Origin of the sequence: Bauldia sp. (assembly GCF_020442045.1) — a bacterium.
Taxonomy (GTDB): domain Bacteria; phylum Pseudomonadota; class Alphaproteobacteria; order Rhizobiales; family Kaistiaceae; genus Bauldia.
In genome coordinates, this window is sequence record NZ_JAGRLA010000020.1 from 1 (window position 1) to 44,566 (window position 44,566).

General features: G+C 66.5%; 44 protein-coding genes and 1 pseudogene. 28 read left to right on the forward strand and 17 right to left on the reverse strand.

Features of this window, described 5'->3' with window-relative positions; genetic code table 11:
- From KDJ86_RS02100 to KDJ86_RS02115, 4 genes are all read left to right on the forward strand, one after another.
- On the forward strand, nucleotides 1-588 hold a 588-nt coding region (locus KDJ86_RS02100), incomplete at its 5' end, for a lysophospholipid acyltransferase family protein (protein ID WP_291742243.1).
- Complete coding sequence (locus tag KDJ86_RS02105) at nucleotides 581-1,909, forward strand: 3-deoxy-D-manno-octulosonic acid transferase (protein ID WP_291742245.1); 1,329 nt, start codon at nucleotides 581-583, stop codon at nucleotides 1,907-1,909. The genes KDJ86_RS02100 and KDJ86_RS02105, both read left to right, overlap by 8 nt.
- Complete coding sequence (gene lpxK, locus KDJ86_RS02110) at nucleotides 1,906-2,934, forward strand: tetraacyldisaccharide 4'-kinase (RefSeq protein ID WP_291742248.1); 1,029 nt, start codon at nucleotides 1,906-1,908, stop codon at nucleotides 2,932-2,934. The genes KDJ86_RS02105 and lpxK overlap by 4 nt, the downstream gene beginning before the upstream one ends.
- A gap of 422 nt (nucleotides 2,935-3,356) precedes the next feature.
- On the forward strand, nucleotides 3,357-3,941 hold the full coding sequence (locus KDJ86_RS02115) for a hypothetical protein (protein ID WP_291742251.1): 585 nt from the start codon (nucleotides 3,357-3,359) through the stop codon (nucleotides 3,939-3,941).
- Between the two features lie 18 nt (nucleotides 3,942-3,959).
- Here KDJ86_RS02115 and KDJ86_RS02120 read toward each other — a convergent pair.
- The 4 genes and pseudogenes from KDJ86_RS02120 to mutL form a co-directional block, all read right to left on the reverse strand.
- A pseudogene (locus KDJ86_RS02120) lies at nucleotides 3,960-4,127 on the reverse strand (transposase); the annotation flags it as partial.
- Between the two features lie 72 nt (nucleotides 4,128-4,199).
- Nucleotides 4,200-4,418 carry a DUF2093 domain-containing protein gene (locus tag KDJ86_RS02125; protein ID WP_291742253.1) on the reverse strand — a complete coding sequence of 73 codons (219 nt, stop codon included), beginning with the start codon at nucleotides 4,416-4,418 and terminating at the stop codon, nucleotides 4,200-4,202.
- A gap of 52 nt (nucleotides 4,419-4,470) precedes the next feature.
- The gene (locus KDJ86_RS02130; RefSeq protein WP_291742255.1) at nucleotides 4,471-7,497 is read right to left on the reverse strand and encodes an AsmA family protein; all 3,027 of its coding nucleotides are present in this window, start codon (nucleotides 7,495-7,497) and stop codon (nucleotides 4,471-4,473) included.
- A 37-nt stretch (nucleotides 7,498-7,534) separates the two neighbouring features.
- Nucleotides 7,535-9,325 (reverse strand): DNA mismatch repair endonuclease MutL, encoded by a 1,791-nt coding sequence (mutL, locus tag KDJ86_RS02135; protein WP_291742258.1) that lies wholly within the window; start codon nucleotides 9,323-9,325, stop codon nucleotides 7,535-7,537.
- Nucleotides 9,326-9,475: 150 nt separating this feature from the next.
- Between mutL and KDJ86_RS02140 the strand changes: the two genes are divergently transcribed.
- Nucleotides 9,476-10,459, forward strand: a complete 984-nt coding sequence (locus KDJ86_RS02140; protein WP_291742261.1) for a DNA-methyltransferase — start codon at nucleotides 9,476-9,478, stop codon at nucleotides 10,457-10,459.
- Nucleotides 10,459-11,424 carry an XcyI family restriction endonuclease gene (locus KDJ86_RS02145; RefSeq protein WP_291742264.1) on the forward strand — a complete coding sequence of 322 codons (966 nt, stop codon included), beginning with the start codon at nucleotides 10,459-10,461 and terminating at the stop codon, nucleotides 11,422-11,424. Before KDJ86_RS02140 ends, KDJ86_RS02145 begins: the two co-directional genes overlap by 1 nt.
- Before the next feature lie 15 nt (nucleotides 11,425-11,439).
- Here the strand turns inward: KDJ86_RS02145 and purD are convergent, their stop codons facing one another.
- A complete protein-coding gene (gene purD, locus KDJ86_RS02150; protein ID WP_291742360.1) occupies nucleotides 11,440-12,711 on the reverse strand; it encodes a phosphoribosylamine--glycine ligase in 1,272 nt (423 codons plus the stop codon).
- A 45-nt stretch (nucleotides 12,712-12,756) separates the two neighbouring features.
- On the opposite strand from purD, the gene ubiA reads away from it, so the two are divergent.
- Both ubiA and KDJ86_RS02160 read left to right on the forward strand, forming a co-directional pair.
- Complete coding sequence (ubiA, locus tag KDJ86_RS02155; protein WP_291742267.1) at nucleotides 12,757-13,710, forward strand: 4-hydroxybenzoate octaprenyltransferase; 954 nt, start codon at nucleotides 12,757-12,759, stop codon at nucleotides 13,708-13,710.
- A 108-nt stretch (nucleotides 13,711-13,818) separates the two neighbouring features.
- Nucleotides 13,819-14,817 carry a DnaJ C-terminal domain-containing protein gene (locus tag KDJ86_RS02160; protein ID WP_291742270.1) on the forward strand — a complete coding sequence of 333 codons (999 nt, stop codon included), beginning with the start codon at nucleotides 13,819-13,821 and terminating at the stop codon, nucleotides 14,815-14,817.
- Nucleotide 14,818: 1 nt separating this feature from the next.
- Here the strand turns inward: KDJ86_RS02160 and KDJ86_RS02165 are convergent, their stop codons facing one another.
- Nucleotides 14,819-15,781, reverse strand: a complete 963-nt coding sequence (locus KDJ86_RS02165; RefSeq protein WP_291742272.1) for an L-threonylcarbamoyladenylate synthase — start codon at nucleotides 15,779-15,781, stop codon at nucleotides 14,819-14,821.
- Between the two features lie 106 nt (nucleotides 15,782-15,887).
- On the opposite strand from KDJ86_RS02165, the gene KDJ86_RS02170 reads away from it, so the two are divergent.
- The 3 genes from KDJ86_RS02170 to KDJ86_RS02180 are packed head-to-tail and all read left to right on the forward strand — an operon-like array spanning nucleotide 15,888 to nucleotide 19,377.
- Entirely contained in the window at nucleotides 15,888-17,657 is a 1,770-nt protein-coding gene (locus tag KDJ86_RS02170) for an acyl-CoA dehydrogenase family protein (protein WP_291742275.1), read from the forward strand.
- A gap of 22 nt (nucleotides 17,658-17,679) precedes the next feature.
- Nucleotides 17,680-18,432, forward strand: a complete 753-nt coding sequence (locus tag KDJ86_RS02175) for an enoyl-CoA hydratase-related protein (protein WP_291742278.1) — start codon at nucleotides 17,680-17,682, stop codon at nucleotides 18,430-18,432.
- A gap of 18 nt (nucleotides 18,433-18,450) precedes the next feature.
- Nucleotides 18,451-19,377, forward strand: coding sequence for a histone deacetylase family protein (locus tag KDJ86_RS02180; protein WP_291742281.1), 927 nt, complete (start codon nucleotides 18,451-18,453; stop codon nucleotides 19,375-19,377).
- Between the two features lie 3 nt (nucleotides 19,378-19,380).
- Here KDJ86_RS02180 and KDJ86_RS02185 read toward each other — a convergent pair whose 3' ends face one another.
- The gene (locus tag KDJ86_RS02185) at nucleotides 19,381-19,755 is read right to left on the reverse strand and encodes a cupin domain-containing protein (protein ID WP_291742284.1); all 375 of its coding nucleotides are present in this window, start codon (nucleotides 19,753-19,755) and stop codon (nucleotides 19,381-19,383) included.
- 86 nt (nucleotides 19,756-19,841) lie between these two features.
- Between KDJ86_RS02185 and KDJ86_RS02190 the strand changes: the two genes are divergently transcribed.
- The 10 genes from KDJ86_RS02190 (at nucleotide 19,842) to KDJ86_RS02235 (ending at nucleotide 27,373) form a co-directional block, all read left to right on the forward strand.
- Nucleotides 19,842-20,300, forward strand: a complete 459-nt coding sequence (locus KDJ86_RS02190; protein WP_291742287.1) for a MarR family winged helix-turn-helix transcriptional regulator — start codon at nucleotides 19,842-19,844, stop codon at nucleotides 20,298-20,300.
- A gap of 89 nt (nucleotides 20,301-20,389) precedes the next feature.
- Nucleotides 20,390-20,644 (forward strand): exodeoxyribonuclease VII small subunit, encoded by a 255-nt coding sequence (locus tag KDJ86_RS02195; RefSeq protein WP_291742290.1) that lies wholly within the window; start codon nucleotides 20,390-20,392, stop codon nucleotides 20,642-20,644.
- Nucleotides 20,645-20,708: 64 nt separating this feature from the next.
- Nucleotides 20,709-21,626 (forward strand): pirin family protein, encoded by a 918-nt coding sequence (locus KDJ86_RS02200; protein ID WP_291742292.1) that lies wholly within the window; start codon nucleotides 20,709-20,711, stop codon nucleotides 21,624-21,626.
- Nucleotides 21,627-21,814: 188 nt separating this feature from the next.
- Nucleotides 21,815-23,731, forward strand: a complete 1,917-nt coding sequence (gene dxs / locus KDJ86_RS02205) for a 1-deoxy-D-xylulose-5-phosphate synthase (protein ID WP_291742295.1) — start codon at nucleotides 21,815-21,817, stop codon at nucleotides 23,729-23,731.
- 51 nt (nucleotides 23,732-23,782) lie between these two features.
- Nucleotides 23,783-24,160: a hypothetical protein gene (locus KDJ86_RS02210; protein WP_291742298.1), complete on the forward strand. Its 378-nt coding sequence runs from the start codon at nucleotides 23,783-23,785 to the stop codon at nucleotides 24,158-24,160.
- An 81-nt stretch (nucleotides 24,161-24,241) separates the two neighbouring features.
- Nucleotides 24,242-24,742 carry a copper chaperone PCu(A)C gene (locus KDJ86_RS02215; RefSeq protein WP_291742301.1) on the forward strand — a complete coding sequence of 167 codons (501 nt, stop codon included), beginning with the start codon at nucleotides 24,242-24,244 and terminating at the stop codon, nucleotides 24,740-24,742.
- On the forward strand, nucleotides 24,739-25,344 hold the full coding sequence (locus KDJ86_RS02220) for an SCO family protein (RefSeq protein WP_291742304.1): 606 nt from the start codon (nucleotides 24,739-24,741) through the stop codon (nucleotides 25,342-25,344). The genes KDJ86_RS02215 and KDJ86_RS02220 overlap by 4 nt, the downstream gene beginning before the upstream one ends.
- 43 nt (nucleotides 25,345-25,387) lie before the next feature.
- Nucleotides 25,388-25,519, forward strand: a complete 132-nt coding sequence (locus KDJ86_RS02225) for a hypothetical protein (protein WP_291742307.1) — start codon at nucleotides 25,388-25,390, stop codon at nucleotides 25,517-25,519.
- Nucleotides 25,503-26,258, forward strand: a complete 756-nt coding sequence (locus KDJ86_RS02230; protein ID WP_291742310.1) for a TlyA family RNA methyltransferase — start codon at nucleotides 25,503-25,505, stop codon at nucleotides 26,256-26,258. Before KDJ86_RS02225 ends, KDJ86_RS02230 begins: the two co-directional genes overlap by 17 nt.
- Nucleotides 26,259-26,389: 131 nt before the next feature.
- A complete protein-coding gene (locus tag KDJ86_RS02235; RefSeq protein WP_291742313.1) occupies nucleotides 26,390-27,373 on the forward strand; it encodes a lysylphosphatidylglycerol synthase domain-containing protein in 984 nt (327 codons plus the stop codon).
- Nucleotides 27,374-27,390: 17 nt separating this feature from the next.
- Here the strand turns inward: KDJ86_RS02235 and ribB are convergent, their stop codons facing one another.
- The 5 genes from ribB to KDJ86_RS02260 all read right to left on the reverse strand — a co-directional run bounded on the left by ribB (nucleotide 27,391) and on the right by KDJ86_RS02260 (nucleotide 32,259).
- Nucleotides 27,391-28,503 carry a 3,4-dihydroxy-2-butanone-4-phosphate synthase gene (gene ribB, locus KDJ86_RS02240; protein WP_291742315.1) on the reverse strand — a complete coding sequence of 371 codons (1,113 nt, stop codon included), beginning with the start codon at nucleotides 28,501-28,503 and terminating at the stop codon, nucleotides 27,391-27,393.
- A gap of 14 nt (nucleotides 28,504-28,517) precedes the next feature.
- Entirely contained in the window at nucleotides 28,518-29,606 is a 1,089-nt protein-coding gene (aroC, locus tag KDJ86_RS02245) for a chorismate synthase (protein WP_291742317.1), read from the reverse strand.
- Between the two features lie 154 nt (nucleotides 29,607-29,760).
- A complete protein-coding gene (locus KDJ86_RS02250; protein ID WP_291742319.1) occupies nucleotides 29,761-30,585 on the reverse strand; it encodes a dienelactone hydrolase family protein in 825 nt (274 codons plus the stop codon).
- Nucleotides 30,586-30,697: 112 nt separating this feature from the next.
- Entirely contained in the window at nucleotides 30,698-31,279 is a 582-nt protein-coding gene (locus KDJ86_RS02255) for a histidine phosphatase family protein (protein ID WP_291742322.1), read from the reverse strand.
- A gap of 77 nt (nucleotides 31,280-31,356) precedes the next feature.
- Nucleotides 31,357-32,259 (reverse strand): LysR family transcriptional regulator, encoded by a 903-nt coding sequence (locus tag KDJ86_RS02260; RefSeq protein ID WP_291742326.1) that lies wholly within the window; start codon nucleotides 32,257-32,259, stop codon nucleotides 31,357-31,359.
- 92 nt (nucleotides 32,260-32,351) lie between these two features.
- On the opposite strand from KDJ86_RS02260, the gene KDJ86_RS02265 reads away from it, so the two are divergent.
- Entirely contained in the window at nucleotides 32,352-33,356 is a 1,005-nt protein-coding gene (locus KDJ86_RS02265; protein ID WP_291742329.1) for an SDR family NAD(P)-dependent oxidoreductase, read from the forward strand.
- Here KDJ86_RS02265 and fabI read toward each other — a convergent pair.
- Nucleotides 33,353-34,171 (reverse strand): enoyl-ACP reductase FabI, encoded by an 819-nt coding sequence (fabI, locus tag KDJ86_RS02270; RefSeq protein WP_291742332.1) that lies wholly within the window; start codon nucleotides 34,169-34,171, stop codon nucleotides 33,353-33,355. The genes KDJ86_RS02265 and fabI overlap by 4 nt on opposite strands.
- 190 nt (nucleotides 34,172-34,361) lie before the next feature.
- Between fabI and KDJ86_RS02275 the strand changes: the two genes are divergently transcribed.
- The 3 genes from KDJ86_RS02275 to KDJ86_RS02285 all read left to right on the forward strand — a co-directional run bounded on the left by KDJ86_RS02275 (nucleotide 34,362) and on the right by KDJ86_RS02285 (nucleotide 36,962).
- The gene (locus tag KDJ86_RS02275) at nucleotides 34,362-34,748 is read left to right on the forward strand and encodes a COG4315 family predicted lipoprotein (protein ID WP_291742335.1); all 387 of its coding nucleotides are present in this window, start codon (nucleotides 34,362-34,364) and stop codon (nucleotides 34,746-34,748) included.
- 80 nt (nucleotides 34,749-34,828) lie between these two features.
- Complete coding sequence (locus KDJ86_RS02280; RefSeq protein WP_291742337.1) at nucleotides 34,829-36,259, forward strand: FAD-binding oxidoreductase; 1,431 nt, start codon at nucleotides 34,829-34,831, stop codon at nucleotides 36,257-36,259.
- A gap of 142 nt (nucleotides 36,260-36,401) precedes the next feature.
- Nucleotides 36,402-36,962 (forward strand): DUF6101 family protein, encoded by a 561-nt coding sequence (locus KDJ86_RS02285; RefSeq protein ID WP_291742340.1) that lies wholly within the window; start codon nucleotides 36,402-36,404, stop codon nucleotides 36,960-36,962.
- 12 nt (nucleotides 36,963-36,974) lie between these two features.
- Here KDJ86_RS02285 and KDJ86_RS02290 read toward each other — a convergent pair whose 3' ends face one another.
- Nucleotides 36,975-37,361 carry an RT0821/Lpp0805 family surface protein gene (locus KDJ86_RS02290; protein ID WP_291742343.1) on the reverse strand — a complete coding sequence of 129 codons (387 nt, stop codon included), beginning with the start codon at nucleotides 37,359-37,361 and terminating at the stop codon, nucleotides 36,975-36,977.
- A gap of 154 nt (nucleotides 37,362-37,515) precedes the next feature.
- Here KDJ86_RS02290 and pdxH point away from each other — a divergent pair, with 154 nt between their 5' ends.
- Nucleotides 37,516-38,112 (forward strand): pyridoxamine 5'-phosphate oxidase, encoded by a 597-nt coding sequence (gene pdxH / locus KDJ86_RS02295; protein WP_291742347.1) that lies wholly within the window; start codon nucleotides 37,516-37,518, stop codon nucleotides 38,110-38,112.
- Nucleotides 38,113-38,121: 9 nt separating this feature from the next.
- On the opposite strand, the gene KDJ86_RS02300 is transcribed toward pdxH, so the two are convergent.
- The 3 genes from KDJ86_RS02300 to KDJ86_RS02310 all read right to left on the reverse strand — a co-directional run bounded on the left by KDJ86_RS02300 (nucleotide 38,122) and on the right by KDJ86_RS02310 (nucleotide 42,122).
- On the reverse strand, nucleotides 38,122-39,966 hold the full coding sequence (locus KDJ86_RS02300; protein WP_291742351.1) for a monovalent cation:proton antiporter-2 (CPA2) family protein: 1,845 nt from the start codon (nucleotides 39,964-39,966) through the stop codon (nucleotides 38,122-38,124).
- Between the two features lie 103 nt (nucleotides 39,967-40,069).
- Nucleotides 40,070-41,491 (reverse strand): metalloprotease TldD, encoded by a 1,422-nt coding sequence (tldD, locus tag KDJ86_RS02305; protein WP_291742354.1) that lies wholly within the window; start codon nucleotides 41,489-41,491, stop codon nucleotides 40,070-40,072.
- A gap of 160 nt (nucleotides 41,492-41,651) precedes the next feature.
- Complete coding sequence (locus KDJ86_RS02310; RefSeq protein WP_291742363.1) at nucleotides 41,652-42,122, reverse strand: invasion associated locus B family protein; 471 nt, start codon at nucleotides 42,120-42,122, stop codon at nucleotides 41,652-41,654.
- Between the two features lie 754 nt (nucleotides 42,123-42,876).
- On the opposite strand from KDJ86_RS02310, the gene coxB reads away from it, so the two are divergent.
- Both coxB and KDJ86_RS02320 read left to right on the forward strand, forming a co-directional pair.
- Nucleotides 42,877-43,770 (forward strand): cytochrome c oxidase subunit II, encoded by an 894-nt coding sequence (coxB, locus tag KDJ86_RS02315; protein WP_521085246.1) that lies wholly within the window; start codon nucleotides 42,877-42,879, stop codon nucleotides 43,768-43,770.
- Nucleotides 43,771-43,838: 68 nt separating this feature from the next.
- On the forward strand, nucleotides 43,839-44,566 hold a 728-nt coding region (locus KDJ86_RS02320), incomplete at its 3' end, for a cbb3-type cytochrome c oxidase subunit I (protein WP_291742357.1).

Genomic DNA, 44,566 nt, shown 5'->3' on the forward strand with positions numbered 1-44,566 from the left:
GATCCCTACGGCAAATACATTCATCTCGCGCCGGTCATCTTCACCATGTGGCACGGCCAACATTTCATGCTGCCTTTTGCACGGATTTTCGATTTCGATGCCCGCGTCCTCATTTCCAAGCATCATGACGGCGAGATCAACGCCCTCGTGGCGCGGAAGCTCGGCATCAGGACCATCCGCGGCTCCACGGCGCGCGACCCCTCCCGGCTGCTGGAGAAGGGCGGCATGGCCGGCTTCCTCGAGATGAAGTCGGCGCTGGAGGAGGGGGCCTGCGTGACGATGACCGCCGACATCTCGAACCTCGCGCCACGGCGCGCCGGGATGGGGATCATCTCCCTCGCCCGGGTGAGCGGCCGGCCGGTGATTCCGCTCGCCTATGCCAGCAGCCGGCGCATCGACGTTTCGAGCTGGGACCGCTCGACGATCAATCTTCCGTTCAGCCGGGCGGTCTGTGCGGTCGGCACACCGGTCGAGGTTCCCGCCGACGCCGATCCGGACGCCCAGGAGCGCAAGCGACTGGAGCTCGAAGCCGCACTGAACGAAGCGACCGATCGCGCCTACCGCATCGTCGACAAACGCAATGGCTAGCCTGTCCGCAAACATCGCATTCGGCCTCTACCGGGCATTCGGCAGCGTCGTCGTCAGGCCGCTTGCCCCGCTGCTCCTCTCCTATCGCGTGTCGCGCGGCAAGGAAGATCCGGCCCGGCTCGACGAGCGCTATGGTCGCGCTTCCCGGTCGCGGCCCGATGGCGCCGTCGTATGGGTTCATGCGGCAAGTGTCGGCGAGACCAACGCGGTGCTGCCCCTGATCAAGGAGATCGTCGGATCGGGGCGGTCGGTGGTCTTCACCACCGTGACCCTGACCGCGGCGCGGATTGCCGAGCAGCGGCTTCCGCCGGGCGCGGTGCATCAGTTCTCGCCAATCGATGTCAGGCGGTGGATGAAGGCCTTCATCGCCCACTGGCGGCCCGAAATGGCGATCTTCGTCGAATCGGAGCTCTGGCCGCAAGCGATCGCGACCCTCACGGGCGAGAGGATACCGCTTGTCATCGTCAACGGGCGGCTGTCGCGGAAGTCGTTCGAGGGCTGGCACCGGCGTCCGTCGATCGCCCATGCCCTGTTCTCGCAGGTGAATCTTTGCCTCGCCCAGACCGAGACGGATGGCGAGCGCTACCGTTCCCTCGGCGTTCCCGCGGTGACGGTGACCGGTAACCTGAAGTTCGATACGCCGCCGCCCGGCGCCGATGACGGCGCGCGGGAAGCGCTGGCGCGCGAGATCGGCAATCGCCCGCTCTGGCTGGCCGCGAGCACCCATCCCGGTGAGGAGGAGATCGTCGTCGCCGCCCACAGGCGGATGGTTGCGCGGCATCCCGGTCTGCTCACCATCATCGTTCCGCGCCATCCGCACCGGGGCGCGGAGCTCGTCGCGGCATTCGCCGGCAATGGTCTGTCGATCGCCTGCCGCAGCAGCGGCCAGCAGCCGACGCCTTCCACCGACATCTACCTCGCCGACACGCTTGGCGAGCTTGGCCTGTTCTACCGGATCGCGCCGGTCGCCTTCGTCGGCGGATCGCTGGTCGACCATGGCGGGCAGAATCCGATCGAGCCGGTGGTGCTGGGGACCGCGGTCCTCCATGGCCCCCACATCCAGAATTTCGCCGATGTCTATGAGGCGCTCGACAAGCTGACCGCCGGCTGTCGCGTCGTCGATGCTGGGAAACTGGCGGAAAGCGCCAGCATCCTGATCGCCGATGCGCGGGCACGCGAGCGCTGCGTGACCAACGCCCAGGCCGCGCTGTCGCCCTTCCGCGGTGCGCTCGAAAGGACGATGGTGGCGCTGAAGCCGGTCCTTCGGAGCGAGGGGAAACCGGGCGCTCCTCTCGTCCGTCTCGAGCCGGCGCAATCGTGACCGCCGCGCCGGCCTTCTGGTGGCGGCCGCGTCCCGGCGGGGCGGCGCTCGCCTTGTGGCCCGCCTCCCGGATATGGGGGCAGATGTCGGCTTGGCGGATGGCCAAGTCACCGCGGTTCCGGCCGCCGGTGCCGGTGATCTGCGTCGGCAATTTCGTCGTCGGCGGGGCGGGAAAGACACCGACCGCGCTGGCGCTTGCCAGGATCGCCCGTCGCCAGGGGCTCAAGCCCGGGTTCCTGGCGCGAGGCTACGGCGGAAGCGAAAAAGGGCCGCTGCTTGTCGACCCGGGCTCACACACGGCCGAGGCGATAGGCGACGAGCCGTTGCTCCTGGCGGAGGCGGGACCGACGGTGATCGGCCGGGACCGTTCCGCCTCGGCGCGGATTCTGCTCGACCAGGGCGTCACCGCCATCATCATGGACGACGGATTCCAGAATCCCACCCTCGCAAAGGATGTCTCCTTCGCCTGTGTCGATGCCGGCGCGGGAATCGGCAACGGCATGATGATCCCGTCGGGACCGCTACGTGCGCCGCTCGACCTGCAGCTTCGCCGTGCCGACGCCCTGATCGTCATTGGCGAGGGCGGAATGGCCGAGCCGCTGATCCGCGCCGCGGCGCGGGGCGGCCGCCCGGTCCTGAGGGCGTCGCTGAAGCCGGTGCGGGTGCGCGATTGGCGCAAGACGCCGATCCTCGCATTTGCCGGCATCGGCCGGCCGGGCAAGTTCTTCGAGTCCCTCGCGGCGATCGGCGCGCCGGTAGAGGAGACGATCGCCTTTCCCGACCATCACCAGTTCACCGACGCCGATGCGGCCCGTCTTCTGGCCAGGTCCGAGAAGGACGGGCTGCGGCTGGTGACGACGGAAAAGGACCTCGTCCGGCTGAAGGGGGCGACTGGCGCGGCCGCCGAGTTGCGGGAGCGAGCCGAAGCTTTCCCGGTCGTGCTCGACTTCGAGAATCCGGCGGGCGTCGAGGAGATGATGCGCGATGCGGTGCGGCTTGCCGTGCCGGTCGCGGCGCTGCCGTGACGTATTTGCCCCATAGTGCTTCCTTCCATTCTATGGAAAAGATTGCACCATCAAATGCCGGGACTAAACACACGCCGATGCTGGCAAAGCCATCTCGAACGCGCGCAATGGCTTTCGCGTGTGGGTTACAGGCGGATACTGGAACAGGCCGCCGCCAATAAGGCGTGAAAAGGCGAATTCTGGCCGCTATTCGGGCTCGAAGCCGTTCAAGGCGGCCGGAAAGCGATGAGTTCGCGTCTGTTCGGGTAGCTACCGACATTCGCCGCGGTCGCTTCCATGTTCGGGTCAGCGGGACAGAGTGAGTTTTTGCTGTGTCGGCGCAAAGGTCTACTTTCGACACCCCCAAACAAACACAACCAATTGAGTGCCAAGCGGCAATTGATAGAATGGGGATAAAACTCCCACGAGCATAGACAGAAGCAATGACCGATTTCACCACTAAGCCTCTTGACGAAACAACTTGGCCATCCTTTGCACGTCTGGTTGAGGCGCATAGTGGTGTCTGGGGAGGTTGCTGGTGCATGGCATTCCACGCAAAGGGCGAAGGCTGGGGCAAATCAGCGGAACTGAACCGTCAGGAAAAGGAAGCCCTCGTTCGTGGCGGACGTGCACATGCTGCTTTGGTCTTTGATGGGACGGAATGTGTCGGCTGGTGCCAATTCGGATCACCGGAAGAACTGCCGCGAATCAAGAACCGACGCGCCTATCTTGCTGCCGATCCGGTTCTCCCTGACTGGAGGATCACATGCTTTTTTGCAGGCAAGTCTCATCGCCGAAAGGGAGTGGCGTCGGCCGCATTGGGTGGTGCGCTTGAACAAATTCAAAGACTGGGCGGTGGATGTGTCGAAGGCTATCCAGAAGACACTGACGGTCGCAAGGTTTCGGGCTCATTCCTGTTCAATGGGGCCATGTCCACATTCGAACGTCATGGTTTTGAGCGAGAGCGGAGAATAGGTAAGAACAAGTGGGTGGTTACTCGCCTCATCCAGCGAATTTCGGACGGTTAGGTCATCGACTCATTAAATCGGGCCGTAGCGCTCCGGAATGTCGGCCCACGGCGCTCCCGTCCGCAGCCGCCAGAAGATGCCGTTCAGAACCCGCCGGTCGTCCACCCGCGCCACCCCGCGCGGCTTGTTCGGCAGCAGAGGCTGGATCACAGACCACTCGAAATCCGTCAGATCAAAGCGCGCCATATCAATCTCCTTCGCTGGCGAGATTGAATCAGCACTCCTCCGATTCGCGAATCCCATTTATGGGTCGATGACCTAGCCGGCCTTCGCCTCCATCTCGCGCGCCAGCGACGCCGCGGCGTCGGAATAGGCCTCCTGGCGGGCGACGCTCCAGTATTTCAATTCGTCGAGCGCGATCTCCTGCCCGGTGACCGCGCAGCGTACGAAGCCGCCCGGCACGACCACCTGGAAGTCGCCGTCGAGATAGCGGAGTTTGGCCTCGCCGCCATGGCCGTGTCGTTCGATGCGGTTCATGAGACGATCCTATATGGCCGGCGGCCAGGCGCGCAAATTGCAGATCCGCCGCTCATTGCTTCAAGAGGTCGAGCACCTGGCCGACCGGGTCGTTCTTGTCCTTCTTCTTGTTCTTCTTGTTCTTGTCGCCACCCTTCTTGTCGCCGGTATCGCCGAGGATGTTGCCGGTGATCTCGTTGATCTGGTTGATCGCGCCCTGCGGGTTTTCCAGGACTCCCTTCACATCCGGGTAGATCTTCGGCTTGGCGAGCGGACCCTCGACGTGGATCGGCACGGCGAAGTCCTTGAGCTGGCCCTTCTTGCCGGAGGCGACCTGGGCATTGAGGGTATAGCTCACGGTCTGGGCCGGGATGTCGATCGTCCCGGCGCCCTGCAGCGCGAATTCCGGTCCGGCCATCACCAGGTCCTTGTTGGTCAGGATTCCCTTCGTCACCGTGAAGGTCGCATCGATCTGGGAGAACTCGGTCTTGTCCTTGCCGGGCTGCCAGCCGAGCAGGGAGTTGATCGAGAGGCTCTTCAGCATCTTCGGGATATCGATGCCGCTGATCGCGCCTTTGCGGACCGCCATCGCGCCCTTGCCGGACAGCGACTTCATCAGCGCCGATTGGCTCTTGCCGGCGGCCTGGAGATCGAAATTGAAACTACCCGCTCCCTCGATGCGCTTGAAGCCGATGGCATCGGCGAGAAAGTCCCTCGCCGAGACCTTGGCAAGCTTGAAGGAAGCGGCCATTGCCGGTGTCGCCGCGGCGCCATCGACGGTGACGGCGCCGGTCCCGCTGCCGGAATAGAGAGCCATCTCGGTGAGGTTGGCGTTGAGCTTGCCGCCGGCGACCTTCACCGTGAGGGATGATTTGCCGATCTCGATGTCGTCGGCGATGATCCTGTCGGCTCTCAGGTTGAGGTCGGCGTCGAAGGCCTTGAGGCCCGAGAAGTCGACGGGCGCGTCGCTGCCACCGCCACCTCCGCCACCTCCTCCTCCGCCGTTGCCGCCCTTGCGGGCCGTGGTCCCGGAGGCGACGAGGTAGGGGGTCACGTCGAGCACCTTCATGGCGAGGCCGGCGGTGACCTTGGGCCTGTCGGCGAAGACCACCGCGCCGGTGCCGAGGCCGCTGGAGGAGTCCAGGGAGAAGGCGGCCCGGTCGAAGGTGAAGCGGTCGGCTTCGAGCGAAACCGTACCGTCGATCGAGAAGGGGCCGAGGCCGCCGGTGCCGGACATCGGCTGACCGATCCAGGCAAGCAGCTTGCGGAGCGACGGCGTCGACAGCGCGACCTTGCCGGTGCCGAAGCCGTCCGGGCTGGCGGTACCGGCAAAGCCGAGATTGAGGCGGGTGGACTTGGCAGTCAGCGAGACCTGGGTTTCCTTGCCCTCGGCCAGCGCCCGCGCGTCGCCCTTGGCGGCTATGGTGAAGCGCTCGCCGCGCCAGGTCAGCGCACCATCGACCGATACCGGGGAATCGAGCGACGGGAAACTCACCTTGACGTCGATATCCTCGATCTTGTCGGCCGACTTGTCGCCACCGACATACTCGGCGAGAGCGAGGCCGGTCAGCGCGCCGTTGGTCAGCGAGGCGGCGCCGCTCGCTTTCAGGTTGGCGACGAGCTGGTCGACGGTCGCGCCCGTCGTCTGGAAGTCGACGTTGAGTCCGGCAAGTCCGGTCGCCGGGGCATTGGTGCCGGCGAGCGCCATGAGGCCGGCAAGGTCAAGACCGGCGAGCTTGGCCGAGCCGGAGATCGCAGGCGCCGGCTGCCGGGCGTCGACGGTGACGGCGCCGGAGCCCGGGGCGCCGCTGATCTCGACCGAGCGGATGGTGGTCGTCAGCACGCTGCCGGCAAGCTTCAGGTCCATGGCGAGATTGGCGAGCGCGGCGGAGCCGAGGACGATCTCGCTGGCCGTGAAGTCGACATTGGCGTCGAGCGCGCCGAGCGCCGAGAGGTCGAGCGCGCCGTCGCTTCCGCCGCCGCCACCACCTTCACCCCCGCCATCGCCGGACTCGACGGTCTTCGGCGTGAACAGGGCGGTGTCGATCTTGCCGGCGGCGAGCTTCATGCCGATGCCGGGGGTCGGGCGATCGTAGACGAGCTGCAGGGCGCCATCCAGCGGGATGCCGCCGATCTCACCCTTGAACTGGCTCAGCAGAACGCTGGCGTCGTCGACTTCGAGCGGGCTCGAAAGGGTGAATGCCTCGAAGGCCGGGGCGTCCGGCAGGTCCACGCCGTATCCTTTCAGGAAGCCGGCGAGCGACGACCCGGTCGCCTCCATCGATCCCTTGATCAAGGACGTGCCGTCGAGCGCGGTACCCTTCGCGGTCAGGCTGCCGCCGTCGTTGGAGAGCGTCAGCTCGACCGGAATACGCTCGAGCAACTGGGCGGCCGGGCGTTCCGCGAGTGCCAGCGAGACCTTCTGCTCGACGCCCCCGTAGGCGAAGCTGCCGTCGATGGTGCCGGCGCCGACCATCTCCGGCATCCTGATGTCGAGGTTCAGCGCCTCGATCGTCTCCTTCGTGCCGCTCCTCGCATCGCTGTAGGTCACCGTGCCGTCGACGATGCTGACCCGCCCGATGGTGAGGTTTTCGAGCGCCGCCAGGGCGTCTCCGGCCGCCTGGTCGGCGGGAGGAGGCGCTGGCTCGGCCGCGATCAGGTCCTCGATGCTCTCCGGGTTCGATGCCGGCGCCGGAGCCGCATCGGCCGCGGCGGTCTCCGCCACGCCTTCCCAGTTGCCGATGCCGTCTTCGTCATAGGCGACGAGGATCTGCGGCCGCTCGATCGTCACGCCGGTGATTTCGACATTGCCCGACAGCAGCGGGATCAGGCTGACGCCGAAGGAAACCGAATCGACCCGGAAGGCGTCCGAGTCGCCGGCAAGACCGGCGATGCCGATCCCTTCCGCAGAAAGGTGCGGAGTCGGCAGGATGCTGACGGAAACCGGGCCATCGATCCGGATGTCGCGACCGGTGGCCTCCTCGATGGTTGCGATCAGCTCGCCCTTGATTGTGTCCGACGGGATGAGAAGCGGCAGCGCGAAGAGCGCCCCGACGATGACCACGACCACGACGACCAGTCCGATCAGCAGCTTTCTCACGGGACTTGACCTTCCTTTCGATCCTTGTTCCCGGACGTCAGCGACGGCCGAAGAGGCGCTCGATGTCGGTGAGTTTCAGTTCGATATAGGTCGGACGCCCGTGATTGCATTCGCTGGCATTGGGCGTCGCTTCCATCTCCCGGAGGAGGGCATCCATCTCCTCGGCCTTCAGCCGCCGCCCCGATCGCACCGAGCCGTAGCAGGCCATCGTGGCCGCGATGCGGTCGAGCCGGTCGCGGAGGCCGACGACGCGGTCCCACTCGGCGATCTCCGCGGCGAGGTCGCGGACGAGGGCACCGGCATCGACGGCGCCGAGCATCGACGGCGTCTCGCGGACCGCGATCGCGCCGGGGCCGAAGCGTTCGACGACCAGGCCGAGCTCGGCGAGCTCCGCGGCGCGGTCGACGATCCTGTCGACGTCCTCGGGCGCGAGGTCGACGACCTCGGGGATCAGCAGGATCTGGCTCGGGATGCCGTTGTCGTCGAGGCCGTGCTTCAGCCGTTCGTAGACCAGGCGTTCATGGGCGGCGTGCTGGTCGACGATGACCAGTCCGTCGGTGGTCTGGGCGACGATGTAATTCTCGTGAATCTGGGCGCGGGCGGCACCAAGCGGCCGGGCGACGTCGAGCGGCTCCGGTCCCGCCTGCGGGATATCGGCCGACGGTTGGTCGGCGCCGTCGAACACCGCCTGGCTTTCCTCGGCGAAGCCGGTGGCGAGCGCGGCGTTCCCGGAGGAGACACGCGGCGGCGTCCATGAAGGAGCGCGGTAGGCGGCCGCCCGGTCGAGCGGCCGGAAGGCGGCGATCGCCGCCGTCGCTGCGGTCGAGGACGAGCGAAGGCCGCCGGCGGCGAAGGCCTGGCGGATCGCCCCGACGATCAGGCCGCGGACGAGGCCGGAATCGCGGAAGCGGACATCGGCCTTGGCGGGGTGGACGTTGACGTCGACCTGGGACGGATCGAGGGCGATGAAGAGGGCGGCGACCGGATAGCGGTCGCGCTTCATCAGGTCGGCATAGGCGCCGCGCAGCGCGCCGAGGAGCAGCTTGTCCCTGACCGGCCGGCCGTTGACGAAGATGAACTGGGCAAGGCTGTTGGCCCGGGTGTAGGTCGGCAACCCGGCGAAGCCGGTGAGCATCACGCCCTCGCGCTCGGCGCTGATCGGGACCGCATTGGCGCGGAAGTCGGCGCCCATGATCTGGGTCAGCCGGGTGAGCTGCGCGTCGGCACCGGTGGCGACCGGATAGTCGATGCCCGACCGGTCGCTGCCGGTCACCGAGAAGCGGATGTCGGGATGGGCCATCGCCTGCCGCTTGACGACATCGGTGATGGCGGCGGATTCGGCCCGCTCCGACTTCAGGAACTTGAGGCGGGCCGGCGTCGCGAAGAAGAGGTCGCGGACCTCGATGCGGGTCCCGGCCGAAAGGGCCGCCGGTTTCGCCGCGCTGACGCGCCCGCCCTCGACCGTAACCTCGAAGGCGTCGTCGGCGCCGCGCGCCCGCGACGCCACCGACAGTCGTGCCGCGGCACCGATCGCGGCAAGCGCCTCGCCGCGGAAGCCGAGCGAGCGGATGTCGTCGAGCCCGTTATCGAGCTTGGACGTGCAGTGCCGTTCCACCGCGAGGGCGAGCTGGTCCGGCGCCATGCCGCCGCCGTCGTCGCTGACCCGGATGAGCGCGCCGCCGCCGCCGGCGGTGACCACCTCGATCCGGGTGGCGCCGGCATCGATGGCGTTCTCGACCAGCTCCTTGACGACGCTCGCCGGCCGCTCGACCACCTCGCCGGCGGCGATGCGGTTGACCATGTCCTCGGAAAGGCGGCGGATCGGCATTGAGAATCAGGCTCCTTCGCCCCGATTCTGGCCGAATCATTGGGGCGAGGGAAGGGCGGCTTCTTCATCGGATCCGCGCCCTGGACCAGGCAATTGCCAAAGGCGGCCCGTTGTGTTCCTGTTATGTTCCGTGCGATTGGGGACAAGCGGATGCCGGTCGCCTGGATGCCGAGGGAACTTGATAGGCTGAAAGGAGCGGCGAATCGCCTCGACGAGGCAGCTGTCGTCAAGCAATGCAATGACACGCGCGAGGTGGGCTCCGTGACGAAGACAGAAAAGATCGAGCGAGGCGATGCGCTGGACCTTTCAGGGTCGGTCATCTTCGAAGGTGACGCCTTGACCGTGTTGCGACGTCTGCCCGCGCGATCGGTACAGACCGTGGTGACGTCGCCGCCCTACTGGGGATTGCGGGATTATTGTGTACCGGACCAGTTGGGCCTTGAGGGTACGCTTTCTCAATACATCAACTCGCTGCGAGGCATATTTTCCGAAGTCAGGCGCGTCCTGAAGGATGACGGGGTGTTCTGGCTGAACATTGGCGACGGCTATACGAGCGGAAATCGTCGCTGGCGGGCTCCCGACAAGAAAAACCGGGCGCGCGCCATGTCGGTGCGGCCAGGCACTCCCGACGGACTGAAGCCGAAAGACCTTCTTGGTGTTCCGTGGCGACTCGCGTTGGCATTGCAGGACGACGGATGGTACTTGCGCGCCGACGTCATCTGGAACAAGCCGAATGCCATGCCGGAGAGCGTCAAGGACCGTCCGACCCGGTCTCACGAGTATGTCTTCATGCTGACCAAAGAGGAGAAATATTACTATAATCGCGACGCTGTTCTCGAGGTGAACGACCTGGGCAGGCGAAACCTGCGCAGCGTTTGGAACGTTCAGACGCAGGCGTCTATCGGGGCGCACTTCGCGACGTTTCCCCCGGCGCTGATTGAGCCCTGCATACTGTCCGCGAGCCGGCCCGGCGACTTCGTATTGGATCCGTTTTTTGGATCGGGCACCGCGGGCCTGGTCGCGCGACGGCTTGGCCGGAAATACGTGGGGATCGAAATCCACCCGGACTATGTTGCGTTGGCGGCGAGGCGGTTGGAAGCGGACGACAGGACCATTGTTCGAATTGCCGCCTGATGCTGAAGGTTCCCGATCCCGAGCTCCAGATCGACTTTGCCGGCGCTCTGGCCGATATCCGGACGCGGTATCTGCAGGACGCACTCCTTTCGACCGTTCGCCAACTCGACATAACGGAGCTGGACAAGGCGCTGGCGGAATATGTTCCGAAAGCGAGTCTTTCGATCTTGGCGAGCTGCGGGCTGCGCGCAGAACTGCTTTTCGCGGTCCCGGTCATACTCGATGCCAATCCGCGGCTTCTGGCATATTATCGGCTTCTTTACGGATACAGCCAAAAAGAATTCTATTCGAGAGAGACCGGCATCTCACAGTTCTCCTCGATGGAGAAACATGGACGTTTGCCCCGCAAGGGGGCGGCGGGTCTGGCCGAGCTTTGCAGGTCGCTTGCCGGTGCCGGGGCATTGTTGCTCGACGGGATCGGCGGCAGTCGCATGAGTCGGGAACTGCTCGATGACTTGACCTTGTTGACACTGGGGCCGCAGCTGCGTGGCGGCGCGAATGTCAGGAAGGGCGCGGACGGAATCGTGAAGGTCTTCGACGTGATCGAGGAGATAGCCCGCGACGCGGTTACCGGCGTGGGCCCCAGCCGCATCGAGATCACCAACGCCGCGGGGAGACGCGTTCTGATCGAGTTTGCGCCCGATCCGGATATCATCATTCGCGAGGAGATGAGCGGCGGCAGCTTTCGCGACCTGATCGCCATCGAAGTGAAGGGCGGTTCCGATTTCTCGAATATCCATAACCGGATCGGCGAAGCGGAAAAGAGCCACCAGAAGGCCAGAGCGGTCGGCTATGTCGAATGCTGGACGGTGGTGAATGTCGGTCGAATGGATCTCGATATGGCGAGACGCGAGAGTCCAACCACCAACCGTTTCTACCGGATGTCCGAGCTGTTTCGAAAGGACGGCAGTGAATACGAGGACTTCAAGGACCGAGTCATATCGTTGACCGGCATCCGCTCCTGAACACGCTGGTCTTCGTCAGCCTGTGGAAATCGCCCGCCAGCCGATATCGCGGCGGCAGAAACCCTCCGGCCAGTCGATCCGTTCGACCGCCTGATAGGCCTTCGCCTGCGCCGCGGCGATGGTCGCGCCGGTCGCGGTGACATTGAGGACCCGGCCGCCATTGGCGACGAGCTGGCCGTTCCGGCGCTCCGTCCCGGCCTGGAAGACCTTGACGCCGGCCAAGCTCTCCGCCGCGGTGATGCCGTTGATCGCGCTGCCCTTTTCGTAGGATCCGGGATAGCCTTGCGCCGCCATCACCACGGTCAGCGCCGCGTCACGGGTCCATCGCGCGATGGCGCCGTCGAGCCTTCCCGCCGCCGTCGCGTGGAGGAGGTCCAGCAGGTCGCTTTCGAGCCGCATCATCAGCACCTGCGCCTCCGGGTCGCCGAACCGGACATTGTATTCGATGAGCTGCGGGCCGCCGGCGGTGATCATCAGGCCGGCATAGAGGATGCCGCGAAACGGCGTCCCGCGTCCGGCCATGGCGTCGACGGTCGGCCGGATGATCTCGGCCATCGTCCGCTCGACCATGGCGTCGGTCATGATCGGGGCGGGCGAATAGGCGCCCATGCCGCCGGTATTCGGGCCGGTGTCGCCGTCGCCGACGCGCTTGTGATCCTGGGCCGTGGCGAGCGGAACGATGGCGCTACCGTCGGTCAGCGCGAAGAAACTCGCTTCCTCGCCGATCAGGCACTCCTCGACCACGACTTCCGCGCCCGCGGACCCGAAAGCGCCGGCGAAGCAGTCGTCGATCGCCGCCAGCGCCTCGTCGAGGGTCGCGGCGACGGTGACGCCCTTGCCGGCGGCAAGCCCGTCGGCCTTGACGACGATCGGTGCGCCTTGCGCCCGGGCATAGGCCCTTGCGGATTCCGCGTCGGTGAAACGGCCGTATGCGGCGGTCGGGATATTCGCCGCGGCGCAAAGGTCCTTGGTATAGCCCTTCGAGCCTTCGAGTTGGGCGGCTTCGCGTCCCGGTCCGAAGACCGCGATACCGGCTTCCGCCAGATCGTCCGCCAGGCCTGCGACGAGGGGCGCCTCCGGACCGACGACCACGAGGTCGACGGCCTTGTCCCGGCAGAAGCGCGCGACGGCGCCGTGGTCGGTGACGTCCAGCGCGACGCACTCGGCGTGTTCGGCGATGCCCGGACTGCCCGGCGCCGCGAAGAGCCGGGTGAGCCGGGGAGACTGGGCCAGCTTCCAGGCAAGGGCATGCTCGCGCCCGCCCGATCCGATCAACAAGACATTCACGATGAGTCGCACTCCCGTTCGCCCGCTGTCGCGCTATAAAGGCGCATGTCCGAACACTCAACCGGCGCAGACACATCGACGGTCGCGGACGCGGTGCGCGGCAACTGGGTCGACCGCTACCTGCCGGCGGTGGCCAAGCCTTACGCGCGGATGGCCCGCCTCGACCGGCCGATCGGCTGGTGGCTGCTGCTGTGGCCGTGCTGGTGGTCGGCGTCGCTTGCCGCCGACGCGGCCGGCCGGCCATGGCCGGAGCCCTGGTACCTGCTGCTCTTCCTGATCGGGGCGATCGCCATGCGCGGCGCCGGTTGCACCTATAACGACATCGTCGACCGGGACCTCGATGCCCAGGTCGCGCGCACCCGGTCGCGGCCGATCCCGAGCGGCCAGGTCAGTCCGCGGCAGGCCGCGGTGTTCCTCGCAGCCCAGGCCCTGATCGGCCTCGTCGTGCTGCTCCAGTTCAATCGGTTCGCGGTCCTGGTCGGCTTCGCGTCGCTCGTGGCGGTCGCGGTCTATCCCTTCCTGAAGCGGGTGACCGACTGGCCGCAGCTCGGGCTCGGCATCGCCTTTTCGTGGGGGGCGCTGATGGGCTGGGCGGTGGTCTTCGGCCAGCTCGGCCTCGCGCCGGTTCTGCTTTATCTCGGCGGCATCGCCTGGACCATCGGCTACGACACGATCTATGCCCATCAGGACCGGGAGGACGATGCGCTGGTCGGGGTCAGGTCGACGGCGCGGCTCTTCGGCGGCGGGACCAAACCCTATCTCGCCGGCTTCTACGCTGGCGCCACTGTCCTTTTCGCTGCGGCCTTCTTCGCGGCCGGCGCCGGCGTCGCCGCCTATGCGGGGCTTGCCGTCGGCGCGTTGCATCTGGGCTGGCAGGTGCGGACCCTGAATACCGGTGATCCCGGCAATTGCCTCAGGCTGTTCCGGTCGAACCGGGACTATGGCTGGATCCTGTTCGCCGGTCTCCTGCTGGATTGCTGGCTGACCGCCGTGAATTAACGCTTCCGGAACGGATTTGGCGCTGGAATCGGGCGGTTCCGATGCCCATATAGACTGCGGAATGCCTGCATTCCGTCACCCCACAAGCCCTGCTATTGTCCGAGAATCATGCGCGATCCGTATTCCGTTCTGGGTGTGAGCAAGACTGCGAGTGAATCCGAGATCAAGTCGGCTTTTCGCAAGCTTGCCAAGAAATACCACCCGGACTCCAACAAGAACGAGCCGAAGGCCAAGGAACGCTTCAACGAGGCGAACGCCGCGTACGAAATCGTCGGCGACAAGGACAAGCGCGGCAAGTTCGATCGCGGCGAGATCGACGCGGAAGGCAAGCCGCGCTTCCAGGGCTTCGAGGGCTTCGGATTTCCCGGCGGTGGCGCGGGTGCCGGGGGCGGGGCGCATCCAGGCGCCGGTACAGGCGGCGCGCGCACGTTCCGCTGGTCGACGAGCGGCAGCGAGAGCGATCCGTTCGCCGCCGACGACGTCCTGAACGAGATATTCGGGAGCTTCGGCCGTGGTCGTGCGGGTTCGGCCGGCGCCGGCGGCGGGGCGGGACCGCGTCCGAAGCCGGTCAAGGGCGACGACGTAAGCGCCACGGTGGCGGTGACGCTCGAACAACTGGTCAAGGGCGAGAAGGCGCGGGTCGACCTGCCGGGCGGGCGGACCGTCGATGTCGCGATTCCGCCAGGGACCGCGTCCGGCAAGGTGATACGGCTGAGGGGGCAGGGACGTCCGGGCGTGCTCGGTGGCCCGGCAGGCGATGCGCGGGTGACGGTTGAATTCGTGCCGCATCCGCATTTCCGGGTCGACGGCAATATCCTGCGCCGCGAGGTCAACATTCCCCTCGAAGACGCCGTGCTCGGCGGCAAGCTGCGCGTGCCGACCCTCGACGGCGAGGTCTCGCTCAACGTTCCCGCCAATTCCGGAAGCGGCAAGGCGCTGCGCCTCAAGGGCAAGGGACTGCCGAAGGCCGGCGGCGGGCGTGGCGATCTCCTGGTGACGCTGCGCATCGTCCTGCCCGAAGGCGGCGATCCGGAACTGACCGCGTTGATGAAGAAGTGGCGCGAGGCGGGCAGGAACAGCGCCGCCGATTCCGAAGAAGCGGCCTGAGCTAGTCGCGCGGCGCGGCGGCGCGCCTCAGCCGGTCGTTGATCGCCTCGCCGAGACCGGTATCAGGGATCGGCGCGACGGCGATGGCCTCGGCCACAGCGTCAAGGTCGCGGAGCGTCGCGAAGAGTCCCGCCGCCGCTTCCGCCAGATCGCCCTTCTCACTGAGATTGACGATACGGATCGCGGCCGTCGCGCCGGCCGGCAGGCCGCTGCCGAACGCGATCAGCGCCTCGCCCGGACGGACTTCCCCCGCGTCGAGGCGAAGCCGCGCCGCTGGCGCATAGTGCGACCGGAGCATGCCCGGCGCGACCGGCGCCCCGCCCGTCGTTCCGGGGGCGGCGAGCGGCTCACCGATCACAGCCTCGATGTCGCTCCGCGCGAGGCCACCGGCACGCAGCAGCCGGGGCCTGTCGTCCGCCATGCCGACGATGGTCGATTCCAGTCCGATCCCGGTCGGTCCCGCGTCGAGGATCACCGCGACGCCGCCACCGAGATCGGCCGCGACGTGGTCGGCCGTCGTCGGGCTGACATGGCCCGAGCGGTTGGCGCTCGGCGCGGCGATCGGCCGGTCGAGGGTGGCGAGCAGGGCGCCGGCGACCGGATGGGCGGGCACACGGATGGCGACCGTGTCGAGCCCGGCGGTCGCGAGGTCGGCGATGACCGTCGGTGACCGCTTCGGCAGAACGAGGGTCAGCGGTCCCGGCCAGAAAGCTCCGGCGAGCGCAAGGGCCGCGGGCGACAGGACGGCCAGGCGCTCCGCCGCCTCGACCGAAGATGCATGGATGATCAGCGGATTGAAGCGCGGCCGTGCCTTGGCGGCATAGATTGCCGCGACCGCGCCGCCGCTGGTCGCATCGGCCGCGAGGCCGTATACCGTCTCCGTCGGCATGCCGACCAGCCCGCCGCGGCGCAACGCTGCGGCGGCTGCGGAAATCCCGGCGTCGAAATCCCCGGGATTGCTCATGTCGAAGATTTCGGGCAAGCCCGGCATTCGAAATCGGGTCCTGTTTGGCGACGGCGGTTGTCGCCGTTCGGACCGCGCCCGGTCAAGCCCGACCCTTGGAGGACATATGGCCTTTCAGGCGCCGATTGCCGATATCGTCTTCACGCTGACCGACATCGTCGGTCTCGATCGGGCGATTCTCGGCGATGTCGACTTCGAGACGGTGGAAGCGATCCTGGCCGAGGCCGGACGGTTCGCCGAAAGGGAGCTTGCGCCGCTGAACCGCGTCGGCGATCGCCAGGGCGTTGTCTTTTCCGGCGGCGCGGTGGCCACGGCGCCGGGATGGAAGGAGGCATTCCGGCGGTTTGCCGCGGCCGGCTGGAGCGGCATCAGCGCCCACCAGCGCTGGGGCGGCCAGGACCTTCCGGTCATGGTCGAGATGGCGATCCAGGAATTGTGGAATGCCGGCGCCGCCGCCTTCGCGACAGGAACCATGCTCTCGGCCGGCGCGGTCATCGCGCTCGAGGCGCATGCCGGCGATCCGCTGAAGCGGCTCTATCTTCCGAAACTCGCCGCCGGGACCTGGACCGCGACCATGAACCTGACCGAGCCGCAGGCCGGCTCGGATCTCAATGCCCTGACGACGCGGGCGGAGCCCGCCGGGGACGGCACCTACCGGATCAGCGGCCAGAAGATCTTCATCACCTATGGCGAGCACGACCTTGTCGAGAACATAGTCCACCTCGTATTGGCGCGATTGCCTGATGCGCCGCCGGGCACGCGCGGGATATCGATGTTCGTGGTCCCGAAATTCCTTGTCGACAGCGACGGAAGACTCGCTGGCCGGAACGGCGCCGCGGCGAGCGGTATCGAGGACAAGCTGGGGCTGCACGCCGCGCCGACCTGTACGATGACCTACGACGACGCGGTCGGCTTTCTGGTCGGCGAGGAGAATCGCGGCCTTGCCTGCATGTTCACGATGATGAACGTCACCCGGCTGTCGGTCGGTATCCAGGCGGTCGGCGTCGCCGAAAGGGCGAGCCAGGAAGCGCTCGCCTATGCCAGGGAGCGCCGGCAGGGACGGGCGCCGGGCTGGACCGGCGCCGAAATGAGCCCGATCGTCGATCATCCCGACGTCCAGTCGATGCTGATGCGAATGAAGGCCTTCACAGCGGCCTCCCGGTCGATCTGCTACGCCTGCGCCCAGGCGATTGATCAGAGCGAAAGGGGGACCGATGCCGACAGGCCGATCTGGGCCCGAAGGGCTGCCTTGCTGACCCCGGTTGCCAAGGCATTCTCCACCGATTCCGGCATCGAGGTCGCGTCGCTGGGCATTCAGGTCCATGGCGGTGCGGGCTATATCGAGGAGACCGGTGCCGCCCAGCATCTTCGCGACGTCCGGGTATTCGCCATCTACGAGGGAACGAACGGAATTCAGGCCATCGACCTCGTTACGCGGAAGGTGCTGCTGGAAGACGGCGCGGTCGTCGATCGCCTGGTCGGCGAGATGTCGGAGACGGTCGAGCGCCTCCGATCGGCGGGCACACCCGAAACGGCGGCCGCGGCCGCGCGACTCGAGGCGGCGATCGGGGATCTCCGGGCGGCGACCGCCCATGTCGTCCGATTGTCGCGGGAAGGCCGTAAGGCTGAGCAGCTCGGTGGTGCGACCGCTTATCTCCGCCTGTTCGGGATGGTATTCGGAGCGGCCCTGCTGGCCCGGGCATTGCTTGGCCAACGCGGGACCGGACGAAACGGGCGCATGGTTGCGATCGCGCGCTATTTCACGGAGTGCTTGCTTGGCGAGACCACCGGCCTCCGGCGTATTGTCGAGGCGGGTGCCGCGGGGCTGGAGGCCCAGGCCCTGGCCGCGCTGTCTGTATCTCCGGCGACGAATTGAAGGACGAGGGAACCAAGCCCCGATGGACGAACATATTTCGATCGATGTGAAGGAGGGGGTGCAGACCATCCGAATCGACCGGCCGGAAAAGAGCAATGCGATTTCGGCGGAGATGTACGAGACGGTGGCGGATGCGCTCGCGCTTGCCGACCACGACACGGGTATCCGCGTCGTCCTCTTCGCCGGCATGCCCGGTGTCTTCACGGCGGGCCACGATGTCGACGATCTGAGGAGCCATTTCGAGGCGAGCACCTTCGGCGAGAGTTCGCTGCGTTTCGTCAAGACGCTGGCGACGCTCGACAAGCCGGTCGTCGCGGCGGTCGACGGCCTCGCGGTCGGCATCGGCACCACGATGCTGTTTCATTGCGACTTCGTCGTTGCCAGCGAGTGGTCCGTCTTTTCCTCGCCATGCGCCGGCCTCGGCATGCCGCCGGAGGCGGGATCGAGCCTGCTCGCGCCCAATATCATGGGCTACCACCTGGCCTTCGAACTGATGGTGATGGGCGAACAATTCGATGCCCAGCGGGCGTTGATGGCCGGGCTCATCAACCGCATTGTCGTGCCGGAGGACCTCGAGCCGGTGGCGCTGAGCTATGCCCGCGCCCTGTCCGCCAAGCCGCCGCAGGCAGTCCGGCTTGCAAGACGGCTGATGCGGGGCGATCGTCGCGAGGTCGTCCATCGGATAACCCAGGAGGCGAACAGCTTTCCCGACCTCCTCCATTCGCCGGCAGCGCATGATGCGCTGCTCGAATTTCTCGACCGCAACCGGACATAGCGCCCCGAGGACTTGCCATTGGCCACGCTTCTAGTCTCCGACGGGATTTTTCTCGAGCACCGCGTGCCGGAAGGTCATCCCGAACGACCGGAACGCCTGCGGGCCATTACCGATGCCCTGACCGCCGATCAGTTCGATCCGCTGATCCGGCGCGGCGCCAAGCCGGTCGACGACGCTGTCCTGACGACGGCCCATACGGAGGCGTATGTCGCCCTGCTGCGAAGCAGGATGCCGGACGAGGGCGAGGTGCCGCTCGACGCCGATACCTGGGTTTCGCCTAGAAGCTTCGAGGTCGCGTCGAATGCCGCCGGCGCCGCCTGCCTCGCCGTCGACGCGGTGATGGACGGCGAGGCCGCGAACGCCTTCTGCGCGATCAGGCCGCCGGGCCATCACGCCGAGGCCGGCGAGGCCATGGGCTTCTGCCTTTTCGCCAATGCCGTCATCGCCGCCAGGCATGCCCAGCGCGTCCACGGCGCCGAACGCGTCGCGATTCTCGACTGGGACGTCCATCACGGCAACGGGACGCAGGCGATCGTCTGGTCCGACCCGACGATTCTCTATGGCTCGACCCACGAGATGCCGCTCTATCCGGGAACCGGAGCCAAGTCCGAGGTCGGCGCCGGGAATATCTTCAATGCGCCGCTGTCGGCCGGCGCGGGCGGAGTCGAATTCGAGGAAGCCTTCTCTTCGCGCCTCCTGCCGGCGACCAATGCCTTCGCGCCCGACCTCATCATCATCTCCGCCGGCTTCGACGCCCACTGGCGCGATCCGCTCGCCTCGCTGAATCTCCGCGAGGAGGATTTCGCCTGGGCGACCGAGGAGCTGATGCGCCTTGCCGACCGGCATTGCGGCGGGCGCATCGTCAGCGTTCTCGAGGGCGGCTACGATCTGCAGGGCCTCGCCATGTCGGTCGCCGCCCATGTCGACGCCCTGATGAAGGCCTGAGCGCTACTCCGCCCAGGGGGGCGTGAAAGGCGGGGCATCGCCGATCATTGCTTGCCCGCCGACAGGGAGGACGGCGACCGCCTCGAAAGGCTCCGTACCGGGATTGTAGAGGGCGAATTCGGTGTCGGGCGGAACAATGACGGCGCTGCCCGCGGTGAATTCCGATTCCGTCCCGTCGATCGAAACGCGAGCCGAGCCGGAAATGGCGACGAGGATTTCCTCGCGGCTCAAGCGGTGGATATTGGCCGGCGTTCCCGGCCGCATGACGACGCGCCAGACCGAATTCTCGCTGGCGCCGCGGCTGGGGGCGGCAAGACCCGTGAAGGTCACGCCCGGAATATCGAATGTCGGCGCTGACCGGGCGGATATGATGGGCATCGCATGCCTCCTTGCGGATGGGGTTTTGGTGTTTGGGGTCGGTTCGCGTATGGTCAAGTACCTTGACTATATTGAAAGGCGGTCTATTGGTCAAGAAACTTGACGAAAATGATTGGCCGGACGCACTGGACCATGTCGGCTGGCGCCTGTGGCAGGCGACGCAGCGCTGGAAGCGTGAACTCGACGAGGGCCTTGTCGCCATGGGCCACCCGTGGGCCGCGGAGGCACGCGCCAACGTCATCATGCATGTCGGGCGGTCGGGGATTCGCCAGTCCGAACTGGTCCGTCGCATGGGGCTGAGCAAGCAGGCGGTCCAGCAGCTTCTCGACGGCCTCGTCGCCGACGGGATCGTCGAGCGGCGGCCCGATCCCGAGGACAGTCGCGCCAGGCGTATCGTGTTCACCGCTGCGGGCCGCCGGATGCTAGGCGATTCCAACCGTGTGAAGAAACGGATCGAGGACGACTATCGCTCGGTCCTCGGCGAAAAGCGCTTCCGCGCCCTGATGGATATGCTGGCCGAGCTCAACGAACGTCCGCCGGACTGAGCCGGGGTTGGCCGACTCGCCGCCGGAACCTATAGAATGGGCGGATCAAGCCGAGGAACCGGCCGTCGTGAGGCCGCCAAGGAGACAGAATGCCGGACAATCAGCCCGTTGCCGTGAGCGAACTCTCCTTCGAAAAGGCTCTCGAGGAGCTGGAATCGATCGTCCAGCGGCTGGAGCGGGGCCAGGTCGATCTCGAGGAGTCGATTTCCATCTATGAGCGCGGCGAGGCGCTCAAGGCGCATTGCGAGAAGCTGCTGAAGGAGGCCGAGGGCAGGGTCGACAGGATCAGGGTCGGCGCCGGCGGCGAAGCGACCGGATCCGAGCCCCTCGACGGCGGGTCCTGATTCGCGCCGCTTGCATCGCTTCGGCGCGGCGCTATCTCAGTCGTTTCGCACAACGGAGTCTCCCATGCGTCCGCTTCCAATGCCCGATCCCGGTTTCGGCGACGCCGGCGCCGCCGACCTGATCGATGCCGTCGTCGTCCCGCGCACCAAGGATCTTGGCGGCTTCACCGTCGGCCGCGTGCTGCCCGCGATCGAGCGGCGGATGGTCGGGCCCTTCATCCTGATGGACCAGGCCGGTCCCGCCGAGATCCTGATGACCGAGAAGTTCGACGTCCGGCCGCATCCTCATATCGGACTCGCCACGGTTACCTACATCCATGATGGCGCCTTCGTGCATCGCGACTCGATCGGAAACGAACAAACCATTCTTCCGGGCGAGGTGAACTGGATGACGGCTGGAAGCGGGATCGCCCATTCGGAACGGGGACCCAGGGAATTCCGCGGCGAGCGCCACAAGCTCTTCGGGTTCCAGACATGGGTCGCCTTGCCGAGGGAGCACGAGGAGGCGGCGCCGACATTCACCCATCACGGGCGCGATGCGCTGCCGGTCTTCGGCGGCGACGGAGCGACCGTGCGGCTGATCGTCGGCTCACTCTACGGTGAGCGGTCGCCGGTCGAAACCTTCAGCGACATGTTCTACGCCGATGTCACGCTCGAAGCCGGTGCCAGGCTGCCGATCGACGCCGGCCACGAGGAAAGGGCCGCCTATGTGGTGGAGGGCGCGATCGAAGTCGGCGGCGACCGGTTCGACGCGACGCGTCTCGTGGTCTTCAAGCCGGGCGACAGCCTGGTCGTCAGGGCGCTCGCCCCGACCCGGCTGATGCTGCTTGGCGGCGAGGCCATGGATGGCCCCAGGCATATCTGGTGGAATTTTGTCTCTTCTTCGAAGGAACGGATCGAGGAAGCCAAGAATGACTGGAAACTGGGCCGTTTCGACAAGGTCTTCGGGGACGAGGAGGAATTCATCCCGATGCCCGATTGAGGTGGCGGAACGGTCCGCCCGCACCGGAAGCCGCGGATGGACCGATCATTAACGTCTCGCCAGCCATGGCGCCTTCCGTGTCCGCCGCCGCGGGACTTCGTGATGCGTGCCTTAATTCGGGCTGCTATAACCCTTTTTCGATGCAACCGAGACCGCCCGAATCAACCGCAGGATCTCCCGCCGCGAAGATGACAGCCTCACCAACGCCGCTCCTCGACAAGGTGCGCCTGCCGGAGGATCTCCGCAGTCTCGAACCGACACAGCTCCGGCAGCTCGCGGACGAGTTGCGGCAGGAGACGATCTCCGCCGTTTCGGTGACCGGCGGGCATCTCGGCGCCGGCCTTGGCGTCGTCGAGCTGACCGTCGCGCTGCACTACGTCTTCGATACGCCGCGGGACCGGATCGTCTGGGATGTCGGCCATCAGGCCTATCCGCACAAGATTCTCACCGGTCGCCGGGACCGGATCAGGACGCTCCGGCAGGCCGGCGGGCTGTCCGGCTTCACCAAACGCGCCGAAAGCGAATACGACCCCTTCGGCACCGCGCATTCCTCGACCTCGATCTCGGCGGGGCTCGGCATGGCGGTAGCCCGCGATCTCGCCGACGGCGACAACAACGTCGTCGCCGTGATCGGCGATGGCGCGATGTCGGCGGGCATGGCCTATGAGGCGATGAACAATGCCGGGCATCTCAAGTCGCGGCTGATCGTCGTCCTCAACGACAACGACATGTCGATCGCACCGCCGGTCGGGGCGATGTCGGCTCATCTGGCGAAGCTGGTCTCCGGTCGCACCTACCGGAATTTCCGCAACTTCGCCAAGCGGGTGCTCGATCGCTTTCCCCGCTTTTTCCGCGACAAGGCGAAGCTCACCGAGGAATTCACCCGCAGCTTCTTCACCGGCGGGACGCTCTTCGAGGAGCTCGGCTTCTACTATGTCGGGCCGATCGACGGGCATAATCTCGACCATCTGCTGCCGGTGCTGCAGAATGTCCGCAGCATGCGGAACGGACCGGTGCTCGTCCACGTCGTGACGAAGAAGGGCAAGGGCTATGCCCCGGCCGAAGCCTCGGCCGACAAGTATCACGGTGTTGCCAAATTCGATGTCGTGACCGGCAAGCAGGCCAAGAGCACGGCGAACGTTCCCGCCTATACCAAGGTCTTCGCCAACGCCCTCATCCGCGAGGCCGAGGCCGATGACAAGATCGTCGCGGTGACCGCGGCGATGCCGGGAGGCACCGGCCTCGACCTGTTTGCCGAGCGCTTTCCGGGGCGCTGCTTCGACGTCGGCATTGCCGAGCAGCACGCGGTGACCTTCGCGGCCGGGCTCGCGACGGAAGGCTACAAGCCGTTTGCCGCGATCTATTCGACCTTCCTGCAGCGCGCCTATGACCAGGTCGTCCACGATGTGGCGATCCAGAGCCTGCCCGTGCGCTTCGCGATCGACCGGGCCGGATTCGTCGGCGCCGACGGCGCGACCCATGCCGGCTCCTTCGACACGACCTATCTCGCCTGCCTGCCGGGCTTCGTCGTCATGGCGCCGGGCGACGAGGCGGAGCTCGTCCATATGGTGGCGACGGCGGCGGCGATCGACGATCGGCCGTCGTCCTTCCGCTATCCGCGCGGCGAGGGGATTGGCGTCGACATGCCGGAGGTTGGCGTGCCGCTCGAGATCGGGCGCGGCCGGGTTCTGCGCGAGGGCAGCAAGGTGGCCATCCTGTCCTTCGGCGGCCGGCTGGGCGAATGCCTGCGCGCGGCGGAGGAACTCGACGCCCACGGTCTCTCCACCACGGTCGCCGATGCCCGCTTCGCCCGTCCCCTGGACACGGCGCTGGTCGACCGTCTGGCCCGCGAGCATGAGGTGCTGCTGACGGTCGAAGAAGGGGCGATCGGCGGTTTTGCCAGTCACGTCCTCAATCACCTGGCGACCTCCGGCGCGCTCGACAGCGGCGTCAAGGTGCGGCCGCTGACCCTGCCCGATCGCTTTGTGGACCAGGACAAGCCGGATGCCATGTATGCGGCCGCCGGGCTCGATGCGGCGGGCATTGTCGCGGCCGCCTTCGCCGCGCTTGGCCGCGATGGCGGTGCCGCGGTGCTGCGCGCCTGAGAGGCGATCTGACGCGGCGTTCCGCGTTCCCGACGTGCTAGAGATGTGTCGATGAGACAGAGGTCGTTCCTTGCCGCGGCGAGAAGCCGGGATGGCCGGTCGCTGGCGCGCGCGCTGGCGATCCTCCTGCTTTTCAACCTCTTCGCGGCGGGGCTCCATACCGGGGCCATGGCGGCGGGCGAGGGGAGCGGGCTTGTCCTCTGCCTGGGATCGTCCGGCGGCGGCGAACCCGTGGCGCCGATCTCGCACCGGAGCGATTGCTGCTTCACCGGCTGCGTCACGACGCCGGCCGGCCTGCCTGTGTGCGGCGACCTTGCCCTGTTCATACCGGAGCGGCTGTCCGATCGCCCCGATCTCGGCGACGTGGTCGCGCTTGCTGCCCCCGGCCCCGAAAGACCCCGCGCTAGGGGCCCTCCCTTCCCCGCCTGAGACCAACCGACTTCGCTTTCGTTCTCAGGTCGCGGAGCGCGCGTGGTGCGCTGGATTCCGCGTATTTCAAGGGGAAATTCCATGTTTTTCCGTACTTTCGTCGCCGCTGCCGCGGTCGCCTTGACCTTCACGGGGCAGGCATTCGCGCAGGAGGTCACCGTCGGCAGCCTGACGCTGACCGGTCTGTGGACCCGCGCGACGCCGCCAAACGCGCCGGCCGGCGGCGGCTTCCTGACCATCACCAATGACGGCGACGAGCCGGATCGGCTCGTTGCCGTGTCGTCTCCCGGCGTGAAGACCGGCGAGATTCACGAAATGAAGGTCGAGGACGGGGTGATGACCATGCGGCCGCTCGAGGACGGGCTGGAAATTCCCGCCCACGGCAGCGTCACCCTTGCCCCGGGCGGATACCACCTCATGTTCATCGGGCTGGAGAAGCCCTTCGTCGAGGGTGAGGAACTGCCGGTGACGCTGACCTTCGCCGGGGCCGGGTCGGTCGACGTCGTCCTTCCCGTCGCGGCGATGGGCTCCAAGGGACCTTCCGGCGGCGACGGCCAGAAGAAGATGGACATGAAGCAATGACGGCAATGAAGACGGTCCGCTACGTCCTCTGGGCGGCTGTCGCGGTGGTCGTCGCGGGTGCCGCGGCGATCTTCGTGATCAACCAGCTCGACGAGGATTCGCCACCCGCCAATGTCGCCTCGATCGGCGGGCCATTCTCGCTGACCGACCAGCATGGCGAAACGGTCACCGAGGCCGACCTCAAGGGGCATCCGTCGGCGATGTTCTTCGGCTATACCTTCTGTCCCGAGGTCTGCCCGACGACGCTGCTCGAAATGACCAGCATGATGGAGAAGCTTGGGCCGGATGCGGACAAGCTGAAGGTCTATTTCGTCACCGTCGACCCCGAGCGCGATACCCAGTCGGTCCTCGCCGAATACCTGCAGGCCTTCGATCCCCGGATCGTCGGGCTGACCGGATCGCGCGAGGCGATCGACCAGGCATTGTCCGCCTATCGGGTCTTTTCGCGGAAGGTGGAGCGCGACAAGGGGCCGTATCTGATGGACCATACCGCCGGTGTCTATCTGCTCAATTCGGACGGAACCTTCACCGGCACGATCGCCTATCAGGAGGACGAGGAGACTGCCATGGCCAAGCTCAAGCGCCTTGTCGGCAGGTCATGAAGGGTTCTACTTCGTGATTCCGTGATAGGGTTTGGTGATGACCGTGGCGACGAAAACCTCCATCGGGCCGGCCGCGCTCGCCGTTGCGGCGGGCGGCGCCGTCCCGTGGACGACGTTCGGGAGCCTCGTCTATTTCGACGTTATCGCCGGCGCCTTCGTTGGCTGCTTCCTCTAGCGACGAGCGTCGCCGCCTGGACGTGACCCTGGTCGAACGGGGGATCGCGCCGACCCGGGCACGGGCGCGGGATGCGATCCTGCGCGGCGCCATCGTCGTTGCCGGCGAGACGGCCAGGCGACCGGCGATGATGGTGGCGGCCGACGTACCGATCGAGGCTCATGATCCGGCCGGCCGCTACGTTTCACGCGCGGCGCTGAAGCTCGTCGCCGGACTGGATCACTTCGGCTACGACCCGGCCGGCCTTCGTGTCCTCGACATTGGTGCGAGTTCGGGCGGTTTCACCGAGGTCCTGATCGAACGCGGAGCGGAGCGTGTCTATGCGGTCGATGTCGGCCATGATCAGCTCCACCATCGCCTCCGCGATCATCCGGCGGTGCGGATGCGGGAGGGGCTCAACGCGCGCGATCTCGCCGCCGAGCATGTCCATGGCACGGTCGGGGCGATCGTTTCCGACGTCAGCTTCATCTCGCTGCGGCTGGCTCTGCCGGCGGCGCTTGCCCTCGCCGCGCCCGGTGCCTGGGGTGTCTTCCTGGTCAAACCGCAATTCGAGGTCGGCCGCGGCGCCATCGGCAAGGGCGGGATCGTCCGGGACCCGCAGGCCGGCAGGAACGCTGCCGATGGCATCGCCGACTGGATGGCGTCCCGGCCGGGATGGACGGTCGACGGACTGATCGATTCGCCGATTACCGGCGCGGGCGGCAACCACGAATATCTGCTCGGAGCCAGGCATGCCTGAAAGCGGCGCAAATCAAGGGCAATTTGCCGCAACGGAACGCTGGTTTCGTCACCATCGCGCCGCTATGTCAACATGGTGGCAGGCAAACCAGATGATCCGGGATGGGCAGTGATCCGGAGGCAAGGACATTGATGCAGAGGCTCGGCCGCTTTCGTCACTATTTCTGGCCGACGGTCGGGATCCTCGCGGTCGCGTTTTGCGGATGGCTTCTCTACAAGGAGCTCCGCAACCTTACCTTCGCCAGTCTCATGGAAAGCCTGGGGGCGATTTCCCCGCACAGCTGGACGCTGGCGATCTGCGCGACTCTGGTCGCCTATTTCGCGCTCGCCGAATATGACCGCATCGCGCTGATCCATCTCGGCCGGAAGATCAACTGGCCGTTCGTCATGGTGACGTCCTTCACCACATATGCCCTGTCCCACAATATCGGCGCCTCGCTGCTTTCCGGCGCCGTGATCCGGTTCCGTGCCTACGGCTCGCGCGGATTGTCGCCCGCTGAGATCGGTGTGCTGGTCGCCCTCACGTCGTTCACCTTCCTGGTCGGCTCGCTGACGCTCGGCGGGATCGTTCTCGTGGCGAGACCGGAGGTCATCCAGCGCTTCTTCGACCTGCCCGACTGGGCGGCGATCGTGATCGGCCTCGCGCTGCTGTCGCTGGTGGCGTTCTACCTCGCCGGCGCGATGTTCCATTTCAAGCCGCTGATCATCGGCGGCTTCCACCTGCACTATCCGAAGCCCAAGGTGGTGCTGCGCCAACTGATCGTCGGTCCGGTGGAACTCATGGGCGCGGCGGCAATCATCTATTTCTGCCTGCCCGAGGCCGGCAATCCGGGCTTCCTGACGGTGCTCGGCGTCTTCGTCGCTTCCTTTTCCGTGGCCATCGTCTCCCATGCGCCGGGCGGGCTCGGCGTGCTCGAATATGTCTTCCTGACCGCGCTGGACGACATGGACCAGGCGGGCGTTCTTGCCGCGCTGATCGTTTTCCGGCTGTTCTACCTGCTGCTGCCGTTCGCCTCGGCGCTGATCATCGTCCTCTTCTTCGAGCGGTCCGAATTCCGCAGGGCGTCCGCCGAACGGCTGGCGAAGGGGCGACAGGAAAAGGTTGCCGGCGAATAGCCGGACCCGCCACCTTCCTACGATTCGAGAAGGTCGGTCGCTTCGATTTCGATGCCGAAGCCGTCGAGGCCGACATAGTGCAGCTCGCGGGAGGCAATCAGCCTGATCGAGGTGACGCCGAGGTCGCGGAGAATCTGTGCGCCGAGACCGATCTCGCGCCAGTCCCGGCGTCGCTGGTCGGCGGTTCCGTGGTGTTCCTCTCCGGCCGCGGTCCGGTCCCGCGGGCGCTCGTCCGATGTGGCGACGCCGACGGCGCCTTCGCGAAGATAGACGATCACGCCGCGGCCTGCCTCGCCGAGCTGCTCCATGATCCGGTCGATCGTGCTTTTCGCGGCGAAGACGTCCTGGGTGACGGCTTCGCGATGGAGGCGGACCGGCAATCCGCGTCCATCGCCGATCTCGCCGAAGACGATCGCTAGGTGCTCGGTCGGGTCCCATTCGGTCCGGTAGGCGATCGCCTGGGCGGGACCGCCCTTGGTCTCGATGTCGAAGGAGCCGACGCGCTCGACCAGCGTCTCGCTGCGCTGCCGCCAGGCAATGAGATCGGCGACCGAGAGCGTCCTGAGCCCGTGCTTTTCAGCAAAGGCCGCGACCTCCGGTCCGCGCATCACGGTGCCGTCGTCATTGACCAGTTCGGCAAGGACGCCAACCGGCTCGAGATCCGCAAGGCGGCAGAGGTCGACGGCCGCTTCGGTATGGCCGGACCGCATCAGCACGCCGCCTTCGCGCGCGATCAGTGGAAAGACGTGGCCGGGGCGGACGAAGTCGCCCGATCCGGCATTCGGATTGGCAAGCGCCCGGACGGTGACGCAGCGTTCCTCCGCCGAAATGCCGGTGGTCGTGCCGTGCCGGAAGTCGACCGATATGGTGAAGGCCGTGTTGTGCGGCGCGTCGTTGTCGGCGACCATCGGGCTGAGGTTCAACCGTCGCGCCGTCTCGCGGGGGAGCGGGGCGCAAACGATGCCGCTGGTGTGGCGGATGACGAAGGCGATCTTCTCCTGGGTGGCGTGGACGGCGGCAAGGATCAGGTCGCCCTCGTTTTCCCTGTCGTTGTCGTCGGTGACGACGACGATCTCACCACGTGCGAAAGCCCTGACGGCTTCGCTCACCCTGTCATTGTCTGTTGTCATGTATTCCGTCCGCCTCAGCCGATCTGGCCGCGGTGCCTGAGATAGTGGTCGGCGAGCGCGATCGCCACCATCGCCTCTCCGATCGGCACCGCCCGGATGCCGACACAGGGGTCGTGGCGCCCCTTGGTCGATACCTCAACCTCCTCGCCGGCGCGGTTGACCGTGTGGCGCGGCGTCAGGATCGACGAGGTCGGCTTGACCGCGAAACGGGCGACGATCGGCTGCCCGGTCGATATCCCGCCGAGGATGCCCCCGGCGTGGTTCGACGTGAATTTCATCTCGCCGTCGTGACCCATATGAATCTCGTCGGCATTCTCCTCGCCGGTCAGGGTCGCGGCAACGAAACCGGCGCCGATCTCGACCCCTTTCACCGCGTTGATCGACATCAGGCCGGAGGCGATGTCCTGGTCAAGCTTGCCATAGACCGGCGCACCGAGGCCTGCCGGCAGGCCGTGCGCGATGACCTCGATCACCGCGCCGACCGACGAGCCGCGCTTGCGGATGTCGTCGAGATAATCGGCGAAGAAATCCGCCATCTCCGCATCGGGGCAGAAGAACGGGTTGTTGTCGACCGCGTCCCAGTCCCACCGGTCGCGATCGATCGCGTGCGGCCCCATCTGGACGAGGGCGCCGCGGACGATCATGTCGGGCACGACCTTGCGGGCGATCGCCCCGGCCGCGACCCGGGTCGCGGTCTCGCGGGCCGAGGCGCGGCCGCTGCCGCGGTAGTCACGAATGCCGTATTTGGCTTCGTAGGTGAGATCGGCGTGGCCGGGCCGGTACTTGTCCTTGATCTCCGAATAGTCCTTCGAACGGGCGTCGACATTCTCGATCAGGAGCGAGATCGGCGTTCCGGTGGTCAGCAGGTCGCCGGTTTCCTCGTCCTCGAAAACCCCGGAGAGGATGCGCACGGCGTCGGGCTCGCGGCGCTGCGTGGTGAAGCGCGACTGGCCGGGCCGGCGCTTGTCCATGTAGTGCTGGATCTCCTCCTCGGAGATGGCGATGCGCGGCGGGCAGCCGTCGACGACGCAGCCGATGGCCGGACCGTGGCTCTCGCCCCAGGTGGTGACGCGGAAAAGATGACCGAAAGTGTTGTGTGACATGCCTGCGGGTTTCCGAGAACGGACCGGTTCTAATGCATTTTCCGGAAAAGTGCGTGAATCTTTTGGGCCGCGGGCACTGACGCGCGCATCGGGCATTTTGCGGCGAAAGGAGATCAGGCGAGGGGCCCGATCCCCTTGTCGCAGGAAGCGGTGGTCAGCCGAGGTTGGCCTTGAGGAAAGCCAGAGTCCTGTCCCAGGCAAGCGCCGTGTCCTCGGCGTCGTAGCGGGCCGAGGTCGGATTGGCGAAGCCGTGGTCGGCCGTGTACCAGTTGACGGTGAGCTCGCCGGCCTTGCCGGCTTCCTTCATCGCCGCTTCGAAGCCGGCCACCATCTCCGCGTCGATGTTCTGGTCTTCGGTGCCGAAATTGCCGAGCACGGGCCCCTTCAGCGCCTTCAGCTCGTCGGCGGTCTTGGCGACGTTGCCGTAATAGATGACGGTGGCGTCGACCGGCGTCGCCAGCGAGGCATTCAGCGACCATCCGCCGCCGAAGCACCAGCCGATGGTCCCGACCTTGCCGTTGCCTTGCGGGTTCTTCTTCAGCCAGTCGATCGCCGTGACCAGCTTCTTCGTCGCGAGGTCCGCGTCGAGTCCCTTGATCAGCGCCATGGCGCCGTCGGGCGTCGTCGCCGGTTCGGCATCGAACAGGTCGATGGCGAAGGCGATGAAGCCGAGCTTGGCGAATTCGGCGGCGACCGACTTGATCTGGTCGTTCAATCCCCACCATTCGTGGACGAGGAGGAGGGCGGGGGCATTTTCGGCGTCCGGCAGCGCCAGCGCTCCCTTCACCGGAGCGCCGCCCGGCATGTCGATCTCGATCATCTCGACCGTGTCCGCCTGGGCGCGCGCCAGGACCGGGTCGAAAAGCACGGCCGCGAGCGGAAGGGCCGCGAGCCCCTTGAGGAATGCCCGCCTTTGCTCGTCGGGAATGATGATGGGCGGCATTTCCTTATGCGCGCCGCAGCCGTCAAGATCGCACATGGCTGGTCTCCTCTGGTCGTGTCGGGTGGATTCTACAGCGATGGAAACTAGGGCCTGAACACACGATCCCTGATCACGCATCGGTCACGGATGTGTGAGGCCCGGCACGAACCTAGATCCAGCTCGCGGCACCGTCCCTGATCAGCATGGCCTGGTCCTGCGGGAACGGCATCGCCACCGCCTCATGCGGGTCGAGGTCGAGCAAGGTGCGGCGCAGGACCCGGCCGACCCCGCCGTGAGACACCGCCATCGTCGGCCGCTTGATACCGGCGAACCACGTCTCGACCCGTTCCGACAACAGTCGGTAGCTTTCCCCGCCGGGTGGCAGGAAGCCCCACTTGTCGCGCTCCCGCGCCGCCACCTGGGCCGGATCCTGTTGGCGAAGCTCTTCGGTGGTGAATCCCTCCCATTCGCCGAAGGTGATTTCGCGGAGCCGGTCGTCGAGATGATAGGCGGACGGATCGAGTCCCATGGCGAGCCGGGCGATCTCCATGGTCTCGCGGGATCGCTCGAGCGGGCTGGCGACGAAGTCGTAGCCGGCTATATCCGGAATCGCCGCGAGGACTGCCTTGCCGTTCCGCTTCGCCTGGCCGCGCCCGTTGTCGTTCAGCGGGATGTCTCTTTGTCCCTGCAGGCGTCCTTCGACATTCCAGTCGGTCTCGCCGTGGCGAAGGAAGACGATGGTCGGCTGCATGTCGGGGAATCCATTCCGGGCACGGTTGCCCGGAGGTTCTGCGGCAATGCGGGCCGGGAGGCAAGAGAGGCGGCGCCTTAACGCCCCGCCTGGGCGACATAGGTGCCGACTTCCTCGACCAGATGGTCGAACATCAGCCGCATCCGCCTGACCGACCGGAGGTCCTCGTGCATGGCGACCCAGACCTCGAGGTCGATGCCAAAGGCGTCGGTGAGCACCGGGATGAGCTCGGGTTGCCGACGGGCGAGGCCGGTCTGGCAGCCGCCGATGCCGGCGCCGGCCCGGATCGCGGCGAGCTGGGCGAGGTCGCTGTCGGTCCTGAAGCTGAAGATCTCACGGTCGATATCGATGCCCCGCGACTTCATCGCCCGGATGCTCGGAGTCTCCGTGTCGAAGCCGATGACGGTGTGCGAGGCGAGGTCGGCAAGGGTCCGTGGCATGCCATGCGCTTCGAGGTACCGGCGATGGGCATGGAGACCGATATGCACGGCGCCGAGCTTGCGGGCGACGAGCGCCGCCTGGGTCGGCCGGACCATGCGGATGGCGATGTCGACCTGCCGGCGCAGCAGGTCCTCGGTCTCGTTCGACAGGACGAGCTCGACGGCAACGGCCGGATGCGCGTCGAGGAAGCGGCCGAGAATGGGCGGCAATATCTCACCGCCGACGATTTCGCTCGCCGAGATGCGGATCGCGCCACGCACCTCCTCCGCCTCCCCGGACGCGATACGGAGCAGGGCCGCGGCCGTGCCGGCCATCGAGTCGGCGTAGGGCGCGAGCTCGACCGCAGCCGCCGTCGGCTCCAGCCCGACCTGCGAGCGGGTGAAGAGCGCGGTGCCGAGATCGGCCTCCAACTGGTCGATATGCCGGCCCACGGTGGGCTGGGTCAGCGTCAGCGCGCGGGCGGCGGCCGAGAGGCTGCCTTCGCGCATGACGGCGCGGAACGTCCGCCAGAGGGTCCAGTCAGGATCGCGGATAGCCATACAAATATGTATTGCAGAAGTGCATTTATATGCAATTTCTTTATAGGCGCCTTTGACCTACGTGTCTTGCCGGGACAGGAAAGGAGACGATCATGACGGAACGGAAGACGGCTCTGGTGATTGGCGCGACGGGCGGCTTCGGTGGTGAAGTCGCGTTGGCGTTGCTGCGGCGCGGGTGGCGGGTGAAGGCGCTGAGCCGCCGGGTCGACGAAGCCGCGAACCGCCATCCCGAACTCAAGCCGGTGGAATGGATCACCGGCGATGCGATGAACCGGGACGACGTCGTCGCCGCGGCCGAGGGCGCCGCGATCATCGTCCACGGTGCCAACCCGCCCGGCTATCGCAATTGGGAGACGATCGCGATCCCGATGCTCGAAAATACGATCGCGGCGGCGGAAGCGACCGGCGCACGCATCGTTGTCCCGGGCAATATTTACAATTACGGGCCGGATGCATTTCCCCTGCTCGCCGAGACGTCGCCGCAGAACCCGTCGACCCGCAAGGGCCGCGTCCGGGTCGCCATGGAGACGATGCTGGAAGACGCCGCCAGCCGCGGTGTCCGCTCGGTTGTCGTGCGGGCCGGCGACTTCTTCGGGCCGCGGGCGGGCAACAACTGGTTCGCCGGCGCGATGGTCAAGGCCGGCAAGCCGGTGCGCTCGGTCTGGCATCCGGGAAAGCCTGGCATCGGCCACGCCTGGGCGTATCTTCCCGACCTCGCCGAGACCATGATGCAGCTGATCGAACGCGAGCGGGAACTGCCGGCTTTCGAGACCTTCCATTTCGCCGGACACTGGATGGACGACGGCATCGAGATGGCGGAGGCGATTGTCCGGGCTGCCGCCGATCCCCGCATCCCGATCCGCCGGTTTCCCTGGTGGGCGATGACGCTTGCCGCGCCCTTCGTCACGCTCGCCTATGAGATGCAGGAGATGAAATACCTGTGGAAGGAGCCGCTGCGTCTCGACAACCGGAAGCTGGTCGCCTTCCTCGGCAGCGAGCCGCATACCCCGCTGGACACCGCGGTCTCCGCCACCCTCGAGGGGCTGGGCTGCCTGCCGGGCGACGGCGCGGGGCGGGCGGTGCCGCTCGCCGCCTAATCCTTGACCGTGGCGATATCCGGGGCGTCGACCGCCTTCATGCCGACGACATGGTAGCCGGCGTCGGCATGGAGCACTTCGCCGGTCACGCTGCGGCCGAGGTCGGAGAGCAGGAAGAGGCCGGTATCGGCCACTTCCTCGATGGTGACCGAGCGCTTCAGCGGCGCATTCAGCTCGTTCCATTTCAGGATGTAGCGGAAGTCGCCGATACCCGAGGCAGCGAGCGTCTTGATCGGCCCGGACGAGATGGCGTTGACGCGGATCCCGTTGCCGCCGAGGTCGACGGCGAGATAGCGGACGCTCGCCTCGAGCGCCGCCTTGGCGACACCCATGACGTTGTAATGCGGCATCACCTTCTCGGCGCCGTAATAGGTGAGGGTGAGGATCGACCCGCCGTCGGTCATCAGCTTTTCGGCGCGCTGCGCCACCGCCGTCAGCGAAAAGCAGGAAATCAGCATCGTGTTGGAGAAGTTGTCGGCGGTCGTGTCGACATACCGGCCGGTCAGCTGCTCCTTGTCGGAAAAGGCGATGGCATGGACCAGGAAATCGAGGCCGCCCCACAGCTCGCCGACCGTCTCGAACACCGAATCGAGCGTTTCGGACTGGGTGACGTCGCAATGGCCGACGACCTTTGCACCGATTTCCTCGGCGAGCGGCTCGACGCGTTTCTTGAGGGCGTCGCCCTGGTAGGTCATCGCGACCTCGGCGCCGGCTTCCCGGCAGGCCCGGGCGATTCCCCATGCGATGGAGCGGTTGTTGGCGACGCCCATGACCAGGCCGCGCTTCCCCTGCATGAGTGCGCTGGTATTGGTCATTCGCGGCCCCGCCTTACTACGCCTTTGGAAGGCGGCCTCTATCGCATACGGCAAACCGCGCATCAAGGATGAGCGTGAGGCCTTGCGATCACAAATCCAGATAACTTGTTACGAATAAAAGGGCGGCATCAGGCGTTTGCATCGCGGACCGGGCGCTTTCCGTGCCCGGAGCCTTAAAGGAGGCTTTGCCATGAAAACCCTGATATCCGGCGCCGTTGCCGCCCTCATCGCGGCTTCGACGGCCGCGCTCGCGATGGGGCCGGCCAAGACGATGGAAACCTCGCTTGGCGAGGTCTTTGTCGATGACAACGGCATGACGCTCTATACCTTCGACAAGGACGAAACCGGCATGTCCAACTGCTACGACCAATGCGCCACCAACTGGCCGCCGCTGATGGCCGCCGATGGGGCCATGGCGGAGGGCGACTGGACGCTGGTCGAGCGCAAGGACGGCACCATGATGTGGGCCTATGACGGCAAGCCGCTCTACACCTGGATCAACGACGCCAAGCCCGGCGACGTGACCGGCGATGGCGTCGGTGGCGTCTGGCATGTCGCCAAGCCCGGCGCGATGTAGGCCTTCCGGGAACTGCGACGTGCCGCTGATGCGGTGCGTCGCCTCGACGTGTCCGGTCGGGCCGCCTAGAATGGCGGCCAATGGACGCCAAGATTCCCTTCCCGGACAGTGCGCTTGTCGATCGTTTCGCGGCGATCGTCGGCACGGAATACGCGCTGCGCGATCCGGCCGCGATGGCCGCATATCTCAGCGAACCGCGCAACAAGTTCCACGGGACGACGCCGCTGGTCCTCAGGCCCGGCACGGTGGGCGAGGTCTCGGCCATCCTTCGGCTCGCCAACGAGACCGGTACGGCGATCGTGCCGCAAAGCGGCAATACCGGGGTCGTCGGCGGTCAGGTGCCGGACGCCAGCGGCAGCCAGGTGATTCTCTCGCTGGCGCGTCTCAACCGGATTCGTGAGGTCGACGCGGCCGGCGACACCATGACGGCGGAGGCCGGCGTCATCCTCGCCGATGCCCATGCCGCCGCCGACGCGGTGGGGCGCCTGTATCCCCTGTCGCTCGCCTCCGAAGGGTCGTGCCGGATCGGCGGCAACCTCTCGACCAATGCCGGGGGCACGGCGGTGCTGGCCTATGGCAACACCCGTGAGCTCGTCCTCGGCGTCGAGGTCGTGCTTGCCTCGGGTGAGATCTGGGACGGCCTGAGGAAGCTGCGCAAGGACAATACCGGCTACGACCTCCGCGATATGTTCGTCGGCGCCGAGGGAACGCTCGGGGTGATCACGGCGGCGGTGTTGCGGCTCGTTCCCAAGCCGCGCGGCAAGAGCGTCGCGATCGTCGGTCTCCAGAGCCCCGCGGCGGCGCTCGGCCTTTTCGAGATCGCCCGCAGCTACGCCGGGCGCAATCTCACGGCCTTCGAGATCATGCCGCGGATCGCGATCGAGACGGTCGTGCGATACGTGCCCGGCACGCGCGATCCGATTGCCGGACCGCATCCCTGGTACATCCTGTTCGAGGTCTCGTCCCTGCGCTCCGAGGAGGATGCCCGGGCGACCGTCGAGGCGATCTTCGCCGACGGCTTCTCGAAGGACCTGGTCGACGACGGTGTCCAGGCCCAGTCGCTCGAGCAGGTCAACGCCTTCTGGCTCCTCCGCGACGCCCTTTCCGAGGTCCAGAAGCACGAGGGCGGTTCGATCAAGCATGACGTCGGCGTGCCGCAGGCAGCGGTGCCCGAACTCATAGAGCGGGCGGGGGAGGCGGTGCGGAAGGTCGTTCCCGGCTGCCGCCCGTTCCCGTTCGGCCATATCGGCGACGGCAACATCCACTACAACATCACCCAGCCTGAAGGCATGGACAAGGCCGCCTTCCTCGCCCGCTGGGATGACGTCAACGCGGTGGTCCATGCGATTGTCGGCGAACTCGGCGGCACCATTTCCGCCGAGCACGGCATCGGCCAGCTGAAACGCGACCTGCTCAAGACGGTGAAGAGCCCGCTCGAGATCGACATGATGCGGCGGCTGAAGTCCGCCTTCGATCCGAAGGGCATCCTCAATCCCGGCAAGGTGTTGTGAACCCTGACCGGTTACCTGCCGCTAACCCTCTGGCCAGTCAGTAAAATTTAACCGAACCCCTTAAGCGGATACTGATCCCTTTCTGTCACCTTGGCGCCACTGAACGAGGTCCACGAACAAACGGACCCGGGGAGCGTTATTGGTGCGTCAGACAGCTGTGGCCGGCAAGGCCGCGGCGGGTTCGAGCCGGAGTTTCCGGCTCGACCCGTTCGCCTTGCCCATCCGTCATGTTTCTCCGCCGGATTGGCCGGCATTCACGCTTGATCGCCAGCGTGCGGTCGTTCGCCTGCCTCTCGCCGGGACATTGGCGACGATCACGGTGCCGGTCGACGCCTATGACGGCGTTTCGGTTCGTATCGAGCCGGTCGGCACGGAGGGCGAGATCACCGTCATGGTCGAATTGATGCACCGTGACCCCGCCCTGACCCTGCCGCTTGTCATCGCCGCCTCGCCGGAGGACGCCGCGGCGGACTGGATCGCATGGGGGCGCACCCTCAACCTGCCGCTGCTCGTCATCGAGAGCGACGGCACGGTACGGGTGCCGGTCAAGAACATGGGTTCCGTTGCGGTCGCGAAGCCGCTGACCCGCCGCAATCGCGGCCTGTTCAGGGGGCGGCGGTCGCGCAACATCAGGCGACGCAAGGTGGGATCGAGCCGCGGGACCGAGGTCCTGGCGGGCCGCGAGATCATCGCCCGGGATTGACCCGGCCGGAGCCTAAAGCAGCTTGCTGTCGTCGGCCCTTATGCCGGTGAGCCGCCAGGTGCCGCCTGCCGGCTGGCAAGCCTCGCCGCTGTAGCGACGCACGCCCCTGAGGTCGCTGACCGTGGTCGAGAAGGGCCGGCAGGTTCCACCATTGCGCTGCTCGGCCGTGGCGACCGTGATCGAACCGTAGGATCCGGTCTGCGGGTTGCTCCACGGCCGCGTCAGGTCGGCATCCTTCGGGGCGATTCCGGCGACCGTCCGGCGCATCGCCTCCCAGTCGGAAGGATCGACGCCGTCGGTCACCGAAACCTGGATCGAGCCGGTGGCGATCGGGTCCGTTGCCTGCGTCGGCAGTCCGACCTGGGCGCATCCTCCAGCCGACAACGCGATGGCGGCCAATAATGCCGCCCGGAAGAATGGCGGAGCCTGGCGGCCGCCTTCACCGGTGATCGGCGATTGGCGGCGCGGGTCGCGACGGCTATATGGGGGACGTGACCTCTTCAAGGCCGATGGCTCCTGGCACAATGCCCACCAGCATCGTGATATTTCGTTAATGACTCGTGACCTCGAACAGTCGGCGGATCCGATTTCGCTGTTTTCCGAATGGTTTGGCGAGGCGGAAGCGTCCGAGCCCAACGATCCCAACGCCATGGCGCTGGCCACCGTCGACGAGGACGGACTGCCGGACGTCCGGATGGTCCTCCTCAAGAGCTTCGACGCGGACGGGTTCGTCTTCTTCACCAACTACGAAAGCGCCAAGGGGAGGGAATTGCTAGCCAATCCGAAGGCGGCTCTCTGTTTCCACTGGAAGAGCCTTCGCCGCTCGGTCCGGGTCCGCGGCCCGGTGAGCGAGGTATCGAAGGAGGAAGCCGACGCCTATTTCGCCTCGCGGGCGCGCGGCAGCAGGATCGGCGCGTGGGCGAGCAAGCAGTCGCGGCCACTGGAATCGCGCTTTGCACTGGAGAAGGCGGTCGCCGCCTTCACCGCCAGGTTCGGAGTCGGCGAAATCCCCCGGCCCGACTACTGGTCGGGCTTCCGGATCGCGCCTCAGCAGATCGAATTCTGGGCCGATCGGCCGTTCCGGCTCCACGACCGCATCAAGTTCGTCAGGACCGCCGACGGCTGGGAGAAGTCCCGGCTCTATCCGTAGGGCCGGCCCTCAGCGCTCGGTGCCGGCTTCGGCCTCGTCGGACTCGACGTCCTTGGCGACCACCGCCGTTTCGGGGCTGAGCGGTTCGGCGGCCCGCTTCGGTTCGGACAGCGGCGTTGGCATCGGCCGGGTCTTCAGCAGCTCGCGTCCGCTGTAGATTCCCTCGGCCATCTGGATCTTGAAGCGCTCGGCGTCCCGCTTGCGAACGCCGTCGGCGACCTCGGCCGCCTCGTCCTCCGGAATGCCGAGCGCCATGAGCGCGGCTTGTCCGAAGAGCATGGCGGATTCGAGGGTCTCGCGAATCTCGTAGTCGACGCCGGCGCCGATAAGGCTCAGCGAATGGCCACGGTCATAGGAGCGGACCAGCAGCCTGGCGAAGGGGAATTCCGTCTTGATGATCTCGACGGCCTTGTCAGTGGCCCGGCGGTCGTCGATGCAGATGGCGATGACTCTTGCCCGTCCCGCTCCCGCCGCCCGCAGCACGTCGAGCCGCGATCCGTCCCCGTAATAGATCTTGAAGCCGAACCGCGCGGCGCTGCGGATCATCTCGGTGTCGGAATCGATGATCGAAACGTCGATGCCCTTGGCCAGAAGCGTCTGGCTGGCGACCTGTCCGAAACGGCCGAAGCCGATGATCAGTGCCGTTCCGTCCAGCCCGTCGGCGGCCTCGACGCCTTCGAAGGACTCGCGTTCGGGAAGGAGGCGCGCGAGGATGAACGGCGCCAGCGGCGTCAGGGCCATCGATACGATCACCGCGGCGTTGAGGAGGGCGGTGACATCCGGCGTGAAGAGACCGGCGCTTGTTGCCGTCGCATAGAGCACGAAGCCGAATTCGCCCCCCTGGGCCAGCATCAGCGCGATACGCGTCGCGTCCGGGTTGCCGTTGCCGAAGGCCCGGGCGACGCCATAGATACCGGCCGTCTTGAGGACCATGAAGCCGACCACGGCGGCGATGATCACCAGCCAGGACTGGCCGATATAGGCGAGATCCAGCGACATGCCGACGCCGAGGAAGAAGAGCCCGAGCAGGAGGCCGCGGAATGGCTCGATATCCGCCTCCAGCTCGTGGCGGAAGCTCGATTCGGAGAGGAGCACACCGGCGATGAAGGCGCCCATCGCCATCGACAACCCGCTAAGCTGCATGACGAAGGCGGAGCCGAGGACGACGAGCAGCGCCGCCGCCGTCATCACCTCACGGGCGCGGGTGTCGGCAAGGAAGCGGAAGATCGGGTTCAACAGGTAGCGCCCGGCGATAACGACGCCGACCACCGCGCCGATCGCGACGCCCGCCTCGAGCCATCCCGACGGTCCGTGGCCTTCGTTGACCGACGGCGCCAGGAAGGCGACCACCGCCAGGGCGGGAACGATGGCGAGGTCCTGGAGAAGCAGGATCGAGAAGATCTTCTGGCCATGGGTATCGGTGGTCTGGCCGTTCTCCTCGAGGATCTGCATGACGATCGCCGTCGAGGAAAGGGCGAGGCCCATGGCGGCGACGACCGCGACCGGCGGCGACAGTCCGGCGAGCATTGCCGCCCCCGCGAGCAGGGCGGTGCAGACCAGCACCTGGGCGAGCCCGAGCCCGAAGATGTCCCGTTTCAGCGACCACAGCCGCGACGGCTTCAACTCCAGGCCGATGATGAAGAGAAGCATGACGACGCCGAGCTCGGCGACGCTGAGGATCGCTTCCGGGTCATTGAACACCCGCAGCCCGAACGGGCCGATGGCGACGCCGGCGACCAGATAGCCGATGACCGATCCGAGACCGATCCGCTTGAAGATCGGCACCGCGACGACGCCCGCACCGAGGAGCGCGACCGCAGGCAGCAGGTCAAATCCATGCGTCTCGACGGCCATTCTCCAGCGCCCTCTTTCGCAGCGCAAACAGATAGGGGCGGCAGCGATTACTGTCGAGGGGAGATTGTATGCAAGCCGCCTCTTCGCTGGTCGAAGCCTGGGATCAGGCGGTGCCGCCGACCGTGATCTTGTCGATCCGCAGCGTCGGCTGGCCGACGCCGACGGGCACGCCCTGGCCCTGCTTGCCGCAGGTGCCGATGCCGGGATCGAGCTGCATGTCGTTGCCGATCATCCTGACCCGGGTCAGCGCGTCCGGGCCGTTGCCGATCAGCATCGCGCCCTTGATCGCCGGCCCGATCCTGCCGCCTTCGATCCGGTAGGCCTCGGTGCAGGAGAAGACGAACTTGCCCGATGTGATGTCGACCTGGCCGCCGCCGAAGGAGACGGCGTAGATGCCGTCCTTGACCGAGGCGAGAACCTCGGCCGGATCGGCTTCGCCGCCGAGCATGATGGTGTTGGTCATCCGCGGCATCGGGATATGGGCGTAGGATTCGCGTCGGCCGTTGCCGGTCGGCGCCATCCCCATCAGCCGGGCGTTCTGGCGATCCTGCATATAGCCGACGAGGATGCCGTCCTCGATCAGGGTGGTCGAGGAGGTCGGCGTGCCCTCGTCGTCGACGGTGAGCGATCCGCGACGTCCGGGAATCGTGCCGTCGTCGATGACGGTCACGCCGGGAGAGGCGACGCGCTCGCCCATCAGGCCGGCAAAGGCGCTCTCCTTCTTGCGGTTGAAATCGCCCTCGAGGCCATGGCCGACGGCCTCGTGGAGGAGGATGCCCGGCCAGCCGGGACCGAGCACGATGTCGAAGGTCCCGGCCGGCGCCGGCACCGCGGTGAGATTGACCAGTGCCTGGCGGAGCGCCTCGTCGACCGCCGACTGCCATGACTCCCCGGTGACGAAATGCGCGAAGCCCTCGCGGCCGCCCATGCCGTGCGAGCCGGATTCCTGCCGGTCGCCGTCGCCGACCACGACATTGACTCCGACCCGGACCAGGGGACGGACGTCACGGACCAGCCTGCCGTCGGCCCGCAGGATTTCGACGACCTTGTAGGAGCCGGCAAGCGACGCGGTGACCTGACGGACCTTGTCGTCCTTCTGGCGCGCATAGGCGTCGATCTTCTCGAGCAGCTTGACCTTCTCGGCGAAGCTCGGCGCGCCGAGCGGGCTCTCGTCGCCATAGAGCGATCGATTGGTCCCCTGCGGGCCGTCGGCATAGACGCCGGTATGCCCGGCCTTGACCGCCTGTACGGCATCGGCGGCCCGCTTGATCGCCTGCTCGGAGATTTCGCCGGAATGGGCGTATCCGGCCGCTTCGCCGGCAACCGCCCTGAGACCGAAGCCCTGATTGGTATCGAAGCTCGCCGACTTCAGCCGTCCATTGTCGAAGACGAGCCCCTCCGACTGGGCGAATTCGAAATAGAGCTCGCCGTCGTCGGCGCCCCGCAGGGCATCGGCAAGGAGCGTCGTCGCGCGGGCGGGGTCGAGGCCGGCGCGGTCGAGGAGCGAATGGGGCTTGTCGGTCATATCGGGTGTCCGGTGGCGGTCTGGTCAGCCCGATATGTGTGGCATTTCGCCGGCGGTTCCAACCCCCGGTCGCCCGGACCGGGCATTCCCGCGCTCCGCCGCGCGGCGCGGGAAGGGGGCCGGATCGCGAATCGCCTTTCCGTTGGCGTGTGATCGCGTCCTATGGCAGAGCCTGGAAACCTTCTCCGAAGCCGGCGAGCGAAATCGGAATGCCGATTCCTTCCTCCGGCGTCTGGAAGATGATGAAGGTCGCGGTCTTGCCCTTGTTCAACTGGCCGAGCAGATCCTCCTCGAGGATGACCTCGGCGACGCATCCATTCGGCAGGCAGCGGACGAAGCCGGCGCGGCCGATATCGGTGTCGTCGATCTTGAGGCCGAGGCCGGAGGGCAGCAGGACGCCGAGCGGGGCGAGGATGCGCATGATCCGCGCCTGCCCGTCCGCGGTCTTCAGAACGATGACCGTCAGGCCGACATTGTCGCGATCCTCGGCCGTCACGAACTGCATGAGAACGCATTGCTCGCTCTGCGCACCGGCGGGCGTATCGCAGCGGACCTGCCAGTCGCCATGGGTCGAGCGGACCGGCGGTTCGCTCTCGGCCGGCGGTGCGATCGACACGGCAGCGTCGCGCACGTCGGGCGCCGGTGCGTCGGTGGCGGGATCCGCCGGCACCTGGTTGACCGTGACCTCCCTGACGTCCGGCGGCGCCGGCGCATTATCCGGGGAGAGGTCGACCGGCGTCTGTTCGTCGGTGGCGACGGTCGTGCTGCCCGAGCCGCCGTCGAACACCCCGAGGGCATAAAGCACGACGACGACGGCGATGGCGACCGCGAGCAGCGCCGCGACGATCGTCAGGATGGGAACGAGGCGGCTCCGGCGCGGCGGGATGTCGTCGTCATAGCCGTCGACGGTCTCGTCGAAGTCGTCATAGACCGGATCGTGCGGAACCCGACCGTCATCCTCGTAGACGCCGTCATCCTCGTAGTCGTATCCCTCGTCGTCGAGCTCCTGGTACCGGGCATTGCGGTCGTAGGCCCTGCTCGGGAGCCGCCGGCGGTCGTCCACATCGTTGTGCATAGCGCTATTTCTCTTTGGCGCCGGGCGAATCTATCCCCATCCCCCGGACGCGACCAGATGCCGAATCGCTTGCCGCGCATCCTGCACCAAACTAACCTTTGTTGAAAATCCACGGTTTTGCGCCAGAAAAATGGCCGTGGCGGGCGCGATTTGCCGCATCGCGGTTGGGGACCGTGCCGTTGCAGCGAAAAACGGCATATGGTTTCTGTCTGATACGACTCGCGCGAAAACCCGATCGTGTCGAAACGACGACGGGATTTCGCCGCGGTGCCCGCGCGTCGGGGCGGGCTGGTGGGCAAAGGAGAGAAGCGTGAAGCAGGCATTGTCTTCGCTATGGGGCAGCACGATACTGGCCGTGCTGGTCATGTCGGGGGTCGCTGGTCCGGCCATGGCCACCCAGCCGCGACCCTGGGAGGTCAATCTGCAGCCGGCCGGATCGCCGATCATGCGGATGATCCACAGCTTCAATAACGGGCTCCTGATCGTGGTCACCCTGATCACGCTGCTCGTGCTCGCGCTGCTGGTCATCGTGATGCTGCGGTTCAACGCGCGTCGCAATCCGGAGCCTTCGAAGACCAGCCACAACACCCTGATCGAGGTGGTCTGGACCGTCCTGCCGATCCTCATCCTGGTCGGTATCGCGATACCGTCCTTCTCGCTTCTGATCGCGCAGCACGATCCGGCTCGCGCGGTACCCAACTACGACCCCGAGAAGACCCTGACGATCAAGGCGACCGGGATGGCCGCCTGGTACTGGACCTACGACTATCCGGACAACGGCGACATTTCCTTCGAGTCGTTCATGCTGACCGACGACCAGATCACCGATCCGAAGACGCAGCCCCGGCTGCTGGCGGTCGACAACAACCTCGTGGTGCCGACCGGCACGGTGATCCGGATGCTGGTGACGGCGGAACCGCTGGGCGTGATCCATTCCTTCGCGGTCCCTTCGCTCGGCTTCAAGATCGACGCGATCCCCGGGCGCCTTAACGAGACCTGGTTCCTGGTCGAGCGGGAAGGCATGTATTACGGCCAGTGCTCCGAGCTCTGCGGCCGCAACCACGCCTTCATGCCGATCGCGATCCAGGCGGTCTCGCCCGAGAAATACGAGGAATGGGCGAAGGCGGCCGAGACCGATCTCGACGCGGCCTACAAGCTCCTTCCGCCCCCGGCGGCCGAGGATGCCGAAGCGGGGGACGTCTAGGATCGGGACGCATTTGGCTGAGCGTGCGACGCACCGCTCGCCGCTGAAATTCCAAGGAGACGACTGAGATGGCTACGAGCGCGGCAGAGGCAGCCCACGAACACCACCACCCGACGGGATGGCGGCGCTGGCTCTATTCCACCAACCACAAGGATATCGGCACGCTGTATCTGATCTTCGCGATCATCAGCGGCATCATCGGCGGCGCATTGTCGATTGGTATCCGGCTTGAGCTGATGCAGCCGGGGATGCAGATCTTCGGCGATCCCGAGCTCTTCAACGTCTTCACCACCGCGCACGGCCTGATCATGATCTTCTTCATGGTGATGCCGGCGATGATCGGCGGCTTCGGCAACTGGTTCGTGCCGATCATGATCGGTGCGCCGGACATGGCCTTCCCGCGGATGAACAACATCTCGTTCTGGCTGTTGCCGCCGGCGCTGCTGCTGCTGGTCATCTCGCTGTTCATGCCGAGCGCGCCGGGCGCGACCGGCGTCGGAGGCGGCTGGACGATCTATCCGCCGCTGTCGACCTCCGGCCAGCCCGGGCCGGCGATGGACTTCGCCATTCTCGCCCTCCATCTCGCCGGTGCCTCCTCGATCCTCGGCGCCATCAACTTCATCACGACGATCTTCAACATGCGGGCGCCGGGCATGACGCTCCACAAGATGCCGCTCTTCGTGTGGTCGATCCTGGTGACGACGTTCCTGCTGCTGCTCGCCCTGCCGGTTCTGGCGGGTGCGATCACCATGCTGCTGACCGACCGCAACTTCGGCACCACCTTCTTCAACCCCGA

Bases quoted from the DNA above. Each gene is read 5' to 3' on its own strand.
- KDJ86_RS02105 (WP_291742245.1), top strand. From the start codon at position 581: ATGGCTAGCCTGTCCGCAAACATCGCATTCGGCCTCTACCGGGCATTC.
- KDJ86_RS02115 (WP_291742251.1), top strand. From the start codon at position 3,357: ATGACCGATTTCACCACTAAGCCTCTTGACGAAACAACTTGGCCATCC.
- KDJ86_RS02125 (WP_291742253.1), bottom strand. From the start codon at position 4,418: ATGAACCGCATCGAACGACACGGCCATGGCGGCGAGGCCAAACTCCGC.
- mutL (WP_291742258.1), bottom strand. From the start codon at position 9,325: ATGCCGATCCGCCGCCTTTCCGAGGACATGGTCAACCGCATCGCCGCC.
- KDJ86_RS02140 (WP_291742261.1), top strand. From the start codon at position 9,476: ATGCCGGTCGCCTGGATGCCGAGGGAACTTGATAGGCTGAAAGGAGCG.
- KDJ86_RS02145 (WP_291742264.1), top strand. From the start codon at position 10,459: ATGCTGAAGGTTCCCGATCCCGAGCTCCAGATCGACTTTGCCGGCGCT.
- ubiA (WP_291742267.1), top strand. From the start codon at position 12,757: ATGTCCGAACACTCAACCGGCGCAGACACATCGACGGTCGCGGACGCG.
- KDJ86_RS02160 (WP_291742270.1), top strand. From the start codon at position 13,819: ATGCGCGATCCGTATTCCGTTCTGGGTGTGAGCAAGACTGCGAGTGAA.
- KDJ86_RS02165 (WP_291742272.1), bottom strand. From the start codon at position 15,781: ATGAGCAATCCCGGGGATTTCGACGCCGGGATTTCCGCAGCCGCCGCA.
- KDJ86_RS02170 (WP_291742275.1), top strand. From the start codon at position 15,888: ATGGCCTTTCAGGCGCCGATTGCCGATATCGTCTTCACGCTGACCGAC.
- KDJ86_RS02175 (WP_291742278.1), top strand. From the start codon at position 17,680: ATGGACGAACATATTTCGATCGATGTGAAGGAGGGGGTGCAGACCATC.
- KDJ86_RS02185 (WP_291742284.1), bottom strand. From the start codon at position 19,755: ATGCCCATCATATCCGCCCGGTCAGCGCCGACATTCGATATTCCGGGC.
- KDJ86_RS02195 (WP_291742290.1), top strand. From the start codon at position 20,390: ATGCCGGACAATCAGCCCGTTGCCGTGAGCGAACTCTCCTTCGAAAAG.
- KDJ86_RS02200 (WP_291742292.1), top strand. From the start codon at position 20,709: ATGCGTCCGCTTCCAATGCCCGATCCCGGTTTCGGCGACGCCGGCGCC.
- dxs (WP_291742295.1), top strand. From the start codon at position 21,815: ATGACAGCCTCACCAACGCCGCTCCTCGACAAGGTGCGCCTGCCGGAG.
- KDJ86_RS02210 (WP_291742298.1), top strand. From the start codon at position 23,783: ATGAGACAGAGGTCGTTCCTTGCCGCGGCGAGAAGCCGGGATGGCCGG.
- KDJ86_RS02215 (WP_291742301.1), top strand. From the start codon at position 24,242: ATGTTTTTCCGTACTTTCGTCGCCGCTGCCGCGGTCGCCTTGACCTTC.
- KDJ86_RS02220 (WP_291742304.1), top strand. From the start codon at position 24,739: ATGACGGCAATGAAGACGGTCCGCTACGTCCTCTGGGCGGCTGTCGCG.
- KDJ86_RS02235 (WP_291742313.1), top strand. From the start codon at position 26,390: ATGCAGAGGCTCGGCCGCTTTCGTCACTATTTCTGGCCGACGGTCGGG.
- ribB (WP_291742315.1), bottom strand. From the start codon at position 28,503: ATGACAACAGACAATGACAGGGTGAGCGAAGCCGTCAGGGCTTTCGCA.
- aroC (WP_291742317.1), bottom strand. From the start codon at position 29,606: ATGTCACACAACACTTTCGGTCATCTTTTCCGCGTCACCACCTGGGGC.
- KDJ86_RS02250 (WP_291742319.1), bottom strand. From the start codon at position 30,585: ATGTGCGATCTTGACGGCTGCGGCGCGCATAAGGAAATGCCGCCCATC.
- KDJ86_RS02255 (WP_291742322.1), bottom strand. From the start codon at position 31,279: ATGCAGCCGACCATCGTCTTCCTTCGCCACGGCGAGACCGACTGGAAT.
- KDJ86_RS02260 (WP_291742326.1), bottom strand. From the start codon at position 32,259: ATGGCTATCCGCGATCCTGACTGGACCCTCTGGCGGACGTTCCGCGCC.
- KDJ86_RS02265 (WP_291742329.1), top strand. From the start codon at position 32,352: ATGACGGAACGGAAGACGGCTCTGGTGATTGGCGCGACGGGCGGCTTC.
- fabI (WP_291742332.1), bottom strand. From the start codon at position 34,171: ATGACCAATACCAGCGCACTCATGCAGGGGAAGCGCGGCCTGGTCATG.
- KDJ86_RS02275 (WP_291742335.1), top strand. From the start codon at position 34,362: ATGAAAACCCTGATATCCGGCGCCGTTGCCGCCCTCATCGCGGCTTCG.
- KDJ86_RS02280 (WP_291742337.1), top strand. From the start codon at position 34,829: ATGGACGCCAAGATTCCCTTCCCGGACAGTGCGCTTGTCGATCGTTTC.
- pdxH (WP_291742347.1), top strand. From the start codon at position 37,516: ATGACTCGTGACCTCGAACAGTCGGCGGATCCGATTTCGCTGTTTTCC.
- KDJ86_RS02300 (WP_291742351.1), bottom strand. From the start codon at position 39,966: ATGGCCGTCGAGACGCATGGATTTGACCTGCTGCCTGCGGTCGCGCTC.
- tldD (WP_291742354.1), bottom strand. From the start codon at position 41,491: ATGACCGACAAGCCCCATTCGCTCCTCGACCGCGCCGGCCTCGACCCC.